The following is a 57494-nucleotide window of genomic DNA, read 5'->3' as shown; positions in this document are numbered from 1 at the left end:
GTAAAAGAAAATTTCCTGTCCCTTCTTCCGAACGAAGCGAAAGCGCGGGCGCCGGGAACACCCCGCCCAGAGGATCGCAGTGCCGACCAGAGCGGTCGCCATATTCTGCATCACGAGCGCCGTCAGCCCATAGCCCGCCATGGCCATCGGAATGCCAATCAGCGCGCCTGCCAAGGTCGACAGGGTGGATCGCACCGCCAGCGGTCGCATCATCAACGCCCGGGTCAGCCAGGCTTGGGGCACGACGTTCAGCGCGGAGAGAAAATTGGCAATGCTGAGCCAGCGCAGCACCCACGCCAGTCCCGGCTGCTCCAGCGCCCGTTCCGCAACGCCCGCGCAGGCCAGGGTGAGCAGCAACAGCAGCGCGCCGATCGCGAAGGCGATCCAGAAGGCGGTATCATCCAGATCTGGATCGTCGCGCCCCGCGCTGACCATCGGGGCGCTTATGCCCGACAGCAAGGTCATCTGGAAGAACTGCCCCGCCAGCAGCGCCATGGCTACCACACCCAGCGCGGCGGCGTCGACATAGCGGGCTACCATCATGAACCCCAGAAACTGAATCGCCTGAACGCCCCAGCTTTCGACCAGCGACCAGGCCATGCCCGATCGGATTTTTCCGGCTATGCCGCCAGTGGTTGGGGACATGATGCTTCCCTTATCGCCTTATGAAATCGTCGCCCGCGCGGACATGCTTGACGAAACCCGCTGGATTGCCGCGCCAGAGCTGGCGGGCGGGAACATCCTCGAATACCACTGCACCTGCAGCTATCACGCTGTGATCGCCAATCGACACGCCCGGCAGGATCGTGGCGTGGCGCCCGATCCAGACGTTGCGGCCGATGTGGATCGGCCGGGGCCGTACGGCATGCCCCTCATGGACCGCATGGAAGCTGGTGTCGAACAGGCTCGCATGGTCCCCGATCCGGCTGAAGGCGCCGATCTCCACGCTGGCGGCGCTGAAGATGGTGACGCCGCTGTTGAGCGACACCTGATCGCCCAAGACGATCCGGCCGCTTCCAACGGCCTTCAGCCTGATGCGGGCGGGCTCGTTGCGCAAGCGCACGGCCTCACCCAGAACAAGTTGCCCAGCGAGATAGGGCACGCCACCCCGCACCCGCAGAGCACGGCCCCCTTTGCCGCCTGCCACCCGCAGACGCCAGCGGGTCCATCGCGCATAGAGGTCGTCGAGCCGGGCGGTGACGAAGAGCCTCATCGGCGCATGAACACCAGCTTGGCGGGATTGCCCGACATGACCGACATAGCGGGCACCCGGCCCGACACCACCGCGTTCGGCGCTATGATCGCGCCATCCTCTATCTGGCTATTGTCCAGGATCACCGCGCCCGCGCCGATCCAGACATTGTTGCCGATGCTGGTCGGGCCAGCCGACTGCACCCCCTGTTCGCGGATCGGCAGGTCGGCGCGGTCATAACGGTAATTGACGCCGATAATCGATACGTTGGGACTGATCAGGCAGTCGTTGCCGATGACGATGCCATGGCTGTGCCCGGCGATGAACACGCCGCAGCCTATGTCGGTCCGTTCACCCACCCTCACCGGCCCTTCGCTCGCCTTGATCTTCACGAAGGAGCTGATCTGCGACTTGCGACCGATCTTCAGCAGCCTGCTCCATTCCAGTTCCGCGCGCGGGCTGACGATCGCGCGCCCGACGAACAGATGGTAGAGGCTGTGCACGAAGCCTGGAATGGCGAAACGGCGTATGGCGACACCCAGGCGCATGGCGTCATGCCTCGCCCAATGTCTGCGACAATTGTTCCACCGTACGTATTCCGGCAATCTGCTCCATGCTGAGGCGCACGCCATATTGTGCTTCGAACGCCGTGATGATCCGCAGATGGGCCAGCGAATCCCAGCCGGGAACCCCGTCCCGGTCCAGACGCCGGTCTATCCGGGACGGATCGACTTCGATGATATCACCGACGAGGTTCAGCAGGTCGTCCATATCCACAATCATCATCTCGCCTCCAGCATGATCCAGTCGCATTCCCTGAACGCGACATCCGCCCGGGAAAGCGCGTAGTCCGTGCCGTCGCCGCCCTTGATGGCGGCAAAGCCCTGATCGTTGAAAAAGCCGCGCACCGGATCGTTCTTGGCCGTCGGAACGTAGCTGCCGTGCAGGAATGCGGCGTCGCTTTCCAGAAAGCGACGCTTGACTTCATTCATCATGGCATGTTCCAGGCCGCGGCCCATGGCGCGGCAACTCATCAGCAAATGCCCGATATGGAGCGCTGTGCCCTCTCGCCTCAAGGCGCAGATCGCGACCGTGCCCAATTCCCCGAAGCGGTCGCGCAGATCCGCAACGATGAGCTGCCATGCCGGGCCGGTCATCATCGCCTCCACCTCCCCCATGGTCGGGCGGCCGGTGGTCAGGTTGAACTGGTTGGTCTTGTTGAAAAGCTGATGCACTCTCAGCAGGTCTGCCGGCCCCGCGGCGCGGACCGCCGCGCGCATGTCAAGGTCGCGCAGATAATCCATCGGATCGCAGGAAGCACACAGAGCCTCCCGCTTGGCAGCCAGCGCATATTGTTCGGTCCTGGCCCTGTCCTCCGCCGTCAACCGGCTTTTCTCGAACCAGGGCAGCGCGTCCAATATATCGACAAAGTCGGACGGATCTGGCGGCAGAAGCACGGCATGGACATCCGGGCAATATTGCCGCACGGCCGCGATCTCCGCCGCGTTGTCATCCAGGAACACCAGAGCGTCCAGACCGATATTGAGCTGGCTCGCGATCTTCTCTATACTCGCATATTTGGTATTCCAGCCTATCGCCGTCGCCGCCATGTCCGACAATTGTAGCGGCATGTCGGTACGCAGGCGAAACACTTCCTCGACATCTTCCGGATTGTTCTTGCTGCACAATGCGAGCATGATGCCGCGTTCCTTGAGCGCCTTGATGCGGAGTTGGAAGGCACGGAACGCCTCACCCACCATGTCGCCGCGGCCGACGCGGATACCGTGCGGCCCGTCCTCGCCCACCACCCCGCCCCACAGGCTGTTGTCGAGGTCCAGCACCAGGCATTTGCGCGCCGCTCCGAGTGCGCCCACAAGCGCATGGGCGAAGACCGCGCCGAATTCCCGCATCATCATGTCGGTCCAGCCCAAACCGGCGAGATAGTGCATCCGGCGGTCTATCGCATGCCGCGCGCCGACCCGGCCCATCGCTTCGACCACGTCCAGCATCATCGCCCTGGGGCGCGCCCGCACGGCGCGGATCAACGCCAGGTTCAGCTCCAGGAAGAATTCGCGCTCGCCATATTCACTGCTGAGGTCCGCGACGCCCAGCGCGCTGGAAGGACAGGGGAAATTGCCTACCATCAGCGTCGCCGTGGTGCGCATGACCGCGCTGTCGATCCAACCCTCTATCTCCGCCGCCATATCGTCCCGCAAGCGATGACGGTCCTCAACGGAGAGTTGATGGAACCGTGCGAAGGCATCGGGCCGCATCACCTCCGTCGACAGTAGCAGAACGATGACGTGGGGATCGAAGCACTGCAGCGCCTCGCCATGCAGATCCTGCATATATTGGCCGAAGGGGCTGACATGGAATGCGGACATCTGGCCGGCCTTCGCGGCCTCCACACGCAGGAAGGGGGTGAGAAGGTCCAGCGTGACATTACCCATCAGCGCGACGCGCACGCCGGCCTGCGCCTCCATCTCGCGCAATAGCCTGCCGGTCTTGCGATAATCAAGCGACGCCGATCCGGTATACAGGGATTGCATCATCTCAGAAAAGCCCATTTGGGTGGTCATGTCTCAATCCTTTCCAAGCCGACGCCAGGCGAGGTGCAGGGTAAAGAGCGTGGGGATCGCACCGCCCAGCGTCGCGCCCCATAGCAGCCCGGTGATGCCGTAAGCGGCCCCGGCCAGCGCACCGCTAACCGTCAGCGCCAGACCCACCACGCCCCATCCGTTGAGCAGCACCAGATCGGCGGGCGATCCCGCCGCCGTGAGCATCGCTCGAGGGAAGGCCATGGCGACCTTTCCCACACCGTTCACGCAGGCGGCGAAGACCAGGGCCGGACTGATGGCGTAGAGGCCACCGGTCACCATCGTGGCGAGCAACGGGCCGCAGACGGCAAGGCCCGCCGTCGCCACGATGATCACCGCGAGCAGCGGCCTGGCCTCCGCCAGCACAATGGCCTGTCGGCGCGCCGGTTCCGCACCGATCAGCCGGGGCGCGAGGGTGAAGCCAACGCCGGAAGCGAGCAGGCGGAAGGGAAAAATCGCGACCGACGCCAGCACGCCGAACAACGCCAGATCCTTCAGGTCCAGCAGGATCGGAATGACGATCCGTTCGATCTGTAGCGACAGCGTGCCGAGGGCGACGAGGCCCAGCATTGACCCCGCCTCGCGCCAGCGCCGGGCGGGATGGCCGACATCGCCTTCCTTCGCCCTGCATCGCAAAAGACTCCAGCCGATCGCGCCGAAGACGATGTTTCCGGCGGCGAATATGGCAAGAGGCGTCGCCCCATGCTTGATGCCGAGAAGGACAGTCAGGGTTCCGGCAAGCAGGAGGATGAAACTGGCCGAAATCGCGAGCAGCATGGAGGCACCGGGCATCTCCCAAGCGCGAAGGCCGGTGCTGGTCGCCGCGACAAGCCCGCCGCCGGCAATTGCCAAGGCCGTCAGCCATGCCTCGCCCCGGTGCAGTCCGCCCAGCAGGCCAGTTACCGCGCCCACCACACCGCCCACCACAAGGCCGGAGAGGATGAGGAAAGCCAGCAAGCCCCTTCCCGCCCGCATCGGCCCGCGCAGGAACAACTGATCCACGCCCATCGGCGTCAGCAGGCCGAAGATATTGAACAAAGCAACCGCCAGCGTGAAACGGCCATAAGCCTCCACCGGCAGCACCCGCGCCAGCAGAAGCATGCCCAGGGTGAAGGCTGCGCCCGACAGACCGAAACCCAGCGCGGCGAACAGGCTGGAGGGTGCGCCCTTCACCACCCGCGCGCTGGTGCCGATGGCCGTCATGCGGCCTCCAGCGCCGTGGGCGAAGGGGGTGTCGTGACATCTGACGAAAGCACGGCATAGGCGCTCCGCAGCCGCTCGACGAAGGCGGCATGGCCATAGTCGAGCCGAGCCCTTGTGGCCGCCGCCTTCCCCAGACCCTCTCTCAGCGCGTCGTCAGCGCAGAGCCGTCGCAGCCCTTCCGCCATGTCCTGCGGCGTTACCGGTGTCAGCATGGCGCAACGACCATCCAGAACCTGGGAATGGCTTTCGATATCGGTTGCCAGCAGCGCCCTGCCCGACGCCATATAGGAGAAGATCTTCATCGGCGTGTTCCGGCCCTTCAGGCGCGGCGAGCAGAGGATGTCCGCCTGCGCCAGATAGTGGCTGAGGCCATCCAGCGGGCGCGGCCCCAGCAGATGCACGTCGCCTTCCAGCCCGCGTTGCAAGGCGAATTGCCGATGCTGCGCGACATGGTCCGCCTGGCCGCCTATCACGACCAGCGCGGGGCGCTCAACAGGCGCAAGGGCCGCCATCGCTTCGATCAGCAGGCGGACACCCTGATAGGATTCCAGATTGCCGACATAGAGCGCGAGCGGACGATCCTTCGCATAGAGGCGCAGATCTTCGACGGGTGCTGCAGCGGCGGGTCCTTCCATCGCGACGTCGGGCAGCAGATGGATGCGCCCGGGGGCTGCGAAGCGGCTGGCGCTTTGCAGGATGGCGGGGCAGACGGCGATCACCAGATCGCTGCGGCGGAAGACGAATTGCTCGCATCGCTCGACGATCCAGGCGAGGACGCCGGCTCCGGGCCATTTCTCGACGATCTGCTCGCTCAGGATCGAGTCCGCATCATAGACGAGGCAGGTTCCGAAGAGCCGGGACAGGGGCAGCGCGAAGAAGGCCGCCTCCTCGACAGCGTGGATCACATGATGGCGATAGCGCCGAAGCAGGCCGATCGCGGTGAAGAGCATCCAGAAATCGCAGGCGAGCTTCTTGAGCGAAAAGCCGATCGGGACATTCCGCACCCCCGGCGGAGCCGCGATGCGGTGATGCCGCACGCCGGGCATCGGCACGTCGCGCCCCTCATGGAAGCTCAACAGATCAACGTCATGTCCCTGCGCAGCCAAGGCTTCGGCTGCCATTCGCACGGCAATGGGCGTGCCGCGCTCCTCGTAAAAGGGCTGTGGCGCCAGCATCAATATCTTCATGAGGCCATTCTCAAGCGGAACTGGTTGCCGAGGAAATGCAACGGCCCGGCGAGCGCACCATAATGCCGCGCCTGCCTGCCGGTCGAGCGGATCAGCAGGCGCAGGTCGCGGCCGGGACGATCGGCCGAAAGCCTGCCCTGCACCATGGTCCCGAAAGTACCGATCCGCCGGGCATCGCCCCTCAACGGCAAGGGGTCCGATCCGCGCAGCACCGTCCGATGGCGGAAGCGACGCTCCGGCCAGAAAGCAGGACGCCCGCCATTGTCGCCCAACAGCAGTCGCTCCTCCGAATCTCCGGCCAGCAGCCTGTCGACCAGCCGCCCTCGCGCACCGGCCCATTTGCCGACCCCCCAGGGAAGGATGATCAGCGCGTCCGCAGCGTCCATCGCCTCGATCAATTGTTCGGCCGGCGCGCCATCGGCAAAGTCGGCGGCCGTAGCCAGCGCCAGCATCTCGAGCCTTTCGGCGCTGACGACCTGCCTTCCGGCCAGCACCAGCAGGTCGGCCGAACCGGTTTCCAGCCAGAGGCTTTCCGGTTCCGCCGTGGTCCGCGCCGATGCCTTCAACGTTCCGAACGCATCGCACCCCTGTTGCTCCGCCAGCATGAAGACAGCCAGGCAATCCTTCCCACCCGCCGCCGCCATCATGCGTTCATGCGCCTGCATCAACCTGTCCCATGGGTCGTCGCCGGGATGCAGATGGACGTGCGCGTCGATCATCAGTTCAGGCATGACGCGGTCGCCATCCGCCGGTTTGCGGCAAGAGCGCGGCGGGCCACAGGCGGCGCGCCACCTGTTCGCTCAGCAGCGGCGCGGTGGTCAGCTTGCCGCCCAATAGCATATGATAGCCCTCCGGCCCGGGACGCAAATGCCGGTCTCCGGGATGAAGCGCCCGCCCGCTGCCGTCACGATCCGGCAGCAGACCGGCATAGATGGCCAGCACCGATCCTTCGTCCAGTTCAAGGTTCGGAAGGCATTGGCGAATGGATGCGAGGGCGGACCGGACATCCTCCGCCGTCGGTTGAGGCGAAAGGCTGCCGGGTCCGGGACGGTAGAAAGTGCCGACCAGCGTCGCTGCGCCATAGCGGCGAAAGAAGAAGCTGCGGCCGCGGCCGGGCGTAGGCGACAGGGCATAGGCGTCGCTGGCGGGGGGCGCGGGAATGTCCATCAGCAGGTTGAAGGCGAGGACCGCCGCGCTCGGCACCCGGCGCGCCGGACCGAGGCAGCGCCCCGCTTGCGCGCCACCGCAATCGAATAGCAGGTCGGCAGCGATCCTCTGCTCCCGCCCGTCCTTCACGTTCCGCAACTGGACGGCCCGGACGCCTCCGCCCTGCTCGATCAGGCCGGTTATCTCAGTGGAGCGCAGGACGACGCCGCCGCGCTGCTCCACCTCAGCCAGCATTTCCCTCAGCAACGCGGGCGGGTTCAGCAACTGCGCATCATACCAGACCGCGCCGCCCAGCAGACCGTGAGTCGCGACATCATAGGCCTGCAAGACCTCCTGCCGCGAACAGGCCCCGTCTTTGGGAAGCGGCACATGCTGGCCGAGTGCCGTTCGCAGCATATGGTCAAGTCCTCGCGCGAGGGCGAACAGGCGGGGCGACCGGGGGGTGCCGTCATAGAGCGGCATCACACAGCGCAGTGGCCGGACCTGATGCGGATAGCGGTCGATATACCAGTTCTGCGCGCGGCGGCTGCGCACCCAGCGGGGGATGTTCATCGACTGGAGGTAACGCAACCCGCCATGGATGATGCCATAGCTGTTGACGGACGCGCCGGAGGGATGATCATCCCGATCGACCAGGACCGGGCACACGCCCCGTTCGAGCGCGGCCAGTGCCAGCGTGGTGCCCTGGATGCCTGCCCCTATTATTATGGTTTCAGGCATCGGCGGACACATGCTCCACGATCTTTTCGACACGATAATGCTGCTTGCCGTCGCCGCGGGTGAAGATGACGATCTCCGCGATCAGGCCGATCGCCGCGATCTGGATGCCCAGCACCAGCAGCAGCACGACCAGCACCAGCAATGGCCGGTCACTCAGCGGAATATTGCTGACCTCCCGCTGGAACAGCAGGAAAGCCATCAGGGCCAGGCTACACAGGATCGACGCCGCGCCCACAGTGCCGAAGAAGCGGAATGGACGTTGCATGAAACGGACGAGGAAGCCGACGGCCAGCAGGTCCATCATCACGTCGAAATAGACGCCCGGCTTATGCTGCGGCCGGCCCGCGTCGCTTTCCGCCTGAGGCAAGGTGAGTTGGACGACCTTGAAGCCATGCACCTCCGCCAGCAGGGGCAGGAAGCGCTGCTTTTCATCCTGGATCGGAATCTCGTCGAACACACTCCGATGGACGGCGCGGACGAGGCAACCTGGATCATCATATTTGGCCCCGGCGAAGCGCGCCATCTTCTGAAAACCCCAGCCGCGCAGCCGGTTGAACATGGCATCCGCCCGCCTGTCGCGACGGGCGGCGACGACGTCGGCTTCGTCCAGATGGTCCAGAAGTTCGGAGATCGCCGCGCCACCGATCTGGAAATAGGCGGGCAGGAACAGCAGGTGTCGTCCGGTCGACTGGCGGATACCTTCGCGCAGGCAGGCCGATTCGCCGAACTCCCGGCCGAAGCGGATGATCTCTATGGGTTCGCCGTCGCGCTGCAATTGCTCCAGCGTGGAGACTGGGTAATCCGGCTGTCCATCGACGACGAAAATGAACTCATAACTTTTCCCCGAGGCCACGATTCTATCCCGATATTCACCGTAGACGCTTGCAACATCATCGAAACGCTTGAGGACAGGGACGATGACAGAGATGTCCATGACTTTGACCAGATCCAGCTTTGCCGTGGCAACCATTGCTCAATTCCCCGATTTGATTTGGGTCGACAGTTTCGCGCCTAGCGACGCAAAATCGGAAACATTCCCGGTCAGGCTGGCGAGCATCTGTCCGATCACCGCCCAACCCAGCAGGAACAGCGCCAGCGACAGCCAGAGTACGCCAATCGCCAGCATCGGCAGTGCCAGCCCCTCGCCCCAGATCGCTACCGCGACGGACAGCAGGCCAAGCAGGGTGATGCCGACTATCATGTGCCGCGGCCATGCCATGGGCCGCCGCACGAAGCTAAGCAGGATGCGGATCGAAACGATGTCCAGCATCACCTTATAAATCCGCGAGAAGCCATATTTGGAGACGCCGAACTGACGCGGATGGTGCCGGACTTCGATCTGCGCCAGCCGCGCACCGGCAAGGCGCGATAGGGCCGGAATGAAGCGGTGCATCTCTCCATACATGGGCAAGCACTTGATGAGGATGCTGCGGAAGGCCTTCAGCGAACAGCCGCTATCCCGTACCGCCACGCCCATCAGCCGGGCCATGATGCGGTTGGCGCATTTCGATACGAAGACGCGCAGCCCGCCATCCTGTCGCTTCCTGCGCCAGCCGACGACGATGTCATGCCCGGCGTGGATCAGCTCGACCATGCGCGGTATGTCCAACGGGTCGTTCTGCAGGTCGCCGTCCATCGTGACAATGATGTCGCCGCGGGCATTCTGGATACCGGCCGCCATCGCCGCGGTCTGGCCGTAATTGCCGCGGAATTTTACTATGCGCACACGCCTGTCCCGCTCGACAACTTCCGCGGCGCGGACAAATGTCGCATCCCTGCTTCCGTCGTCAACCAGCACGACTTCATAGCTGGGTTGAAAATCCGCCAATGCATGGCTGATCGCTTCATGCAAGAGCCCTATATTGTCCTCTTCATTATAAAGAGGGACGACAATAGAAACATCGACCATGCGTTCATTCCTACAATATTATAAAATATTGCCGGCGATGCCCTCAAGATTTCCACAATCGGGTTCCACGCCAATCGATTCCGCGACCTCAGAAACACATTCACATGAATTGCAGAAACATACCATTATGTAGTCATACCTACGGCTAGGCGTTCTCCCGTATATTGACTTGAATACTGTTAGATCGAATTCTTGGGCCATCGAACATCCTGTCGGCTTTTGCCGAATGTGAGATCATATTCATGGCCACCATATCAGAGAATCTGGGATCGCGTGTTGCCCTGCCGTCGCAGAATGGCTGGCGCGCGCCCATGGCGCTGCCCGGAGCAGCCGCGTCCCTGCTTGCGGCATTGTTCGCGTGCCTGGTCTACGCACTGACCATTCAGACGCGCCCGGCCCATATCGACGAATTCTACCATCTGCTGGCGGGACGTAGCTGGGCCGCGGACGGCAGCTTCGCGATCCTGGACGGACGTTATGAGCGGGCGCGCCTGTTCACCGTCATGGTCGGCAGCAGCTTCGATCTGTTCGGGCGGTCCGACCTCTGGGCGGCACGCATTCCCGCGCTGCTCTGTTCGGGCATCAGTGTGGGATTGGTCTTCCACTGGTTGCGACAGAGCGGCGGCATCTGGAGCGCAGTGACCGGCGCCGCATTGTTCGCGCTTGCCGGTTATACACTCGATATCGCGCATTTCGCTCGCTTCTACGCCCTGCACGCGCTGGCGATCCTGGCTGCGGCGGGAAGCCTGTTCGTGGCCACGCGGCCGGAGAGCCGTTTCAAGCCGGGATGGCTGACTGCGGCAGCGTTCTGCCTTGCCATCGCCGCCCATCTGCAACCCGTGACGGCTATCGCCGCGATGACCATGGGATGCTGGCTGCTGGTCGATCAGCGCAAGACCATCGGGGCGATGCGCCCACTGCACCTTGTCATACTGGGCACAGTCGCGCTCGCCGGCGCAGCCATTGTCCTGTCGCAGGCGGATTCGGCGCTGGAAAGCTATCGCCATGCCGAACGCTGGGCGGTCGGATCGCAGCATGATGCCTATTATTATCTGCGAGAATTCTGGACGCAAATGCCCCTTATGCTGATGCTCTGGCCGGTCGCGCTCGCGGCGGCTTGGCGATGCAATCGCTCGCTGGCCAGCCTGTGCGCGGTCATGGTGACGCTGTGCCTGGCGCTCCACAGCTTCGCGGGGATGAAGGCGTGGCGCTACAGCTACTATGTCTTTCCGTTCATCTGCATGGCCTATGGCCTCGCGATAAGCACGCTGATCGAACGGCTCGGCGGCACCGGATCGCCGTTGCGCCCCGTCGCGCTGGCGGGCACGGCGCTATTGCTGTTGATGGGCGGAGACTTGGCCTATCGTCATTCCGCACGGCTGATGGCATCGGCCCTTGCGCAGGAACCCGCCTCACTCGCCGCCCGGGTACCTGATGGCGAATGGGACAAGGCGACAGCTGAACTGCGGCATATCGCGCAAGGCAGCAGCCTGCTCATCACCGGTGACGACCTGCGTACCCTGGCGCATATCGGACCGTTCGACCTGTTCATCAGCCACAGCCGGCTGGGCGAGCTCAAGCCGCCGTCCGATTTCAACAGCGACTTCCGCACCGGCCGCCCGCTGATCGACAGCAGGGCAGCCCTATCCGAAGTCATCGACTGCATGGATAGCGGCGTGGTCATCGTGTCCGATCATCAGTGGCGCAACCCCATGGGCGTGCGCCCGGAAATCGCCAATGAGATCGAGCGGCGGCTGACCCCCGTCCCGACGCACAGCAGCTTCCACGTCTACAGCTGGCGGCACCCAACCGTGCGGCGCGCCTGCCCCCATGTCGGGAAGCAGGCCCTTCCCGGCACAAAAGGTGCGTCCGTGGTCAGGCCCCTGCCGCCCCGCGGGCGGTGCGTGCCGTCAGGCCAGTCATGTCCGCATGCGTTCTTGAGCATTGCAGCAACCGCAGGCGCGGCATGACTGGTTTGCTTCCTCCCCCTGACCTGGAAACAGGGTCTGTCCAATATGCCCGCCGCTTTGCAGGGCCCTCGGGCGCCTATCTGCTCGACATTCAGGAGCGAGGGCTGCGCGATCTGGTCGACGATGGACCGCCCGTCCACCAAAGCGCGCTGGATGTCGGCGGCGGTCATGGACAACTTGTCGGCGGGCTGCTGGGCATGGGGCTGAAGACGACAGTCCTTGGCTCGACGGCGGACTGCGCCGAGCAATTGTTTCAGGGCACCGACACCGGCAGGGTGGACTATGTGACCGGCGATCTGCTGGCCCTTCCCTTCCCGGACGGCAGTTTTGACCTCGTTACGAGCATCAGGCTGCTGGCCCATATCGACGATCCGGACAAGCTGATGGATGAACTCTGTCGCGTCGCCCGCTACAGCGTCATCATCGATTATCCGACATTGATCGGCGCCAATGCGCTGTCGGCAGCCACCTTTCCCATCAAGCGGCTGATCGAGAAGGACACGCGCTCCTATCGCAGCTTCTGGCCGGGCCAGATCGAGCAGGCCTTCCGCCGCAACGGCTTCGCATCCCGACGCAGCTTCAAGCAATTCAGCGCGCCCATGGGCCTCCATCGCCTTGCGGGGAAACCGGTACGCATGATGGAGGAAGGATTGCGCCTCATTGGCGTTACCAGGCTGATCGGCAATCCGGTACTCCAGCGCTTCGACCGGGAGAAGGAGGCATGAGCGGGGACGAGCGCCCTGTCGTGGCGGTCACCGGTGCAACCGGCTTCACCGGCGGAGCGCTGGCACGCCGGCTGATCGGCATGGGCTATCACGTCCGGTCCATGACCCGCCGCCCGCCCAGCGCCGCCGAAAGGGAGAGCGGCATCGAATGGATCGACGGATCGCTGACCGACACCAATGCCTTTGGCCAATTGGTGGAGGGTGCGACGACCTGCTTCCACATTGCCGCGATGTACCGGTCCGAAGGCACGCGGGAGGAATTCCTGCGCGCCAATCGCGACAGTACGGCCGCGTTGCTGGCAGAATCGCGGAAGGTGGGCGTAGCGCGCTTCGTCTATTGCTCATCCATCGGCGTGCACGGCGATGTGGCGGAAACGCCAGCCGACGAAAGCGCACCCTTCGATCCGCGCGACGCATATCAGGAAAGCAAGTTGCTGGCGGAGGACCTCTGCCGCGACGCGATGATGCAGCCCGGCATGGACGTCGTCATCATCCGCCCCTGCGCCATTTACGGGCCGGGCGATACGCGCATGCTGAAGATGTTCCGTCTGGTGCAGCAGGGCCGTTTTCTGTTCATCGGATCACGGCGACCCAATTTCCACCCGGTCTATATCGACGATCTGGTCGATGGCTTCCTGCTGGCGATGACGCGCAACGCAGCACCCGGCGGCACGTTCATCATTGGTGGCAAGACTTATCTGCCCCTGCGCGATTATGTTGCGACCGCGGCCAATGTGCTGAACGTGCCGACGCCCAAACGCACCGTACCATATGGGCTGGTCAATCTGGCCGCGCACGGCTGCGAACTGCTCTGCGCGCCGCTGGGCCTGCAGCCCCCTCTGCACCGCCGCCGCCTGACCTTCTTCAAGCATAACCGCGCCTTTTCCATCGCGCGGGCGGAGGGAGCGCTGGGCTTCCAGCCCGCCGTCGGGCTGGAGGAGGGCTTCCGCCGCACCGTCGCATGGTATCGCAATGAAGGGTTGCTGGCGTGAGCGCTTCAACCGACCAGGCGCTTGACGCGCCCCCGGTCACGCCGGTCCCGGCGATGGAGGCCGAGCGCGGCCGCGCCCGCGACCATGCCCGCCAGGGCCGTAACCGGCGCGACAACCCCGCACAGCGCGGCGATACCGCAGACCGTGCCCGCGCCGGCGCTCCATCGAACGAAGCGGGAAGCACCCGCGCCATATTGTCGCAATATGGCCTCCAGATCGGCTATGGCGATCCAGTCCCGGCTGACCGGTGGACGCACAGCGATCGGCCGCACCGCACCATCGGGGCAGGTCAGCGATTTCACCAGCAGGAAATCGCCCGCCGCGATAGCCATGGAAATCGGGAGGGAAAGCGACAGCAAGGCGCCCGAAGACCGCCGATAATGGATTGGCCGGGTGCCGCCCGGTTGAGGCGCGCCGAGATCTACGACCCTGCCCTTTTCCTGGAGCAATCCCACCATGCCGAAATGGGTAGGCACATTGTCGGCACCCTGAAACCAGGAGAAGGCATCCGTCTCCACCATGTCGGGTGGGGGATCGCCGGGCAGGGCCTTTGCGAGCAGGTCGGCTTTCGCGCTCATCATGTCTCCTTCCCTTCAGCACCTAGCGGGGACGCAGGCACATCGCCATGGCAACAAAGGGACTTCATCCGATGAGGGTGGCAACTCGCCTCGCCACGGCGCCGCTGCTGATGCTGCTGGCCCTGCCGCTGACTGCCGAGCAACCTGCCACCGGGCGCGCACCCCTGTCGGGCGTCAACATAGCCGGTGGGGAATTCAACTCCGCCCGCAAGCCCGGTATCTTCGGGAAGGATTATATCTATCCCGACGCAAAGACGGCCCAGCCCTTCATTGACATGGGAATGCAAGTTGTCCGCGTGCCGATCCTTTGGGAACGGGTGCAGCCGACGCCGTTGAAGCCACTCTCCACGACGGAGATGGCCTTGATCGACAAGTCGCTCGCCAGTCTGGCGCCGTTCCGGACCATCGTGCTGGACGTCCATAATTATGGCCGGTATAACGGCCAGAGGCTGGATCAGATTTCCAATGGTTCCGCCATGCTAGCCGATCTGTGGCAGCGGCTGGCAGAGCATTACAAGGGCGATGACGCCATCGCCTTTGGTTTGATGAACGAGCCCTATGGCATGACGCCCGACGCCTGGCGACTGCTGGCGGACGGCAGCGTCGCGGCGATCCGGCGAACGGGGGCCGCAAATCTCATCCTGGTGCCGGGCTCAAAATATAGCGGCGCACACAGCTGGACCGCTGGCGGATCGAACTCCAATGCGCTCGCCTTCGCCAATTTCCACGATCCCGGTAGCAATTATGCCTTCGAAATGCACCAATATCTCGACACAGACAGTTCCGGCACTGCGACGAGCTGCGTCAGTCCGGACATGATCGACGCGCACCTGGCGGCCGCGACGACATGGCTGCGGACCAATGGTCATCGTGGCTTTTTGGGCGAATTCGGTGCACCGCCAAACGACAATTGCCTGCACGGTCTCGACATTCTGCTCACCCATTTGCGCGCCAATGGCGACGTCTGGATGGGATGGACCTATTGGGCAGGCGGCGCCTGGTGGGGCACGCGCTATCCGATGAGCGTTCAGCCGATCGACGGCCCGCGTCCACAGGCTGCGATCCTCAGCAAATATATCGTTGCAAGAGAGCCCTGATGAAGCAGTTTTCCGTCATGAGCGCTGCCGCCACGGCGGCCTTCATGATCCCGCAGGCGGCCTTGTCCCAGACCGAGGTGGAGGTTCCACCCGACGGCTTGCGAGTCAGGCCGACCGTGCGCCTGCTCTACGACAACAACATCCTGCGACAGAATGACGATCTGGTCACGGGGGAACAGGACGACCTGCGCATCACGCCCAGCGTGGATGTGACCTACCGGCGGCAGTTCGGCCTTCACCAGCTGACGGTGATCGGGTCGGCAGGTTATGATTTCCACCAGCGTTTCGAATTTCTGGACCGGGAACGGATCAGTCTTCAGGCCGACGGCGATCTATCCGTTTCCGGTTACTGCCATGTCCATCCTCGGGCGCGCTTGAACTTCGCACAGTCGAATCTGTCCGATCAGGGTGTGATCGACGGCAACACCCAAAAAACGCAGGATTATCGCATCGCCGTCGATTGCGAGAAGCCCTATGGTTTCTTTCCCGTGGCTGCCGTCGGCTATCTTAACACCAGCAACAGCGCTTCACGACGCCGCGTGTTCGATATCGATACGTCCACGGCGATGGCGGGCATCGGCTATTCCATGGCCAGCTTGGGCGAAATCCGCGTAACGTTCCAATATGAGCGCTTTCGTCGCCCCAATGCCGACGAGGCAATAGACGATCTGCCCGACGGCGCCGAGAATCATCGCGCGGGCATCCTCTTCCGTCGGGCCGTTGCCCCGCGCCTGAGCTGGCAGCTGGGCGCCAATTATTTCAGGACCAAGCCGCGCGCGCCAGGCATTGCGGATTTCTCTGGCCTGGGGGTGGAAGCACGGGCGGCCTATACCCCCTCCAACCGGCTGTCGATCAGGTTCGATGTCGATCGCAGCTCGCGCAATCAGAGTAATACGGGCGCGACCTATATCGTACAAACCGACTTCACCCTGCGCGGTAATCTGAAGCTCGGCGGGCGGTCGAGCCTCTCGCTCGGCGGAACCTATAGCCGCCGCCTGTTCAAGGGCGAGCTGCAGCTCGACACTCCACTGCTGCGACGGTCGGACCGCACCAGCGCAGTCTTCGCGGGCTATCGTTACCAGTTGCGCGGCCGCCTCAATGCCGGAGCGGAGATACGCCACGAATGGCGAACAACGGCCGTCGACCAGTTCCGGTATAAAAGTACGTCGGGCCTGCTGTTCGTCGGACTGGATCTATGAGGTACTGGCCATGAAACCGATCTTCCCCGCCCTTTCCGTCCTGGCCCTCGCATTCCTTGCCGCTGCCGTCCCGGCGGTGGCGACGGATGCCGCGCCTGGCGCGGCTCTGGCGTCCAGTTATATATTGGGCGCCAATGACGAGATAAGGGTGTCCGTCTTCGGCGCCTATCCATTTGACGTCAAAACCCGGATCAAGGAGAACGGCAACGTCACCCTGCCCAGCGTCGGGGAAGTCATGGCGCAGGGCGTGACCGCCAGCACACTGGCGACCAAGGTGCGCGACCAGTTGAAGGCGGGCGGCTATTTCGTCAATCCGATCGTCAATGTAGAGGTCGTGAGCTATGTCAGCCGGGCCGTAACAGTGTTCGGTAATCTCCAGAATCCCGGCATCTATCCGCTGGACCGGCCACAGACAATCGCAATGATGCTGGCCCGCACCGGCGGCGCGCGCACCGATGCAGCCGACTATGCCATATTGCAGCGCCAGGGCGAGGAGGACCGCCGCGTCCCGCTCGAAGATCTGAGCGGCGTGACAGGAACCGGGCAGATGCTGCGCCCCGGCGACTCCCTGTTCGTGCCCAAGGCCGAGGATGTGTTCATCTACGGCCAAGTCAACAAGCCCGGCAAGATCCCCTATGAAAGCGGCATGACGCTGCGCCAGATGCTGGCGCAGGCGGGAGGTCCGACATTGGGCGGATCTGAAAAGAAGATCAGCCTCAATCGCGGCAATCAGAGAATCAAGCGCGCCGATCTGGACATGCTGGTGAAGCCCGGTGACGTCTTCACTGTCCAGGAACGCATCTTCTGACCAGGCTGGGAAGGATCCCGAAATGTCCCTGTTTTCCAGGATACTTCAATGGCTGAGGCCGAGACGCACCAAGAGCGAGGAGTTGGCGCGTCGCATGGCGGCCATCCGCACCGCCGTCGCTGCACCTGCTACGCCACAGTCCTCGACAGCCGACATGTTGAAGTCGGCCATCCGCAAGGGGTTCAACTCGACCCAGCCCGTCACCAGTTCCAGCCATCTTCACGGCCGGCAGGACCAGTTGGAACTACTGTGCGAGGGCGTACTGGACCGGGGCAATCACGCCCTGATCTACGGCGCGCGCGGGTCCGGCAAGACCTCGCTGGCGCGTGTCTTCGCCAATATGGCCGACGAACGGGGTTTGGTCGTCCTCTATTCAGCCTGCGAGCCCGATCAGGATTTCGGCGCGCTCATCAAGCCCTATGTCGATGCTATGGCAGGGACGCGGATAGAATGGCCCGCGGATCGTCCGGTCAATCCGCGGGACGTGATCGAACAGATCGCGCCTCGCACGCGTCGTCGCTTCGTGCTGATCCTGGACGAATTCGACCGCATCACCGACCGTGCCGCGCAACATGACGTCGCCAGGTTGATGAAGATGCTTTCCGACGCGGCGATACCGGTCCATATCGTCGCAGTGGGCATCGCCGCAGGAGTGGACGCCCTGATCGCGGGTCACGCCTCCCTGCGGCGTCACATGTCCGTGATTCCGATTTCGCGGATAGAATCCCAGGCCGTGTTCGACATCATAGCCAGGGGTGCGGCGTCGGTCGGCATGAGCTTCACCGATGCCAGCCGCGAGACCATTGCGCATCTCGCCTGCGGGTCGCCCTATCATGTCCGGCTGTTCTGCGCTCTTGCCTGTTTCGAGGTGATCAAGCGGAAGGAACGTAAAGTAGGCCTGCCCGCCACGCTGGCGGGGGTGTCGCGGGCTGTGAATGACTGGGCGCTCACCAATGCGGAGGATGCAGCGCTGTTCCGGAAGGTGATCACAACGAACAGCCCGCACTGGAACATCATCGAAACCATCGTCCGTACCACAGCCGCCCAAGGTTTCATGACCCGGGCTGCAAGGAATGATGAAAGAGGCGATTGCATTTTGTTCCAGTTGAAGAATGCATTGATCATCGATGCGGAAAATGATCGCATTACATTCCAGGACAGTCTCGCACCGCAATTTTTTCTGGCCATGCTGTTCGCGGCCCAGAACAGCGAGAAAATCGACGAAAACATCATCAGCATGAACGATTTTCATCGCCAGATCGCCGCTGAATAGATCGGATCGCCATCAAACAGGATAGTGACTATGCTGATATTGGACATAATTCGCGCGATATTGCAGCGTTGGCGACTGATGGCGGGAATATTCTGTGGCGTGATGCTGCTCACCGCGATCTGGATATTGATGACGCCGCGCGAATATGTGGCGTCGGCCACGCTGCTGTTCGACACTCGCGCGCCCGACCCGCTGCCGGGCGAGACTCGCACGGCCAGCGAGCCCGCTGCCATGCTGGCGACCGAGGCGCAGATATTGCGCGGCGAGGCAATCACGAGCCATGTCGCCCGCGTCCTGGGTCTCGACAAGGATCCCGAATTGCACAAGCAATGGTTCGACCAGACCAATGGAACCCAGACCTTTCAGGGATGGCTCAACCGGCGCGTCCAGAGCGGGCTGGAGGTCACGCCCAGCTCAACAGGCAGCACCATCGACATCGCCTATCGCAGCACCAATGCGACGAAATCGGCTGAGATGGCGAATGCCTTTGCCGACGCGTTCAACAGGACGCGCCTGTCGATGAGCAATGAATTCGCCCAGCGCTATGCCGAATGGTTCAAGACGCGCCTCGGCGAATCCGAAACGCGGATGGAAAGGGCGCAGGGCGAACTGGCGAAGTTCCAGCGCGAGCATGGCATTGTCTCGACCGGCGCGATCGATGCGGAAAGCACGCGGCTGAGCGAACTGTCGTCCAAATTGTCCGCCGCCGAGGCTTCTGCAGCCGATGCGGGCGCCCGCGCCGCGGCCGGGGCAAGCATGCCTGAAGTGCAGTCGAGCGGGGTAGTGCAGGGATTGCGAGCGCAGATCGCGACGAAATCGGCCGAAATCCGCCAGATGTCGGCAGAACTGGGGCCAAGCCATGAACTGATGCGTGCGGCCCATTCGCAACTCGCCCAATTGCAGACAACACTGGCGCAGGAAACGGCCAAGACGTCGGGCAGCCTGTCCGCAGCCAGTTCCGCTGCTGCGGCCAACCGGGGCGCCATGCAGTCGCTGCTGAACCAGCACCGCGCCCGCATGCTGTCGCTGGCTGGCGACCGCGGCAAGCTCAATGTGCTGGAAAGCAATGTGGAATCGGCCAAGAAGCAATATGAGACCGAGACGCAGCAACTGGCCGAACTGCGCGCCAAGAGCAGCATCCCCTCGCTGAACGTGCTGCATCTGAACGCGGCGGAGGCGCCGTTGCTGCCGAACGCGCCGAACATCCCCGTGCGGCTGCTGATGATGACGATATTGGGCCTGATGCTCGCCATCGGCACGGCAGTCCTGCTGGAATGGCTCCAGCCCCGCGTCCGCAGCCGCGATACCGTCGGATATCTGACCGGAGTGCCTATGCTGGGACAGGCCGATCTCCGTCACATCGGCCAGCAACTCCGCCTTGAAGGAACCAAATGGTCATGAGACTCCGATCCACCGAAAGAACCGAGGAACCCGGCGCGATCTTCATCGCTGCGGGCCAGAACAAAGAGGCCGGAATGGAGGCCCCGGCTCCGGTCCAGGTCGATCCGCTGGTCGTGGCGATCAGCGACCCGGAAGACCGGCTGGCGGTGCAGGCGCGGGACATACAGTCGACACTGGCTGCACTTCGCCTGGCCGACGGACGGGTGCCCTCCTCCATCGCGGTACTCACGATCGGCGCGGTCGACGAGGCGGCTATCCTGACCGCCAATGTCGCCGTATCGGCGGCGATGAGCGGGCTGCGGACGCTGCTCGTCGACATGAAACAGTCGGACTTCCTGCAGCACCGGCTGCTCGGCCAATCGCCGGTCATGGCGACCGATCCGGACGACGATCTCCATGCCTTCATCCGACCTGCCTTGATCCCCCGACTATCGCTTCTCGCGGCGACGTTTGACTGTCGGGGCCTGGCCGACATGATGGCCGATTTCGATTTGTGCCTGGTCGATGCCAGCCATGTCGAGGATCTCGCTCTGGCAGCGGCCAGCGCGGAGGTGGCGATATTGGCCGTCAGCCGCGACGCCACTACGACCGCGGACCTCAAATCCACGATCAACAAGCTGTCGATACTGGGCATGCCGTTGATCGGCACGGTCATGATCGTGTGACACGCATGAAGATCGTCCATATCTCGCGCCAATATTATCCCGGCATCGGCGGGCTGGAGAATTTCACCCGCAACCTCTGCGAGGAGCAGGCACGGGCAGGCCATGATGTCCGCATGGTCACGCTGAACCGCATCTTCGACGGCGACGGCGCGGAACTGCCCGCGCGGGAGACGATGGGCGGCGTGGAGATCGTCCGCCTGCCCTTCCGCGGTGGACGGCGCTATCCGATCGCGCCCTCGGTGCTGCGCCATGTGCAGGATTGCGATCTGATCCATGTCCATGCCATGGATTTCTTCGTTGATTTCCTCGCGCTCACGCGATTCTTGCACAAGAAGCCGATGGTGCTCAGCACGCATGGCGGCTTTTTCCACACCAATTATGCGCAGCGGCTGAAGCAGGTCTATTTCCACAGCATATCTCGTCTGTCGCTGAGCCGTTTCAACGCGACGATCGCCTGTAGCGAGGCGGATCAGAACAGTTTTGCGCGCATTTGCGGCCCGAGGCTGATGCTGGTGGAAAATGGCGTCGACATCGACAAATTTGCAGCCACCGCCGACCCGGATGCGCGGACAATTCTCTATTTCGGCCGCATCGCCCCCAACAAGCGGATTGACCGGCTGATCCGCTGGTTCGCCGCGTTGAATGCGCTCGACCCCGGCTGGTCGCTGGTCGTCGCGGGCAAGCCGATGGGTGTCGCCATCCCTGACCTGCGCCGGATCGCTGGCGAACAAGGCGTAGTCGAGAAGATCGAATTTCACGATAGCCCCAGTGACGAGGCGCTTCGCGCGCTGATCGGGCGCAGCAGCATCTTCGCTTCGGCCAGCGCCTATGAAGGGTTCGGTATATCGTTGATCGAAGCGGTCTCCGCCGGCCTCTATCCCGCCGCCAGCGACATTCCGGCGCATCGCCGGTCCTGCGAGAAACTGGGTATCGGTACGCTCATGCATTTCGACGATCCACTGTCCGCGGCGCGGCTGTTCAAGGATTTCCGCACGGCCAGAGCCGGGGGAGCCCTGAAGGACGCGGAGGAACCGCTGCGCAGCTATAGCTGGCCGCAGGTCTCGGCGCGCATCGTACATATTTATGACCAAATATTGGGCCATCGCCAACGGACCATCGGCCCGGTGAAGGTTGCCGTACTCTCCCAGGCGGAGGCACTGGCGCAAATCCGCTGCCACATACGTGCGCAAAACCCCAGGATCATCGCCTTCTGCAACGCTCATATGGCCAATCTGGCGCGGCAGAACGACCGGTTGGCCAGAGCTCTGAGTGACGCGCTGGTGCTGAACGACGGTATCGGCGTCGATCTGGCGAGCCGCCTGCGCTACGGTCGGCCCTTTCCCGTCAACCTCAACGGCACGGATTTCATCCCGCTCCTGCTGAAAGATCATCCCGAACGGCTCCGGTTGTTCCTAGTCGGCGCGGCTCCAGGCGTGGCGGAGCGAGCGGCGGCGACACTCTCCCGCCTGTGCCCGCGCCTTTCCATCGTGGGAATGCGGCACGGCTTCTTCGACCAGCAGGAGGAAGCAGACCTCAGCGAACAAATCCGGACAAGCAAAGCTGATCTGGTGCTCGCCTGCATGGGCAATCCTCGGCAGGAAATCTGGGCGGCGCGCTGGGCGCCGGAATTCGGACGACCCGTTCTCTGTGGCGGCGCTTTGCTCGACTTCCTCGCCGGACGGGTGCGGCGCGCCCCGGCCTGGGTGCGGCGGGTACGGTTAGAATGGGTCTGGCGGCTGTGGCAGGAACCCTCGCGACTCGCGGATCGCTATCTGCTCGGCAATCTGAGCTTCATCGTCCGTGCATTGAAGGATGCCCGGCGCGGGCATAATTGGGAGGATATGCCTCCGCCTGCCCCAACCACCGCCCTGCGGGGGACCGATGCAGCCTGACCCCAGCATGGCTCTGGGCCGAACGGACAGCCCGAAGCGCATATCGGTCATCATCCCGTTCTTCCAGAGAAAGCGCGGGCTGCTGCGCGAAGCTCTCCGGTCGGTCGCCTGCCAATATCTTCCTTGGCCTGCCGAAGTTGAACTGATCGTCGTCGATGACGGTTCGCCGGTCGCGGCCGATCTCGATGCCCATAACCTCGTCCTCCCCGACTGGATCAGGCTGCGCATCCTCCGCCAGGCCAATGCGGGCCCGGCTGCAGCGCGCAACCATGGTCTGGACGCCATGTCGCCAGATTCCCACTATATCGCCTTTCTGGACTCCGACGACCAATGGTCGACCCACCATCTCGCCTGCGGGATCGACACGTTGGGGACGGCGAATGATTTCTACTTCTGCGACAGCGCCATGCCGCCGACGACCATGTTTGCGGCCATGGCATTTTTCCGGACACTGCCGACCCAACATGGTGTCGAACCACTCGACGGCACGCGCAGCACATATCGCTTCATCGGGGCAAATGGCGGATCGTCGATGATGCGTGATTACCTGTGCCAGACGTCGTCGGTGATCCTGCGCGCTTCGGCTGTGGGACCACTGCGGTTCGAGGAGAGCCTGCGTCATGCCGGGGAGGACTGGTTGATGTGGGCGCGGCTGGCGCATCGGGCGCGGGGCATCTCCTTCTCGCTTTCCGCTAACAGCGTGCGCGGCGAAGGCATCAACCTGTATCGCGACGCTCATGAGCGCCTGAGCGGGCGCAATCTGCGTCGCATCCTCTCCATGATCCGGATGAACGAGTTGATGGGCGCGATCGACGGCATCGATGCGCAAAGCCTGATGCTGACACAGCAACGGCGACGCAGCTTTCAAATGGAACTGGCGGCGATTCTGATGCACCCGCGGCTTTATCTGGGCCTGACGGACCAGCTCCAGCGAGCGACGATCGCAAGGGCATATCGGCATCTGGGACGCGAACTGCCCGGCTATTGGACGGAAATAGCGCGCCGCAAGCTACATCCCGATATGCGGGAGGTGTCCGTATGAAGCTCTATTACTATCGGGCGACGCAGGGAAATTTCGGTGATGACCTGAACAGCTGGCTCTGGGAAGAGCTGGCGCCAGGCCGCTGGTCGGACGAGGATGATGGGGAGCTGTTCTGCGGGATCGGCACGATCATCGGCAACGACATGCCGCAGGCGAAAAGGATCAGGGTGTTTTCCAGCGGAATCGGCTATCGTCCCCTGCCCGCCGATTTCAACAGCGAACGTTGGAACGTCACGGCCCTGCGCGGGCCGCTGACCGCACAGGTGGTCGGGCGCCCGGAACTGGCGGTGGCAGATGGCGCGCTGCTGCTATCGACGCTGCCGCGGCTGAGGCCTCTGGCCGCGGAAGAACGGCACGGAACGATCCTCATTCCCCATTATGAGGCGATGGATGAAGGCCCTTGGGAAACGGCGTGCAGGCTGGCGGGCGTGGAACTGGTCGATCCCCGGCAATGCGGGCATCGTGTTATCGAGCGCATCCGAACAGCGCGGTTGGTGATAGCGGATTCCATGCATGCCGCGATCATCGCGGATACGATGCGGGTGCCCTGGGTTCCTGTGGCATCCTCCCGGCGTATCAACAGCTTCAAATGGCTCGATTGGACCCTGTCGCTGGACCTGCCCTATGAACCGATCGTGCTGCCATCGATCAGCCTAGGAGCCTATTATGAGGGGCAGGTGCAGCGCTGCACCGGACAGGATTTCCGTTTACCGCGGCCGGACAGGGAGAGTGCCATGGCACATTACCGGCGGATGATGCGCCGGGAAGGCAACAGGCTATGGCAATCCGTGCGGCCCAAGCTGAGACACCATCTGCGTGCGCTGCCAGGGCGCCTGCCGGCGCAAGCAGCCGCGCGGGACGCGATGGCGCGGTGGGACAGGCGGCGAACGGAGCGGATGGCAATGGTTTTGCATCAACTGGACAGTGCGCCTGCCTTCATGAGCGGCGACATGATTTTCCAGCAAAGGGTCGAGCAATTGAGCAGTGCGCTGAATGGGATCGCAGGAGGGCGGTGAAATGGGTGGAAAGGAAACGGTTTCCTTGCGCTGCTTTTTGACTGGAAGATCGCTGATGGCAGATTTTGCACCAGGTTGCATTGTCCCTACCGCGCCGACGCCCGCGCCCGATGTCGCCGGACAAGGTGGCGGGCCAGCATTGGCCAACTGCGCCGGTCGCGCAGCATTTCCATCAGTAGTGCCCACGGCCGCCGGGCGCGCAGGTGGGAATAGGCGCGATTCCAGATCGCCTGATCGCGAATTGCGTCCGCCCTTTTCGACAACAGGCGCGCCAATGCCCTGTCTGCCCGAATGCGCGGGCGGGCGAGCAGGCCCAGCGTATGCTCGCGCATAGACTGGAGGTTGAGAATAGTGCGCGACTGGCCCGAACTGTCCGAGGAGATCGAACCGATGCGCTGGGTGAAGAGATAAAACCCCTCGCCCATCAACATGAAGCGCGCGCCGGCCAGCAACCAGTCCAGAACAAAGGCGAAATCCTCCCCATGACGCAGATCGGGCGGATATTGCAGCCCGCGTGCAGTCAGGAATCGGCGGTGAAATATTGGCTTGAGCTGGCCATAATCGAAGGGGGAACGGCCGGTCATGCAATGCCCGACGAAATCCGCCGCGCTGACCTGCTGCACATGATCGTCCGCCAGCCTGAACGCCCGGCCCGCCAATGCCTGCGCCTGCCAGTCGAAGAACAGCAGATTGTCGGCCACCAGATCAGCCTCATGCCGCCTGGCCAGCCCGATCATACGCTGCAACCGACCCGGAAGGAACGCATCGTCGGCGTCAAGTATCGCGACCCAGTCGCCCTGCGCTGCGGCCAACCCCTTGTTGCGCGCGATCGAAGGTCCGCCATTCTCCGTGCTGACGATCAGGCGGACATTATCGTGTGCCAGCGCCAGTTCCTGCGCCACTCGAACGGTGTCGTCGCTCGACGCATCGTCGATGATCAGGACTTCGACGGATATCTTTTGCGCCAGAGCCGAACTGACCGCGCGCGCCAGCGTATCCTGCGCGTTATAGGCCGCAATTATCACGGAGACACAAGGGGTTAGGTTCCGCTGCATAGGTGTTATGCCTTACTCGAAACAGCTGTGGGCTTTGGATATAACAGCCGCACAGGCAGCAGCGAATTGAGGGAATACCCCTAGGATATATCCCGAGGGTCGGAACCTGCTCTTCCCAGTGCGGACAGATATCATGCCCATGGTCGCCATTTACAGACGCGGTTTCCTACCCTTGTCCGAAACATTCATCGTGGACCATATCCGTTCGCTCCGCCGGTATCGACCCTTCGTCATGGCCGACGATATTGTAGGTGGACATTATCGGGATGGACAGCAACTGCATCTCCTCCATCGACCGGGCTCTGGAAAGTGGAAAAGGATCAGCAATCGACTGACCGGACATTATGAGAATCTTGGCGGACAATTATGCTCACGCTCCACCGGCCTTATCCACGCCCATTTCCTTCAGGACGGCGCGGCTATCCTGCCGCTCGCCTTGCGGCGAGGCATGCCGCTGGTAGTGACGGCCCATGGCTATGACGCCACCGTCACCGCCCGCGAACATGCGCGGAGGACTGAAGGACTTTGGTACCTGATGCTGAAGCCCGTCCTGATACGCTATGCCGACGGCATCATCTGCGTGTCGAACTGGATCAGGCAATGCCTGCTGGAGGCCGGCTATCCCGAAAACAAGCTGCGGGTCATTCGCTTGGGCATTGATCCCGCCGCGCTGCCGCCGGTCGATTCCCCCTCGCTGCGCCGCGGCGCGCTGTTCGTGGGCAGACTGGTCGAGAAGAAGGGCGTCAATTTCCTGCTCGATGCCTGGGCCAGGCTGCCGCTCCGCCTGCGTGAAGAGCCGCTCACCATCATCGGGGACGGTCCGATGAAACCGGCGCTGATGGATCAGGCGCGGAAATTGGGCATCCAACCGGCCTTTGTCGGTCCGCAACCCCGTGAGGCGGTGTTCGCGGCCATGGCGCGGCATCGGATTTTCGCCATGCCCAGCATGCGCGCCGCGAATGGCGACAGCGAAGGGCTGCCCATCGTACTGATGGAGGCGCAGGCGATGGGTATGGCGGTGGTCGCCTTCGACGACGGACCGATGCGCGAAGCGATCCTGCCGGGGCAAAGCGGCCTGCTGGCGGAGCGACGCGACACGGGCGGCTATGCCGCGCACCTCGAACGACTGCTGCTGACAGCGGACCTGTGCGAAAGCTTCGGCCGAACCGGACGGGAATGGGTCAACAACAGTTTCCACATCCGCTCGAACATGGCGGAGCTGGAGGATTATTATGACGAAATCGTCGGCCGCAGGGAGAAACGCCATTGAACATCCCCTTTTCGGCCGCCCTCGCTCCCAATGGCATCTCCAACGCCCGCATCCTCATCCTGTCGCGCCATGACTATCGCACGGCACGGCGCGCCAGCGTGCATTTCATCGCCCAGAAAATGGCCGAGAGGGGCCACGACGTCGCCTTCCTTTCTATCGGCTACAGCTGGCTGTCGCGGCTGCGCGGCGACAGCCGGGCGCGGCTGGACCCGCGCGCCAACCGCTGGGAAAGAGTGGACGGCCTACACGCCTGTCTGTGGCGGACGCGCTGGCATCCGGTAAAGATGCCGCTACCCGACGCGCTGACCGGATGGCTGTTCCACCGCTGGGCCGGCATGGCCTGCCCTGTTCTGGATGAGGCAGCGGCGAAGGCGGACCTCATCCTCATCGAATCCGGCATCGCCCCCGCGCTGATCGGACGCGTGCGCGCCATCGCCCCGCATGCGCGCATTGTCTATCGTGCGACCGACCTGCTGGCGACTGCGGGCGTGCCGCAATGCATCGAGGCGACGTTGCAAAGGCACGCGCACGACATCGACATGGTCGTGGTCGTCGCCCGCAGCATGCTGCCGCATTTCGACGCCTTCGATTGTCCGCGCATCTTCATTCCCCATGGCGTCGACCTGCGCAACCTGCGCCGGCCGACCATCAGCCCCTATGACCAGCCCCATAATGCGGTGGCGGTCGGATCGATGCTGTTTGACGAGGGCGCGATCCGCACGCTGGCGCAAGCCGTACCGCATTTCACCTTCCACATGATCGGCACGCCCAAACGCGCCTTCCCATCCAATGTGGTGCTGCACGACGAGATGCCTTTCGAACGGACGCTGCCCTATATTCAGCATGCCGATGTCGGCATCGCAGCCTATCTGCCGGCGGAATCATCGGCCTATCTGGCGGATTCCAGCCTCAAACTGATGCAATATGGCGCTATCGGCCTGCCGGCCGTCTGCCCGGATTTCGCGGTGGGCGAGCATAAGCTGCGTTTCGGCTATCGCCCGGGCGATAGCCGGGACATGGTGCAGGCCTTCGCCAAGGCCGCCCAGACGCGCAGGCGGCCCGCGCCGACGCAGGATTGGGGTGATGTGGCAGACCGGCTGGTGGAGGCCGCCCTTGGCTGAGCTTGTCCTGCAAAGAGACGTCCGTATGCGAAGCGCCGTGGACATGCCGCGCGCGGTCATGCCAGTGGCGGCCGTTGCGCTGTTGGCGGCGACGGTCCTGTTCAACCCGCTCCTCGCCTGGGTGAACAGCCATGTGGCGCAGATGAGCGGATCGATCGTTTCCGTGATGCAGGGAGGCATCGTCATTTCCGCGCTACTGATGGGCCTGTTCCAGCCGATCGCACTGGCGGCGCGATGGTGGGTGCTGGCCGCGCTGCTGGTTATGGTCGTGCTGCTGACCAGCGCAATCCGGGCGCAGTTCAATCCCAAGATATTGGGCGACGTGCTGCTGATCCCGGCCTTCATCCTGCTGGGCACGGCGCTTCGCATCGATCTGTTCCGTCGGTCGATCCTTGTCATGCAGGCGTGCATCCTGCTCGTGGGCATATGGGAACTAGCGCGGCCGGACCAATATGGTGCATTCTTCAACGTGGTCGACTATTATGTGAACACGCGCGGTTACGACGCCAATGCCTTCTGGGCGGGCGGATCGCTGTTCCTGAGTTCGGAACGGCCGGGCGGGCGGCTGCTGCTGAACGGCTTCGGCTTCCATCGCGGATCATCCCTTTTCCTGGAGCCGGTGTCGCTCGGCAACTGGGCGGTTGTCGCCACCATCTTCACGGCGGCCTGCTGGCGGGAACTGTCGCGCTGGTGCCGGACCTTCATGGTCGCGTCCACCTTCGCCTTGCTGGTGATCTGCGACGGGCGGCTGGCGATGACGGTCATCCTGCTCTTCTGCCTCTATCTGCCTCTCTGCCGTTATCTGCCTGATCGCTGGAGCGCGGTCTACCTTCCCGTCATGCTGGGCCTGCTTTGGCTGGGGGATGCGCTCGGTCTTCTGATGCCCAATGGCGACAATTTCGCCGGCCGGCTGGGCATCGGCCTGCATGCACTGGGAACAATGGACGCCACCGCATTGCTGGGGGTCAATCCCGAATTCGCGCGACTGGACGACGCAGGTTGGGCAGATTTCATCCAGTCCCAATCCGTGCTCATCGCACTTGGCCTATGGCTGACGCTGTCGCTGACGGGGTTCGGCACGGCACCCGGCGATCGCATGGCGAAACATGGCATCATGCTGTTCCTCATCCTGTGCCTGCCGATCAGCAATTCACTACTCTCCATCAAGACTGCGGCGCTGATGTGGGCGCTCTATGGCTTCTGCTTCGCACGCGGGCAGACGGCGGCGAACGGCATAGATACGGCATGAACGGGCGGCATATTCCAGCGCTGGACGGACTGCGCGGCTTTGCGGCGCTGATCGTGATGCTGTCGCATTTCCCCGATGTCGGGCTGCCGTCCTGGGTCAATCACCGCCTGGGCGATCATGGGGTAATGCTGTTCTTCGTGCTCAGCGGCTTCCTGATGGGCCATCTCTATCTGCGGCAGAGGCCCGACGCCCAGGTGCTGCTGCACTATGGAATCGCGCGGGCGGCGCGGATACTGCCGCTCTATCTGGGGGTATCGCTGCTGTCCTTCTTCCTGTTCAACTATGCCGATCCCGCCTTCATCTATCGCATAGACGGCCAGCAACTCCTGCGACTGCTCAGCTTTACAAGCGCACAGCCGATCTTCTGGTCCATCGGCCCAGAATTCCAATTTTACTTCCTCTTTCCGCTGATGTGGATGGCATTCTACAGCAGCCGCCGAAACAGGCCCATCGCCTTCCTGGCGCTGACGAGCGCGATCTGTCTCACCTATGCGATCAGCAGTTGGACGCCCGGCTTTTCCGTCTTCGCAAAGCTGCATATCTTCATCGCCGGGATCGGCGCGGCGCTGCTGGTCTGGGCCGGACCCCCGCGCCCGCTCCCGGCCATGCTGGTGCTGGCAAGCGCGCTTGCCTTCCTGGCGGCGATCCTGCTCTCCCCACCGTGGGCGGAGCCCTTCCTCTTCCCTTCGACGCGCGGCGACCCCAAGCATATCGGCTATTATGGCGATCTGGCGAAGGTCCTACTCTGCGCCTGCGTCATCTACAGCGCGACCATCGATCATAGGCTGAACGACTGGTTGTGGGGCAATTGCGTCATGCGGCGGCTGGGGGCATGGAGCTTTTCGCTCTACCTGCTGCACATGCCCGCTCTTTATCTGGCGGGATATTTGCCGATACCGCAGGTCCCACGCGCCATGGCATCGCTGCTGCTGGCGGTCGGCATCGCGGCACTGTCCCATCGCTTCATCGAAGAACCGGCCAACCATCGGTTGCGCCGCCTGCTTGCAGGGCTGTTCGACCGGCAGTCCAAGGTCATCATATTGTCCCCTTATTGCCCGCCGGACACGAGTTCCCCCACATCATAATATTTGCCGTTGGCAATGACTTTCCTGACATTGAAAGTGTTGGCGATGTTCTCACGCGGATCGCCGGCGAGCAGGGCAATGTCAGCGAGCTTGCCCGCCTCCAATGTTCCTGCGTCCAGGTTGAGCGACCGGGCCGAATTGACCGTCGCCGTCTGCAGCGCCTGAAAGGGCGTCAGCCCGGCATCGACATAGGAGGACAGCTCCGCATGCAGGTTGGTCGCGATCATCGTGTCCGTGCCCGCCGCAACCAGCGTGCCGGCATCGAACATCTTCTTCAGGCTGGCCAGGCTTCCCGCCATCATCGGCCGCAACAACGCCATCATCGGCTCACTCTCCGTCACGGTCTTGCGCGCCCAGATCGGATAGAGGCTGATGCGCGGGTCATCGCGATAGGAAGGGTTCTTCTCCAGATAATTGGTCAGCGCGCCGAAATTGGTGGGTGTCAGCGTCCGGCCGCTCTTGCCGAATAGCTGGATGACATCCTCATAGGCCATGCCCGTCGGCCCCTGTTTGGGCGAATAGCCGCGACGGCTGGTCGCGCCCAGATGCTCCGTCGCATCGACGCCCGTATAGGCCGCGGGGAAGATTTCATGGCCGGTGACCGGCACGCCCATCTCGTGCGCCGCTTCCACGATGCGACGCTGGTAGATATCGGGCATTCGGACATAGCTTTTCAATATGTCATATTTGAGGATGCGGGCGCGCTCCAGCTCCCGCTCCAAATGCGCCGGGCCGGATATGGCGACGCCCATCTTATAATAGACGCGCTGCCATTCGAGCAGCGGGCCATTGACGTAGAGACGCGGGCTGATGCGCGCGCCCGCTTCGGCCGCCTCCCTGTCCTCTATCGCGTCATAGACCTGATTGCCCGGATCGCGCACGGTGGTGATGCCATAGGCCAGCCATGCACGCTCCAGATTCGAGCCGAAATCCTTCTGCAGATGGGCATGATGCTCGATCAGGCCGGGAATGGCGGTGAGGCCCGTGCCATCAACGAAGCGGTCCGCCCGATGCAGCACCGGATCATGATCGCGGATTGCAAAGATGCGGTTGCCCTCGATCACGATGTCCTTGTCGTGCTGGGTTTCGTCGCGGACGGAGTCCACCAGATTGCTGACATGGATTACCATCCGCCCGGTCGGGTTGGCGAGGCGGTAGGTGAGGTCGACCGGAATTTCCCGGATGACGCCCGTTTCCGTGTCGATCGCCTTCAACTTGTCCGATGACTGATAGAGAATGGTCCGGCTGTCGGCGGTCCAGCTGGGAAAATAGGCAATTTCGGAGGTATAGCTGCGCGGCGGCCCCATCGGCTTGCCGTCGGCGGCCACGGGCCAGATCTTCAGCAGGCCTTCATAAATGGCCGCCATCTTCGTGCCGTCGGGCGACCAGGCAGGCCCGCCCCCGCCCCGCGTGTCGGTTCCGGCATTTTCCTGGGGCACTTGCCAGAAGGGTTCGCCCTTGCCGTCGCTTGGGATCATATAGATCTGATTGTCGCCCTCGCGGAAGCTGTTGGAATATTTGTAGGAAAGTGCGATGGCGACATATTTTCCGTCAGCCGACCAGCTGGGGTTTCCCGGCTGCCCAAGCGACGCTTGGAGCCGCGTCACCTTGCCACTCGCCACGTCGACGACGCACACGCCCGCCACGCCCCAGCGCCCATCGACATCAAGGAAGGCAATGCGACTGCCGTCATGGGACCAGGCGGCGGCCAGAGGCTGGGTCTCGATATTGGTGAGCCTGCGATCCTTGCCCGTCTTGACATCGCGTATCCACAGCTGCGGCAGGCCGCCGCCCTTGTCGGAAGTGTAGGCGATGCTCTGCCCATCGGGCGACCAGGCAGGATCGGCATCCATCGCGGCGTCCCTGGTCAGATTTTCGGGCACGCCGCCCTTGGACGACAGGAGATAGAGATCGCCCAGCGCCACGAAGGCAATACGGCTTCCGTCGGGCGAAATGGTAGGATGGACGATGCCCAGCGCCTTGCGCGGCGCAGTGGAATCCCAGTCGCGCTTCGCCCTGGCATAGCTGGGCTTCACCACTTCCAGCGTGGCAGCGAAATCGACGGTCGACGATCGCCCGCCGCTGCGGTGCCTGATCTTGCCGTCTGAGACATAATAATAGCCGCCCTTCCCCCAGCCGATGCGGAACGGAAAGACATTCTCGGTTCCGCTCACCACCTTGCCCTCGATTTCCAGCCGGCTGCCCTTCGCGTCCTGCACCACATAGGCGAGTTCGCCGCCGGGACCGAAGGAGGGCGCGTCGATCCTGCCCTCCGCCTGTCTGAGCAGGCTTTCCGCGCCGTCCGCCAAAGCGGTCGTGTAGAGCGCCGTCTTATTGCCTTCCGTCCCCGCATAGACGATCCTCGCGCCATCCGGGGACCAGCTTGGCATCCTGTCCTCACGCGGATTGCGGCTGACCTGTTTCACTACCCCGCTGGCTACGTCCAGCGTCCAGATGTCGTAATTGCCGCTGCGGTCGGAGGAGAAGGCGATGGTCTTGCCGTTCGGCGACCAGGCTGGTTCGCGATCGTCCCACGCGCCATCCGTCAGCTTGCGCATGCCGCTGCCGTCGGGCTTGATCGTCCAGAGATCATAGCCGCCGTCGCGATAGGCGAAATAGGCAAGCCGCGATCCGTCGGGCGACCAGACCGGCTGGCGGGCATCGTTGAAATAGTCGGTGATGCGCCTCGCCCTGCCGCCTTTGGCCGGGATGATCCACAAGGTGCCCTGAAGATCGACCGCCAGCCATTTGCCGTCCGGTGAGACGGACACACTCATGGACGTACCCTCATGCACGTCGAAGGCGATGGGCTTCTCACCGCCCGGCGGGGGCAGATTGGCTGGCTGGGCGTAGGCCTGCACGGCGCAGGCCGAAAGCAGGGCGATGGACAGATATTTCAGCGGAGATTGCATAGAGCGGTCCTCTTACCAGCCGAAGACATAGCGTTCGCGGCGCACATCCGCCCCGCCGCGCAGGGTGCCGCTGTCGGGCACGACACCGGCGGCAACGATGCCGGTGGAAACAGCGAACGACCCCAATACATCGAGCTTGTGCCCGCGGGCGGCCAAATCGTCCCGCACCGCCTGCGGCACGCGGTCCTCGATTTCCAGCACGCCCGGCTCGTCCTTCTTGATCGCGAAGGAGGCGTGGAAATGATTGCTGTTGATGCGGGGCGCTTCGATCGCGGCCTGGAGCGGCTGGTCGAAGGCCAGCACGCGCAGCAGCACATTCATGATCTGCTGGTCCTGATTGTCACCGCCCGGCGTGCCGATAGCCAGATAGGGAGCGCCGTCCTTCAGCACCATGCAGGGGGAGAGCGTCGTGCGCGGACGCTTGCCGGGAGCGAGAACGTTGGGGCTTTCGGGATCCAGGTCAAAGACGGTCAGGCGATTGCTCATCGGCACACCCGTATCTCCCGCAATATAGGCGCCGCCCAGCAGCCAGCCCGAACTTGGCGTCGCACTGAACAGGTTCCCGTCCTTGTCCACCACTTCGATGGCGGTGGTATCAGCGGTCGGACGCGGCGGAGCCTTTAGCACATGGGGCGTGAAGACGGGCGTTGTGCGGGCGCTTCCCTCAAATACCCAGGGATCGCCATAGCGATGCTCCAGCGAGGCCTTGGGGCCGATCTGCCTCGCGCGTTCCGACGCATAGGCCTTGGATAGCAAGCCCTTCATCGGGATGGTCGCGAAATCAGGGTCTCCGAAATAGGCGTTACGGTCATCAAAGGCGAGCTTGATCGATTCCGCCACGACATGGAGGTAGGCGGCCGATCCCGGTTCCATCGTCGCGATGCCCGCCGCCTCTGCAATATTGAGCGCCATCAGCATGGCAGGGCCCTGGCTCCAGAAGCCCCCCTTGCAGACTTCATAGCCGAAGACGCTGGTCATCGTCGGCGTCTCGACCTTGCCCCTGTAGGCCGCAAGGTCTTCGTAGCGCATCAGACCCCCGTCGCGCTCCATCGCCGCGCCGATCCGACGGGCGATGTCTCCCTTGTAGAAGGCGTCGCGTCCAGCCTGGATCGCGGCCTTGCGGTCCTTCTTCTTCCTGTAGGCGATCCGGTCCGCTTCCGCGATGATGCGGATAGTCCTGGCCAGATTGGGCTGGCGGAATATCTCGCCCACTTTGGGCGATTTTCCACCCGGATAATAGGTTTCGTAGGCATCTTTCCACCGGGATGTCGCCTTCTTCTGGTTCGCGAAGACTTCAGCCAGGAAGTTGTACATCACGAAACCGTCCGCCAGTTCCATGGCGGGCTGCAGAACCTGGCTCAAAGTCATGGTGCCGTTAAGCTGTAAGGCCAGCGCCATGGCGTCGACCATGGCGGGAACCGTTCCGCCATTGGGACCATTGCCGGGAATAACGCCCGCCTTGGCGAACTTGTCCGGCGTGGCGAGCGCAGGGGCCACCCCTTGCCCGTTCACCACGGAGACTTGCTTCGCCTTCGCGTCGTAGACGATCGTCGGCGCCTCGCCGCCAAAGCCGAAATGGGAAATTTCCGTCACCGCGGCGGCAAACACGGCGGCGACACCCGCGTCGGTGGCATTGCCCCCCGCCATCAAGATACGCGTTCCCGCGGCGACCGCATAATGGCGCCCAGCGGCGACGATACCGAAATTCCCCACGATCTCCGGGCGCAGCGTTTCGCCGGCGCTCACCAGCCGGGTAGGTTCCAGCGGCGCTTTTGCCGCCGGTGCGGCGCCCTGCGCGAACGCCTGCCCCTGCGCCAGGGCGGCGCCTCCGACAGCCAGTGTCGCCAAGTCGCGACGGCTCAATCCCTGTCCTGCGGTATCCGTCATGAACGAAGATCCCCTGTAGTCGACATGGATAGCGCTGCCCAAGGGCAAGCGGGCATTGGTCCTGCCAGTTCCTTTTCCCTGTAACGATAAAGAACCCGCTTTCCGCTATCCTTGGGATATTTCACGCGTCCCAGGAAAATATTCGTCTGAATATGGCGGAAATCTTGATCTCATTAGTTCTACCCATTTGAACGGGCGCGGAAGTGGGCGCTGCGCCCGCCGATGCATGCTGCCGGCAGGGAGCCGGCAGCACATAGGCCCATATGGGGATGATGCCGGAACTCCAGCTACCGGGGTCCGCAAATGCACAGTCCGGAAAAATACAGAACTTACCAGATTCTTTGCCGGTCATGCACGATCTCCATCGGCGCGCGGCCGCCTGATAGCTGAAACCACGCAAAGTCCTTTGACCGCAACGTCGGAAACAAGGACTTCTTTACAGGGGAACAGAAAGATGAGGGTAAGAAGAGAGAGATTTTCAAAATTGGCAGGAGCCAGTCTTTGGGTATTGTCGGCCGGCGCCGTGCATGCGCAGACGGATAGCGTCCCGCTGTCAGAAATGGACAAGGGCGCTGAGATCGTCGTTATCGGCACCCAGATCAGAGGCGCGAACACGACCGGCGCGCTACCTGTCAGCGTCGTGGGCGAACAGCAGATCGAAGCAGTGGCTGCAGTCTCAGGCGCCGATCTCTTTCGTTCCATCCCGCAACTGGGCGGCGTGACGTTCAACGAGCAGGTGCTGGGCGGCGGCAACGCGAACGCCGCCCGTGGCGACGTTTCCACCGTATCCCTGCGCGGCCTGGGCCAAGGCAATACCCTGCTGCTGATCAATGGCCGCCGAACCGTGCTGCATCCGACATCTCAGGCCATATCGGGCGTCATCGATTCCGGCGTTCCGACCTTCGGCTATAATGCCAATACAATTCCCGTCGGCAATATTGCGCGCGTGGAAGTGTTGCGCGATGGTGCTGCGGCCCTTTACGGATCAGATGCCGTTGCCGGCGTCATCAACAATGTCCTCAATTCCGATTTCAACGGCGCGAAGTTTGACGCGCAATATGGCGGAGCTGAAGGCACGAACCTGCGCGAGTTCACGATCAATGGGCTGGTCGGCAAGGACTTCAGCGAAGGGCGCGGTAACATCACGCTGTTCGCCGGTTATGCGCGGAAGTCGAAGCTGTATCTCAGCGACCAGGACTATACCGCCAATGTCGACCGGCGTGGTTATGTGGCCGGCACCAGCTTCGCCAATGTCGCCGCGTTCAACGGCACCAGCACCAGCACGCCGTGGGGCACGTTCCGCGCGCTCAGTCCGGCCGCCAACGGATCCTTCCTCAACCGGACGATCACCAGCAACGGCATCGCCTTCACCAACAGTTCGAGCCAGTTCCACATTCAGCCAAGCGCCAACAGCGGATGCCGCATCCCCTCCGGCCCCGCAGGTACCTGCTATGACGACGGCAACGGCGCGACGGAGATGGCTACGGTCGACAGCAACCTGCGCTTCAATGCGCCCGCAACGTTCCAGAACCTCACCACGCAGCCCTCGGTCAAGCGCGTCAACCTGTTCGCCAACGGACATTTCGACCTGACCGATAATCTGACCCTCTATGGCGAAGCGGGCTTCTATCGCGGCAAGACACAGGCGACCATCGGTGCGCCGGGCTCGCTGGCGAACATTCCCATCACAGTCGCCGCCAACGCCTATTGGAACCCGCTCGGGCCCGTCGGCTCGCCCAACCGCCTGCCCGGCCTCAATACCGCGGTCGTTCCCGCCTCAGGCCTGCCTGTACAGATCACCTCGTTAAGCTATGTCGACTTCGGATCGCGCAAGGTCGACGTCACCAACTACCAATATCGGTTCCTCGGCGGCCTCAAGGGGAATATCGGGAACTGGGACTGGGATTCGGCAGCCCTGTACACCTGGGCGACCGCCGCGGACACGCAGGAGAACTTCTCCAACAGCTTGCTGCAGGCCGCAATCAACCGTACCACGCCCGATGCCTACAATCCCTTCAACGGCGGCTGCGTCGATACGCCGTCGATCGGGGACTGTACGCCCAACAGCGATGCGACCATCGACAGTTTCCGCATCAAGGCGACGCGCAGGACACGCACATCGCTGGCGCTGTGGGACTTCAAGATTTCAAATGCTAATCTGCTGGGCCTGTGGGCGGACAACAGCATCGGCATTGCGGCGGGCGTCGAATATCGCCGCGAGACCTATCATGACAACCGCTCCCCCTATCAGGGCGGAATAAGAGGGATCGATACAACCTATACCGATGCGGTCACCGGCATCTTCTACGGTTCCGACCTGGGCGGGGCTAGTCCGAGCCCGGACGTGCGCGGCAAGCGCGACGTAAAGTCCGCCTATGCGGAACTCGCCATCCCGATCTTCAGTCCGGAGATGGAGGTTCCCTTCTTCCGCAGCCTCGATTTCCAGATCGCCGGACGCTATGAAGATTATAGCGACGTCGGGTCGGTCGCGAAGCCGAAGATCGCGGGGAGCTGGGAACTGCTTGAGGGCATGCGGCTGCGCGGTTCCTGGTCACAGGGTTTCCGCGCTCCCAACCTGGAGGTGATCAATACCTCTACGCTGGACCGCGTGAACACCGGCATCGATTATGTGCTGTGCGAAGCGGACCTGCGCGCCGGACGAATCGCCAATTTCTCGCAATGCAACCGCAGTATTTCCGTGCTGCGGCGCAGTGGAGGCAATCCCAATCTGAAGCCTGAGGAGTCGGAAAGCTGGAGCTTTGGCGCGGTCATCTCGCCGCCGCTGGGCGAAGGATGGGGCAAGGTGACCTTCACCGTCGACCGCTGGCGCATCAAACAGAAGAATGTGGTCGGTTTGCTTGACTATCAGAACGGCCTCAACCTCGACTATCTGCAGCGCGTGCAGGGCAGCAACAATCCCAATGTCGTACGTCGCGATCCGACTGCGGATGATATAGCGCTGGTTGCGGGCACCGGCCTCGCGCCCGTGGGCGAACTGCTCTATGTGGTCGCCAACTTCGAAAATCTGCTGCCGGTGACCGTGCAGGGCATCGATTTCAACCTCGACTATCTGCTGCCCACCGTGACCGTCGGAACCTTCTCGCTGAATGTCAACGCATCGCGCCTGATCAGCTATTATGTCGATGCTCCGGCGGGCGTGACGGCGGTCATCAATGGGCGGTCCGCGGGCCTTGTCAATGCGGGCGTGCCAATCCAGGGCGGGGGCGATGTCGTAGGGCGCGACGGCCAGCCGCGCTGGCGTCTCGCCGCGACGCTGGACTGGACCCTGGGGCCGGTGAAGATCGGCGCCTATACGCAGTTCATCGACAGCGTCTATGAAAACGCGGCACGCGACGCCTCGACCAATCCCTGGATCGTAAAGGGGCAGACGACCGTCAATCTCTATGCCCAATATACGTTCAGGAATGGTGGCCCGCTCAAAGACACCAGCATCCAGATCGGCGCCCGCAACATCTTCGACAAGGATCCCCCACTGGCATCGACCGGCTATCTGTCGAACCTCTACCAGCCGCAAGCACGCTACTGGTACACCAGCATCAAGAAATCCTTCTGATGCGGCAGGGTGCGGCGCCAGGGTTCCCACGCCGCACCCCCTCCTCCCCTTGCCATGAGGATCAAAGGTTGACCCATGTCCGCTCCCAATAAGCCCGTGCGCCCGGAAGCGCTCCATCGTCGAGAATTGCTCGCCGCCGGCCTTTCAGGCATGGTCCTCGCCGGCTTTCCTTCCGCTGCCCGCGCGCAGTCGGGCTCCCGTGCACCGGATGCGCCCCGCTCCGGCGGGACTAGCGTCGCAGCACACCGCGTCGAGGTGCCGATGCCGCATGGCGGCGTCACCGCCGGTCATCCGCTCGCCGCAATGGCGGGAACGCGCATGCTGATGCAGGGCGGCAGCGCGGCCGACGCGGTGGTGGCGGCCATGGCTGTGATGAACGTCGTCGAACCCTGGGCGTCGAGCGCGGGCGGCAACGGCTTCGCCACCTGCCTCGACCGCAAGGCGGGCAAGGTCCATTCGCTCGCCTTTACGGGCGGTGCACCGCGCCTGCTCGATCCACAGGTTGATCCCAGGGCGCTCGACCATGGACCAAGGGCACTCACCGTGCCGGGCGCGTTCGGTGGCTGGATCGCACTGGCCCGACGCTTCGGCAGGCTACCGCTCGCCATATTGCTGGAACCGGCGATCGGCTATGCCCGCGACGGTCACCCCCTCGATCCGTCGATCGCTCTGTTCATCGGCCGGGCGCAGAAGACGCTGAGCCTCTATCCGACCAGTGCCGCCCTGTTCCTGCCGGACGGGCAGCCGCCGTCACCCCGCTCGATCTTCCGCAATCCCAATCTCGCCCGCACCTTCCAGACGCTGGCCGATGCCGAGATGAAGGCGCTGGACGGCGGCGCTGACCGCGACCGGGCCCTGCAAGCGGCCTATGACTATTTCTACTCAGGCCCCATCGCCCAGGAATTTGCTCGCTTTTCGAACGAAAGTGGAGGCTGGTTGCGCCTTGACGATCTCAAGGCCTATCAGCCGCGCTGGAGCGATCCGGTCAGCACGCATTATCGCGGGCTGGACGTCTACAGCAGTCCGCTCACATCCCGCACCGGGCTGGAACTGTGCGAGCAGCTTAATCTGGTCGAGGGTTTCGACCTTGCCGCCCTGCCCGCGGACGGACCGCAACTTACCCATTTGCTGATCGAGGCGATCAAGGTCGCCAAGGCGGATGTCTACCGCTATGCCGCCGATCCCCGCTTCGCGCAGACGCCGGTCGAGGGCCTGCTGTCCAAGCCTTTCGCGGCAGAACGGCGAAAGTTGATCGATCCGACCAAAGCGGCCTCCTATCCGGAGGGTGGCAACGCCGCCGCCTACGGCCGGATGGCGCAGCAAGGATCGCGACCCCGCTTTGCCGCGCGGGGAGACGACCGCACGCGTGACGGCGATACCACCAGCCTTTCCGCCGTCGATGCCGAGGGGAACGCCATCGCCGTCACGACGACCATCGGCGGCGGTTTCGGTACGTTCCTGGTAATGGGCGATACGGGTATCCTATTCAACAATGGCCTCCGGCTGGGATCGACGGCGCCATATGACGACCACCCGAACAAGGTAGTGCCAGGAAAGCTTGCGCTTTTGGGCAATGGTCCCACCATCCTCCTCGACAAGGGCCGGTTGCATCTGGTGTTTGGATCGCCAGGCGGCGAGACGATCGGACAGACGCAGTTCCAGTTCCTGGTGAACATCGTTGATCGCGGCATGCCTATCCAACAGGCCATAGAGGCGCCGCGCTTCGCGCTCGATGCGGATCCGAATTTCTACAAGCCCGGCGCGGCCATTACCGTGCAGGCGGAGGGGCGATTTGCCGATACTGTGCTGCAAGGGCTGACCGCCATGGGCCATCGGATCGAGAAGGTCGGTCCCTATGCGATTGGCAGCGTCCAGGGAATATTGGTCGACTCATCGGGCGCGCGCATGGGCGGGGCGGATTCCCGCCGCATGGGTTATGCCGTGGGCTATTGAGGCCGCGGATCTTACCGCTTCTGTAGCGATTCCGGTTTATGCGCGGCCTCTTGCCCTCATCCGTTTCCAGGACAAACTCAGGACTGTCAGGCGTGGCTAGGGCCTTGTGGTCCTTGATCCGGGTGGTGCCGGTAACCTCCTTCACCACCTTGCCATGAGCCTCTCCGCCACGTCTGTCATGTCGCGGCGTCGCCTTTCCTAAGGGTTTTAGCCATTAGGCGCGCCCGGATCGGCCGAGAGAGCGATCTCGCGCCGAGCCATTTCGTCGACCACGGCCCGGAGGAAGGGAAACAGATTTTCCGTCTCCTCCCCCGATGCCGTTTCCCAGCTGTCGATGAGTTCCTCATCGGTCATGTTCGCAACTTCGGCTCGATGATCGCCGGGACTACTTCCAGTCATGACGCTTCTCCATGCGGAAAGCTGGAGTCAGCCCCCATCGTCCATGATTGCTTCGCCGCTTTCCTCCTCCTCCAGAAGAACCGCTGCGGCGCCCTCCGCAGAAAGGCGGACCTGATTGCCTTCGACCGCCGCGACCAGTCCGCCGGCGATGAAATGATGATGGTTGCCGTGCGAACCACTGTCAGCCTTCACCATCTTGATCCGGTCACCCTCGACCTTGTCGACCGTACCGACATGAACGCCGTCGGCGCCGATGATGTCCATATGTTCCCTGATTGCGCTCAAATCTGCCATGGCTCTCTCCTTCTTCGTCCTGAACGACCGGACGCCGCAAGAGATGCGTCAGCCATCGCCGATCGGCGCGCTGAAGCCACGGCTTCACGCAGAACCATCCATCAAGCGGTCAAGGCGGGCACAGCAACACCGCCTTCCTTCCCTCCAACGATCGGCCGCGTGGACAGCGATGACGATCTCTTCAGAAGGCATCGGCGCCGAGCGCCATGATGGTGGCTTCACCCGCCGCGATGCCGCTGGCCAGCCCGTGGGCCTGCGGCAGCATATGTTGCGCGAAATAGTCGGCCACCGCGCGCTTCGCCTCATGCAGCGGCGTGCTTCCCTGCGCCGCCACGGCCATTCGCGTCCACATCCAGCCCATGGAAACCAGCGCGAACAGGCGCAGATAATCGACTGCAGCCGCGCCCACCGCGTCCGCCCCGGCACCACGGAGCGATATCGTCACCCCGCGCAGCAGAGCGAGCGCTTCGGCAGTCTTCGCGGCGATGTCCAGCCCCGCCGCAGCATCCAGATCCGCTTCGACAAGGGCGAGGAAGCCCTCGACCACCGCGCCGCCGGCCATGGGCAGCTTGCGTCCCACCAGATCCATCGCCTGGACGCCGTTGGTGCCCTCATAGATCTGGGCAATGCGGGCATCGCGGACATATTGCTCCATGCCCCATTCGCGGATGTAGCCATGACCGCCGAACACCTGCTGCGCCTGCACCGCGCTTTCGAAGCCGAAATCGGTGAAGGCCGCCTTCACCACCGGCGTCAGCAGCGCGACGAGCGCATCCGCCTTTGCCCGCTCGCCAGCGTCGGGATGGTGGTGCGCCCGATCGAGCTGCAACGCCGTCCATCCCGCAAGCGCGCGCCCGGCCTCCACAAAAGCGCGGACGTTGAGCAGCATGCGCCGCACGTCGGCATGCTCGATGATAGCGACCGGATTGCGCGCTCCATCGGCGCTGCGTCCCTGGAGCCTCTCCTTCGCATAACCCGCCGCCTGCTGGTAGGATGCGCCAGCGATGCCCAGGCCCTGGATGCCGACCATCAGCCGCTCGGCATTCATCATGGTAAACATCGCGGCCAGCCCCTTGTGCGGTTCCCCCATCAGCCAGCCGGTCGCGCCATCATAGTTCATCACGCAGGTCGGCTGGGCATGGATCCCCATCTTCTTTTCCAGCGCACCGACCGACATGGCGTTGCGGATCGTGAAGCCGCCATCGGCATCGGGCAGATATTTGGGCACCAGGAAAAGGCTGATCCCCTTCACCCCGGCGGGAGCATCGGGCAGGCGGGCCAGCACCAGATGGATGACGTTGCCGCCGAAATCATGGTCGCCCGAGGAGATGAAGATCTTCTGCCCGGTGATGGCATGGCTGCCGTCCTCCTGCGGCATCGCCCTTGTCTTGAGCAGGGCGAGATCGGTACCCGCGCCGCTTTCGGTGAGCGCCATGGCGCCGGTCCAGGCGCCGCTCACCATGGGCGGTACATAGGTCGCTTTCAGGGGAGCGCTGGCATGGGCGATAATCGCTTCGCACGCCCCGCGCGTCAGGCCGGGGAACAGGCCGAAGGAGAGATTCGTCGCGGCGAGCATCTCGTCCAGCCAGAGCTGAAGGATGAACGGCAGCCCCTGCCCTCCATATTCCGGATCCGCCGACAAGGACGGCCAGCCGGCCGCCGCGAAATCGCGCCAGGCCTCGGCAAAGCCGTCCGGCGTCTTCACCGACCCGTCGACCAGGCGGCTGCCCTGCTCATCACCATGGCGATTGAGCGGGTGCAGCCGGTCGGCGCACATGCGCCCGGCTTCCTCCAGCACCGCCACCGCCAGATCGGCATCCACTTCCTTGCCGATGTCCGCCATCGCTTGGTCGAAACCGAGCACCTGCGTCAGCAGGAAACGATAATCGTCGATCGGCGGAACGTAGCTGAACATCGGAATCTCCTGAAGGTGTGGAGTTCATACACCAAACATCTGTTACAATCAATCTTATCCGAGCGCCGGCCATCCCGTAAAGCCGCTATTAACGTTCCGGAAACCCGCTTGCGCGCATGAAGGGACCATGCCCATTCATGCAACTGTCGATCAGTCACCCGAGTCCGACAACAGGCGCGACGCCCCGCGCTGGCGCATCCGACTCGAACTTCCCGGCACGCCCGAGGATGGCGCCGCCAGTCTGGTGATCCATGATATTTCGACGGCCGGCATGCTGGTGGAGACGAAATCGACGCTGGAGATCGGGCAGAGTGTCATGCTGTCCTTGCCAGACGCGGACCAGGTCGTGGCTCGCGTCGTCTGGCAGAATGATATCCTGTTCGGCTGCCGTTTCGAGACCACGCTTCCCCAAGGGGTGGTAAGCGCGATCAGGCTCCGCAATCCCGGCCGCGACGACGACATGCGGCCTGCCGCCGAGCGCCCGGAAAGCCCGGCCGAGGAAGATCTGGGCGCGCGCCTGCTCCGCCTGCGCCACGAAAAGGGGCTGAGCCGCACGGCGCTTTCGGAACGGACGGGGTTCAGCAAGCCGACCATCTGGGGCTGGGAAACGGGCCGAACCACGCCGCGACGGGAGAATCTGCGTATTCTCTCGGCCGTTTTCGGCCTCACCGAACAGCAGCTGCTTTATGGCAAAGGACGTCCGGCGGTTCAGGAAACGGATCGATCGGGACGGGAAGCCTATGCCCGATCGCTAAAGGACATCATCGATCAATCGAAGACGCGCATTGCCGAAGCTGCGGGAGTGGACCGGCTCAAGGTGCACATCTCCATCGAATTCTAGCGCTCACGGGCTGCCCGTTCCCCCATCAGGCAGGGATCATTCGTGCCGGAAGACGGCAACGACCTGGGCAGCCAGTTCCGCCGGCGTGAGCTTGCCGGGCCGATACCAGTCCGCGGTCGAATTCAACTGCGCAAGAAGCAGATTGCGATATACCGACCGGTCGATATGAGGTGGAAGCGGCAGTTCCTGCACCAATGCGCGAAACAGCCCCTCGAACCGGTCGCGCCGCGCGATCAGTTGCTGGCGCACATCCTCGGCCACTTCCCGAAAGTCGTTCATCATCGGGGTGGTCAGAGAATCGGGGGCGAGCTGAATATCCAACAATGTCTCGCAAGCCGCCTTCAGCCTGGCCCATGGATCGGACTGCGCCTGCACCGCCTGGATTATCCGCGTTTCCGCCTGGTCAAGGGCGGCATTGTGAAGTTCGACGAACAGCGCGTCCTTGGACCTGATATGATGGTAGAGCGAACCGCCCAGCACGCCGGCCTGCTCCCCGATGTCCCGCATCGACGTGCCGCGATACCCCTTTCTGGCAAATAGCCGGGCGGCAATCTCCAATATCTGGCGCCGCCGCGTCGATGGCTCCTCATGCGGTTCGGCGGGTGGGACAGGCTTTGTCATCGTCGGGGCGCTAGCATATCCTCGATTGGCCGCGAAGCCTCTGTTCGAGTGGGGGCCGTTTCCTTCAGATGGCAGCGTCGAGCCGGCGCATGATCTCACGGCGGCGCCGTAGCGCTTCGAACCGGGCCCGCTCCGGGTCGCCGTCGAGGATCGCGGCGATGATGGCGCGCCGCTCCCGCTTCCAGCGCTGCTTGCCGTCGCTTCCGCCATAGACCGGGCCACGCGGATATTCGGCATAATGGTGCACCGCCACGCGGGAGAGAAGTTCCATGAGCGGCCGGTCGACCATCAGATAGAGGATGTCCAGCATACTCTGGTCAAATGCGCCGCGCTGTCGCGCCGTATTGCGCCCGTCGATGGATTTGACGAGCGCGGCAAGCTTTTGCCGAAGCTCCTCATTCGTCGCCCGGGCAGCGGCGGCCATGAGTTCGCAGTCAAGCAAGGTGATGATGTCGATCGCTTCGGGGTGCGCGGAATGGTGCATGGCCAGGAAGCCGGAAATCGCCTGGCTGAGGCCCTCTGCATCGGGGCGGGTGCCGTAATAGCCGCCGCCGGGCCCGCGACGAACCTTCAGAAAGCCTTCATGCTCCAGCACGCGCGCCGCCTGCTGAACGGTGACGATGCCCACGCCCAGCGCCTTCGCCAGATCCGGCAGGGATCCGATCTGCGCTTCGGGCGGCTGCGCCACGATCATGTCGCGAAGCTTCGCCACCGCCGCCGTCACCAGTCCTTCGCGGGAATTCTGCTTGCGAATGCTCATCATGCTCCTCGTCTGGATCCCCTGCCCTTAGCGAATTCGCGCAGGAAATGGCACTGCTGTTCCGCCATCCTCAATTATATGCATATTATTTGTTGGAATTATAACGAATCGACGGTATGGCGATTCATAAAGGTCGATAATGGGCACATTAGACCAGGCTGGGGATGTGGCGGCTTCGGCCGGATCAGGGGCGCGCCAACGCAGGACGAGGGTGGAAATAGTGAAAATCGGCATAGTGAAAGAGATGGCGCCTGGTGAGCGCCGCGTTTCCGGCACGCCGGAAACGGTCAAGAAATTCACAGCGCTGGGCGCGACGGTGGCGGTGGAAACGGGTGCAGGTCTGTCCGCCGCCATATCCGACGCGGATTATGTCGCCATGGGCGCGACGGTCGCCGATCGCGCCGCCACGGTGGCGGACGCGGACATCATCCTGGGCGTGCAGGGACCGGATGCGGCCAGCGTCGCCGGCGCCAGGCCCGGCGCCTGGATCGTCGCCGGGCTCAATCCCTTTGTCGAGCGCGCGCGGATAGACGCCTATGCGGCGGCCGGCTTTGAAGCCCTGGCCATGGAGTTCATGCCGCGCATCACACGGGCGCAGTCGATGGACATATTGTCGTCGCAATCCAACCTTGCCGGATACAAGGCGGTGCTGGACGCCGCGGCCGAATATGGCCGGTCCTTCCCGATGATGATGACGGCAGCAGGCACGGTTTCGCCGGCCAAGGCCTTCATCATGGGCGTGGGCGTCGCGGGCCTTCAGGCGATCGCAACGGCGCGGCGGCTCGGCGCGCAGGTCTCTGCGACCGACGTGCGCTCTGCGACCAGGGAACAGATCGAGAGCCTGGGCGCCAAGGCGATCTTCGTGGAAAGCGTCGCGGGGATCGAGGGTGAAGGCAAGGGCGGCTATGCCACCGAAATGTCCGAAGAGTACAGGCAGGCCCAGGCTGAGCTCGTGTCGTCGCACATTGCCAAGCAGGACATCGTCATCACGACGGCGCTGATCCCCGGCAAGGCCGCGCCGCGGCTGGTTTCCGACGCGCAGATCGCGTCGATGAAGCCGGGCAGCGTCATTGTCGACCTGGCCGTCGAACAAGGCGGCAATGTCGAGGGCGCAGTAGCGGGCGAAGTGGTCGAGCGGCATGGGGTGAAGATCGTCGGACACAGGAATGTGCCATCGCGCCTCGCCGCTGACGCATCGGCGCTGTTCGCGCGCAATCTCTATAACTTCCTCTCCGCCTTCTGGAACAAGGAACGGAACGCTCCAGTGCTGGACGAGGAAATCGGCAACGCCGTCCGCGTGACGCAAGGTGGGAAAATCGTCAGCGAAAGGCTGCTTCAATTGGCGGGGGGAATGCAATGAGTTCGCTAAATCCCGATTATCTGTTCGTCTTCATCCTGGCGGCCTTTGTCGGTTTTCAGCTTATCAAGAAGGTGTCGCCGCTGCTGCATTCGCCCTTGATGTCGCTGACCAACGCGATCGCGGCGGTGGTGATCGTCGGCGCCATTTCCATCACCGGCGAGGAAGGCGCGACGCCGCTGGCGAAGACGCTGGGCTTTGTCGCCGTATTCTGCGCCACGGTCAATCTGGTGAGCGGTTTCATGATCACCGACCGCATGCTCAAGATGTTCAAGCCGCGGGGGAAATGAGATGAACGCATTCGTACCCTTTGCGGCGATCATCGCGTCGTCGCTGTTCATCCTGGCACTGATGTGGATGAGCCATCCCTCGACCGCGCGGCGGGGCGTGCGCGCGGGCGAGATCGGCATGCTGGTGGCGATTGTCGGCGCGCTGGTCCAGCATGAGGTGGTCGACTACAACCTCATCATCATCGCCATGATCGCAGGCGCGGCCGCCGGCATCCCGATGGCGCTGCTGATGCCGATGACGGCGATTCCGCAGCGGACCGCCATCTCCCACGCTTTCGGCGCGCTCGCCGTCGGCCTGATCGGCGCGGCGGAATATTACAAGCATGCCCATGGCGAATATGCCGGCAGCTTCATCATGTGGGCGCTGATGTTCGAGATGCTGCTGGGTTTCCTGACCTGCACGGCATCGGTCATCGCCTTCGCGAAGTTGCAGGAGATCATGGGCAGTCGCCCCGTCTCCTTCGTCGGACAGCGGGTGGTGAATGGCGGCGTCGCGGTGGCGACGGTGGCGATCGGCGCGATGCTGGCGATCGATCCGACCCAGACGTGGCTGTTCCCCGCCTTCGTGGCGCTGGCGCTGCTGTTCGGCATCCTGCTGGTGATCCCGATCGGCGGAGCCGACATGCCGACCGTCATCGCGCTGCTCAACAGCTATGCCGGTCTGGCGGCAAGCGCCATGGGCTTTGCCCTGGGCAACAAGCTGCTGATCGTGGCGGGCGCGCTCGACGGGGCGTCGGGTTTCATCCTGGCGGTCATCATGTGCAAGGCGATGAACCGCAGCTTTGCGAACGTCATGTTCGGTGGCTTCGGAAAGGTCGTGGCGGGCGCCGTGGGCGGCAAGGACGACCGCGTCGTCCGATCCGCCTCTGCCGAGGAAGCGGCGCTGCAGCTTGAAAATGCCAGTAGCGTCGTCATCATTCCCGGCTATGGCATGGCGGTGGCGCAGGCGCAGCACAAGGTGAGCGAACTGTATCAGGCGCTGACCAAGAAGGGCATCGACGTGAAGTTCGCGATCCATCCGGTCGCCGGCCGCATGCCGGGCCATATGAACGTGCTCCTGGCCGAAGCGAATGTGCCCTATGAGCAGCTGATCGAACTGGACGACATCAATCCGGAGCTGCCGCAGGCGGACGTGGCGCTGATCATCGGCGCGAACGACACGATCAATCCGTCGGCGCGCGACGATCCGCAGAGCGCGATCGCGGGCATGCCGATCATCGAGGCGGATCGAGCCAAGTCGGTATTCGTGATCAAGCGGTCAATGAATGCGGGCTTTGCCGGGATCGACAATCCGATCTATTACAACAGCAACACCCAGATGCTGTTCGGCGATGCCAAGGATATGGTCGGCACCATCGCCAAGGAGCTGGCGGGCGGCGGTTCCGGCCTGCACTGAACGACGGACCGGCCGCTCCTCGCGCGCAGGTCCGCCTTCCTCCTGAAAGGCAACAAAGGTCGTTCCGGGATTATGTCTCTGGAATGGCCTTTGTTTTTGCGGCATGTCTTGCACGGTTGGCGGAGGGAGCTTCGATGCGTCTGATATGTTCTGCGATAATATCGGTTGTCGTTCTGGTTCCCCAGCCGCTTTTCGCTCAATCATCGACCCCGAACGCCCAGGGCGATCTGTCCGTCACCATCTACAATAATGATCTGGCGCTGGTGCAGGACGTCCGCCGTATCGCGCTCCCCTCCGGACGCTCGCGTCAGGAATTTCCCGATGTCTCCGCGCGCATACGCCCCGAAACAGTGACATTGTCGGGCGAAGGCATCGGCATAGTCGAACAGAATTTCGACTATGACCTTCTGTCGCCCGCATCGCTGATGGAAAAAGCGGTCGGCCAGACGATCACCCTGCTCCGCACCAACCCCGCCACAGGCGCGGAAACGCGGGAACAGGCGCTGGTGCTGGCGGCCAATGGCGGCGTGGTGCTGAAGATCGGCGAACGGATCGAGGTGCTGCGCGACGACGGTCTGCCGGTGCGGGTCATTTTTTCCTCCATTCCGCCCAATCTGCGCGCGCGCCCGACGCTGAGCGTCACCATGGATGCGCCGCAGGGCGGTGCAAGGCCGGTGACGCTGAGCTATCTGACGCCGGGCATGAGCTGGAAATCGGATTATGTCGCCCTGTTCGACGAGAAAGCGGGCAAGCTCGACATGCAGGGCTGGATCACGCTCAACAACAGCACCGGCACCACCTTCGCCAACGCCCGCGCCCTGCTGGTCGCCGGGGAAGTGGGACAGGTGCAGCAGGGTTATGTCGGATATAATGGCGGGCGACCCCAGCCTCGCGGAAACCGGCCCGGGACGGAAAGTGGCGGCGGCGAGCAACTGGGCGATTTCCATGTCTATCCGATCGAGGGCCACACGACGATCGCCAATGCGCAGACCAAGCAGGTGAGCTTCCTCGACGCTTCAGGCGTCCCGGCGGAACGCGGTTACGAGTTCCGCAGCAACTGGATGGAGAGCAAGGATCAGGCGGAAAGCGCTGCATCCGTGCTCAAATTCTCCAATGCCAAAGCATCGGGTATCGGCGCGGCGCTGCCCGCGGGCACGGTTCGCGTCTATATGCGCGATACGCGGGGGCAGGCCCAGTTCGTGGGGGAAAGCGGCATTCCGCACACGCCCGGCGGCTCCACCCTTGCCTTGCGCACAGGCGACGCCTTCGACGTGAAGGTGCAGCCGGTGGTGGAACAGCGCGACACGATCACGACGGACGAATGGACGAAGACGGAACGCTGGCGCGTCACCTATCCCGACGGCACGAAGGCGGAAGGCTATGCCGAGCGGCCGCAGAAATATTATCGCACGCGCATGCGCTATATCGTCACCAATGCCAAGGCGGTGCCGGTGAATGTCGATGTGGTCCAGTCCGGCCTTTCCCAATGGTGGTGGTGGCGCGACCTGCGCGTGCCGGAGGAGAGCATTCCCGGCGTGCAGGAAACGGCTGACGTCCGGCGATGGGTCGTACCGGTGCCCGCCAATGGCAAGGTCGAACTGACCGCCACTTTCCTCACTCCCTGGTAAGCGCCGTCATGCCCCGCCTGTGGCCGTGGCTGTTGATCCTGCCGCTCTGGACGCCCATGGCGGCAAGGGCGCAGTTGCCGGTCGTGATCTCCAGCGGCCCGGACAAGGTCGCGGTCACGCTCTACCGCGATCCGGCGCGGGGAGAGGAGCCGCTCAACCGCGATGATCCCGCTGCCTTCGCCCTGATCGCGGAGACACGCACGGTGATGTTGCCGCCGGGCGAAGCCGTGATCCGGTTCGAAGGGGTCGCAAGCGGCATCGTGCCGCAATCGGCGATCCTCTTTGGCGCGCCGCCGCGGGAGCGCAATCGCGACGCGGCGCTGCTGTCGCAAAAGGGGCTGGTCGACGCCTTCACCGGGCAACGGGTGATCCTGCGCCGCACCGATCCGGCGAGCGGCAGGACGGTCGAGGAAAGCGCAACCGTCCGATCCGCCGCCGACCGGCTGGTGGTGACGACGGCGCGCGGAGTGGAAGCGCTCTATTGTTCCGGACTGCGTCAGACCCTCCTCTATCCGGGGGCGCCCGCGACCCTCTCCGCAAAGCCGGTGCTGACCATGACGACCAGGGACCAGCCCGGCGGCCTGGCCACGATCACGCTGGCCTATATAGCCACCGGCTTCGACTGGGATGCGACCTATGTCGGCACATTGGCCCCGGACGGCCGGTCGCTGGACCTGCTCGGATGGCTGACGCTGGCGAGCGCGGACGACACCAGCTTTGCCGATGCAACCGCTTCCGCCGTGGCGGGAAGGGTGAACCGGTCGGATGACAGTCGCGACGAAAGCGGGGAAAGGGCACGCGATGAGGCCCGCTATCTGAACAGGTCCAGTGCCTGCTGGCCCGCCGGGACGACCAGCGACCTGGGCAACGGCCTGTCGCCGCCACCCCCTGCACCGCCGCCCATGGCCATGATGATGGCAGGCGAGGATATCGTCGTGACGGCCCAGCGGCGACAGGAAGTCATGCTGTCGGCGCCCATGCCGGTCGCCGTGGTCGCCAGGGCGGAAAATCTGGGCGACCTCAAGATGTATCGCATTCCCGTTCCCGTCACGGTCACCGCCCGTGCACAGAAGCAAGTGGCGTTCCTGGTGAAGCAGAAGGTTAAGGGTAGCCTGATCTATCGGACGGCAATGAACTGGGAAGAGCCGGACGAGATCCGGATGCTGTTCCGTTTCAACAACAGCAAGAAGGACGGGCTGGGCGACCCTCTTCCGGCGGGCCGAGCGGTTCTCTATCAGGACAGCCCCTGGGGCCGCATGTATGTCGGGGAAAACGCGACAGGCGACAAGGCCGTCGATGAGGAGGTCGAATGGTCCTTCGCTGAAGCCAGCAACGTGACCTTGGACCCAGAACAGGAGGCGGCGGGCAAGGGGGTCATCCGCCACAGCATGGTCGTGCGGAACGCCAACCCATTTCCCATCCGTTTCGAGATCGATTTTCCAACAAACAGCGGGCGGCTGTTCAGCGGCTTCAGCGGTCGCCTGACGAAAAAGCCGGGCAAGCAGGTCTGGGCCATGACGGTGCCGGCGAACGGGACGATAAGCCTGCACTTCCGATCGGCCGAGCGGACCAACTAGAGCTTCGCGCGGAAACCTGCCCCCTCATACAAGGCAGCGCGCGCCGGCTCTGGATTCTTTGCTTTCCGCGATTTCTCAACCAGCGATCCGAACCGATCGCTTGGAAATCGCTCTATTCCCCGCACTTATCCAGACCCAGCGCCCCTTCCCCGTACAACAGGATGGAATCGGAGCGCGCCAGCGCCACCAGAGCAAGCCCCGCCCCCGCCGCCCTTTCGGCGGCAAGGCGCGTCGGCGCCGAAATCGTCACCAGCAAGGGGCAATCCGCCAACACGGCCTTCTCCACCAATTCGTATGAGCAGCGCGAGGAGAGCAGCGCGAAGCCGCCATCCCATGCCCATCCACGCTGCCACATCGCGCCGATCAGCTTGTCGAACGCATTGTGCCGCCCGACATCCTCCCGCGCCAGGCGGATCGTGCCGTCGGCCGCCACGAGAGCCGCTGCGTGGGCCGCCCCTGTTCTCGCATTGAGTGGTTGATGTTTTTTCAAATCCCCCAATGCCCGGAAAACAGCCTGGCTGTCGCTCATTGAAGAGGCCGTGACGGACGGCAGGGGCCGGATCGCCTGGTCCAGATTTTCCAGCCCGCAAATTCCGCAGGAGGATTCCGAGGCGCGATGCCGCACCCGGCTCAGCAAGGCTTCGGTTCGCCCTTCCGGCAGGGTTGCGCGGGCAATGATGCCTTGCCCGGTCGCATGCACATCTACATCAAGGAGCGCATCCTCCCGCCCGATCAACCGCTCCGCCAACGCAAAGCCAAGCACCAGTTCCTCTATGTCGGCGGGCGTGGCCATCAGCACGGCATAGCCGATACCGTTAAATTCGATGGCGATCGGCATTTCATCGGCCAGTTCGCGCGTCACGGGCGCGATGGGGCCTTCCGGCACTATTCGCCTGAAAATGAAGGATCGATCTTCCTGCTCCGCGCTCAAGGCGCCGTGATCCGTCCGACAGCTGCGGCGGCAATGGGCGACAGCGCATCGGGGCGGGCCGTCGCCAGCACAGCAATGCGCTGCTTCATCGCCGGATCCCAGAAGGCGCGGATATGATCCGCCGTCATGGCGACCGCCTCCACCTCACCCAATGCCGCGACATTGCGGGCAATCTGGTTGGCCATGTAGATCAGGCGGTCCTCGGTCGACATGACCTCATTTTCATCGCTCATGCGCGCTATCCTATTCGGCCGCTTCCAGGGGCGCAATGCGTCTGCTCTGGCGGGCCTGACTTGCATAATCGCGCTGCCAGTCGCTCGGCCCGTTCGAACGCATGACCTGTACCGCCGTCACCTTATATTCCGGGCAATTGGTGGCCCAGTCCGAATAATCGGTCGTGATGACATTGGCCTGCGTGTCGGGATGGTGGAAGGTGGTGTAGACCACGCCCGGCGCCACGCGCTCGGTGATCAGGGCGCGCAGGCTGGTTTCGCCGGCGCGGCTCTTGAGCGACACCCAGTCGCCGTCATTGATGCCCCGGTTTTCCGCATCGGTGGGATGGATCTCCAGCCTGTCCTCTGCATGCCAGGCCTCATTGGCCGTGCGCCGCGTCTGCGCGCCGACATTATATTGGCTGAGGATGCGCCCTGTCGTCAGCAGGAGCGGGAAGCGCGGCCCCGTCTTTTCGTCCGTCGGCACATAGTCGGTGACGACGAACTTGCCCTTGCCCCGCACGAAACCGTCGATATGCATGGTCGGCGTCCCGTCCGGAGCGGCGTCATTGGCGGGCCACTGCAGCGACCCTTCCTCCTCCAGCCGGTCATAATGCACGCCTGCGAAGGTCGGGGTCAGGGCCGCGATCTCGTCCATGATTTCGGACGGATGCGCATAGGACCAGCCCAGCCCCATCGCCTGCGCGACGAGCTGCACGATCTCCCAATCCTCAAAACCATTCAACGGCGCCATCACCTTGCGCACGCGCTGGATGCGGCGTTCAGCGTTGGTGAAGGTCCCGTCCTTTTCCAGGAAGGTCGATCCCGGCAGGAAGACATGGGCGTAATTGGCGGTTTCGTTGAGGAACAGATCCTGCACCACCACGCATTCCATCGCCGCCAGTCCCGCGGCGACATGATGGGTGTTGGGATCGGACTGAAGGATATCCTCGCCCTGGATGAAGATACCCTTGAACGTCCCGTCCGTCGCCGCATCGAGCATGTTGGGAATGCGCAGCCCCGGCTCGGCATCCAGCGTGACGCCCCAGGCCTGTTCGAACTGGCCGCGCGCCGCATCGTCCGACACATGGCGATAGCCGGAAAGCTCGTGCGGGAAGCTCCCCATGTCGCAGGCGCCCTGGACATTATTCTGCCCGCGCAGCGGGTTCACGCCAACGCCTTCGCGACCGATATTGCCGGTCGCCATGGCAAGATTGGCGATCGCCATCACGGTGGATGACCCCTGGCTGTGTTCGGTGACGCCCAGCCCGTAATAGATGGCAGCGTCGCCGCCGGTCGCATAGAGCCGCGCAGCCATGCGGACTTCCTCCGCGCTGACGCCGGTCAGCGGCTCGACGGCTTCTGGCGAACGCTGCGGTTCGGAGACGAAATCGGCCCATTCGGCAAACTCGTCCCAATCACAGCGCTCCCGGATGAACGCCTCGTCATAGAGCTTTTCCGTGACGATCACATGCGCCAGCGCCGTCAGCATGGCGACATTGGTGCCGGGCCGCAGCGGCAGATGATGATCCGCCTCGACATGGGGCGATTTCACCAGGTCGATCCGGCGGGGATCGATGACGATCAGCTTCGCGCCCTGCCTGAGCCGCTTCTTCATGCGACTGGCGAAGACCGGATGGCCGTCGGTCGGATTGGCGCCGATGACAAGGATCACGTCGGCCTGCATGACGCTGTCGAAATCCTGCGTCCCAGCGGACGTCCCGAACGTCGTCTTCAGCCCATAGCCGGTCGGCGAATGGCAGACCCGGGCACAGGTATCGACATTGTTGTTGCCGAAGCCCTGGCGGATCAGCTTCTGGACGAGGAACGTCTCCTCATTGGTGCAGCGGCTGGAAGTGATGCCGCCGATGCTGCGCGTGCCATATTTCGCCTGGATCCGGCGGAACTCGCTGGCGGTATGGGCGATGGCCTCCTCCCACGACACCTCGCGCCAGGGTTCGTCCACCGATGCGCGGATCATGGGATTGAGGATGCGGTCGCGATGCTGGGCATAGCCCCAGGCGAAGCGCCCCTTGACGCAGCTATGCCCGCGATTGGCCTTGCCGTCCTTCCACGGCACCATGCGCACCAGTTCCTCGCCCCGCATCTCCGCGCGGAACGTGCAGCCGACACCGCAATAGGCGCAGGTGGTGACGACCGCGCGATCCGGCGTGCCGACCTCCACCACCTTCTTCTCGGTCAGGGTCGCGGTCGGGCAGGCCTGTACGCAGGCGCCGCAGGACACGCATTCGGACGAGAGGAAATCCTGTCCCTGGGACGGCGCGACCTTCGAATCGAAGCCCCGCCCCTCGATCGTCAGGGCGAACGTTCCCTGCACCTCGTCGCAGGCGCGCACGCAGCGCGAGCAGACGATGCATTTGCTGGGGTCGAAATCGAAATAGGGGTTCGACTGGTCCTTGGCCTGGCCCATATTGGTCGCGCCATCATAGCCATAACGCACGTCGCGCAGGCCGACCGCGCCCGCCTGTTCCTGCAACTCGCAATCGCCATTGGCCGGGCAGGTCAGGCAATCGAGCGGATGGTCGGAGATGTACAGTTCCATCACGCCGCGCCGAAGCTGCTTCAACCGCTCGCTCTGCGTGCGCACCACCATGCCCTCGGCGATCGGCGTGGTGCAGGAAGCGGGATAGCCACCCCGTCCCTCCACCTCGACCAGGCAGAGGCGGCAGGAACCGAAGCTCTCCACATTGTCGGTCGCGCACAGCTTGGGGATCGAGCAGCCGGTCAGCGAGGCCGCCCGCATGATCGACGTTCCCTCCGGCATCGTCACCGGCTGTCCATCGATGGTCAGGGTCACGCTTTTGCCCGTCGCGATGGCGGGGGGCGTTCCATGGTCGGTTTCGCGTGTGTAGCTCATTCCGCAGCTTCCTTGATCGGGGCGGGGGCGCCGAAATCCTCAGGGAAATAGTCAAGCGCGCTCAGCACCGGATAGGGCGTGAAGCCGCCCAGCGCGCAGAGCGAGCCATATTTCATCGTGTCGCACAGGTCGCGCAGCAGCCCCGTCTGCGCCTCCAGCCCGACATCGATCCGGTCAGGCGTCCGGGAGTTGAGCGCCTTTTGAAGATATCCCTCCCAGCCGCGGTCCGGCGGCGACGCGGCGACACCATCGCGCGCCGCGATGATCCGGTCCATCACTTCGATCCCGCGCGTCGATCCGATCCGGCAGGGCGTGCATTTGCCGCAGCTTTCGACCGAACAGAATTCCATGGCGAAACGCGCCATATGAGCCATGTCGACGCTATCGTCGAACACCGTGATCCCGGCATGGCCGATCAGCCCGCCCGCCTGGGCAAAAGCCTCATAGTCGAATGGCAGGTGGAACATGCTGGCCGGGAAATAGGCGCCCAGGGGTCCGCCGACCTGCACGGCGCGAACGGGCCTTCCGCTCGCCGTGCCGCCGCCGATGCCGTTCACCAGTTCGCCAAGGGTGATGCCGAAGCCGATCTCATAGAGGCCGCCATGCTTCACATTACCCGCAAGCTGCACGGCGATGGTGCCCCGCGACCGGCCGAAGCCGACCGCCGCATAGGCCTCTGCCCCCTCCGTCACGATGAAGGGGACGGCGGCGAGGCTGAGCACATTGTTGATCACCGTCGGCTGACCGAACAGCCCGGCCAGCGCCGGAAGTGGCGGCTTTGCCCTCACCTGCCCCCGCTTGCCCTCCAAGCTGTCGAGCAGCGCAGTCTCCTCCCCGCAGACATAGGCGCCGGCGCCGACGCGCACTTCGAGCGTGAAGGGCGCGATCCGATCGGCCGACAGCGCGATCGCATCCTGCATGGTGGCAATGGCGAAGGGATATTCGCTGCGGATATAGATATAGCCCTGGCTCGCCTGCACGGCATGACCCGCAATCGCCATGGCTTCGATCAGGCAGAAGGGGTCGCCCTCCATCAGCATCCGGTCGGCAAAGGTGCCGCTGTCGCCCTCATCGGCGTTGCAGACGATGAACTTGGTGTCGGACGCCGCATCCAGAACGGTCTGCCATTTGATCCCGGTGGGAAAGCCCGCCCCGCCCCGTCCGCGCAGCCCGGATGCCTTGACCATGTCCACCACCGCCTGGGACGGCATCGACCGCGCCGCGTCCAGACCGCGCCAGCCGCCCAGCGCGGCATAGTCGGCCAGGCTGAGCGGATCGATGATGCCGCAGCGCGCGAAGGTGAAGCGCTGCTGTCCGGCGAAGAAAGGCAGGGCCGCCAGCTCACCCAGCCGGGAGGCATGGCTGCCATCCAGCACGGCCGCCACCTCTTCGGGCCTTACCGGGCCGAAGCCAATCCGCTTCCCGTCGCTCTCCACCTCGACCAGCGGTTCGATGGAGAAGAGGCCTCGGCTGCCAGTGCGCACCACATCGCATCCAGCCGCTTCGAAGGCGCGCGCGACTTCGTCAGCGCCCAGGGCGACCGAGGCCATGTCCCGACTGATGTAGACGCGCGTCATGCCGCGATCTCCTGCGCGATCCGGTCAAGCGCGGCGGCGTCGATCCGGGCGACGGGCCTGCCGTCGACCAGGGCATTGG

50 protein-coding genes (2 of these 50 only partly in view) are annotated in these 57494 nt (G+C 63.5%); 24 read left to right on the top strand and 26 right to left on the bottom strand.

Annotated elements, in window-relative coordinates:
• The 11 genes in view from ACN9MX_RS16995 to ACN9MX_RS16945 are tightly spaced (at most 10 nt apart) and all read right to left on the bottom strand, a layout consistent with a single transcriptional unit that may run on beyond the window.
• Positions 1-645, bottom strand: the 5' end (the start) of a protein-coding gene (locus tag ACN9MX_RS16995; protein WP_363829715.1) for a lipopolysaccharide biosynthesis protein. The gene continues 816 nt to the left of window position 1, outside the view; only the first 645 of its 1461 coding nucleotides appear in the window; its start codon is at positions 643-645; its stop codon lies beyond the left edge, outside the window.
• 10 nt (positions 646-655) lie between these two features.
• Entirely contained in the window at positions 656-1213 is a 558-nt protein-coding gene (locus ACN9MX_RS16990; protein WP_363829713.1) for an acyltransferase, read from the bottom strand.
• Complete coding sequence (locus tag ACN9MX_RS16985) at positions 1210-1740, bottom strand: acyltransferase (protein ID WP_363829711.1); 531 nt, start codon at positions 1738-1740, stop codon at positions 1210-1212. The genes ACN9MX_RS16990 and ACN9MX_RS16985 overlap by 4 nt, the downstream gene beginning before the upstream one ends.
• 4 nt (positions 1741-1744) lie before the next feature.
• Positions 1745-1978 carry an acyl carrier protein gene (locus tag ACN9MX_RS16980; protein WP_363829709.1) on the bottom strand — a complete coding sequence of 78 codons (234 nt, stop codon included), beginning with the start codon at positions 1976-1978 and terminating at the stop codon, positions 1745-1747.
• Positions 1975-3771: an HAD-IIIC family phosphatase gene (locus ACN9MX_RS16975; protein WP_363829707.1), complete on the bottom strand. Its 1797-nt coding sequence runs from the start codon at positions 3769-3771 to the stop codon at positions 1975-1977. Before ACN9MX_RS16975 ends, ACN9MX_RS16980 begins: the two co-directional genes overlap by 4 nt.
• A 3-nt stretch (positions 3772-3774) precedes the next feature.
• Complete coding sequence (locus ACN9MX_RS16970) at positions 3775-4992, bottom strand: polysaccharide biosynthesis protein (RefSeq protein ID WP_363755886.1); 1218 nt, start codon at positions 4990-4992, stop codon at positions 3775-3777.
• Entirely contained in the window at positions 4989-6179 is a 1191-nt protein-coding gene (locus tag ACN9MX_RS16965) for a glycosyltransferase (protein ID WP_363829705.1), read from the bottom strand. Before ACN9MX_RS16965 ends, ACN9MX_RS16970 begins: the two co-directional genes overlap by 4 nt.
• On the bottom strand, positions 6176-6910 hold the full coding sequence (locus ACN9MX_RS16960; protein WP_363829703.1) for a hypothetical protein: 735 nt from the start codon (positions 6908-6910) through the stop codon (positions 6176-6178). Before ACN9MX_RS16960 ends, ACN9MX_RS16965 begins: the two co-directional genes overlap by 4 nt.
• On the bottom strand, positions 6903-8066 hold the full coding sequence (locus ACN9MX_RS16955; RefSeq protein ID WP_363755880.1) for an FAD-dependent oxidoreductase: 1164 nt from the start codon (positions 8064-8066) through the stop codon (positions 6903-6905). Before ACN9MX_RS16955 ends, ACN9MX_RS16960 begins: the two co-directional genes overlap by 8 nt.
• Positions 8059-9036 (bottom strand): glycosyltransferase family 2 protein, encoded by a 978-nt coding sequence (locus ACN9MX_RS16950; RefSeq protein ID WP_363737351.1) that lies wholly within the window; start codon positions 9034-9036, stop codon positions 8059-8061. Before ACN9MX_RS16950 ends, ACN9MX_RS16955 begins: the two co-directional genes overlap by 8 nt.
• Positions 9037-9039: 3 nt before the next feature.
• Entirely contained in the window at positions 9040-9975 is a 936-nt protein-coding gene (locus ACN9MX_RS16945) for a glycosyltransferase family 2 protein (RefSeq protein ID WP_363737352.1), read from the bottom strand.
• A 242-nt stretch (positions 9976-10217) separates the two neighbouring features.
• On the opposite strand from ACN9MX_RS16945, the gene ACN9MX_RS16940 reads away from it, so the two are divergent.
• From ACN9MX_RS16940 to ACN9MX_RS16930, 3 genes are read left to right on the top strand one after another with little or no spacing between them, the layout of a single operon-like run.
• Entirely contained in the window at positions 10218-11945 is a 1728-nt protein-coding gene (locus tag ACN9MX_RS16940) for a glycosyltransferase family 39 protein (protein WP_363829702.1), read from the top strand.
• Positions 11942-12670, top strand: a complete 729-nt coding sequence (locus tag ACN9MX_RS16935; protein ID WP_363737354.1) for a class I SAM-dependent methyltransferase — start codon at positions 11942-11944, stop codon at positions 12668-12670. Before ACN9MX_RS16940 ends, ACN9MX_RS16935 begins: the two co-directional genes overlap by 4 nt.
• Positions 12667-13662: an NAD-dependent epimerase/dehydratase family protein gene (locus ACN9MX_RS16930; protein WP_363829701.1), complete on the top strand. Its 996-nt coding sequence runs from the start codon at positions 12667-12669 to the stop codon at positions 13660-13662. Before ACN9MX_RS16935 ends, ACN9MX_RS16930 begins: the two co-directional genes overlap by 4 nt.
• A 5-nt stretch (positions 13663-13667) precedes the next feature.
• Here the strand turns inward: ACN9MX_RS16930 and ACN9MX_RS16925 are convergent, their stop codons facing one another.
• Positions 13668-14243 (bottom strand): hypothetical protein, encoded by a 576-nt coding sequence (locus ACN9MX_RS16925; RefSeq protein ID WP_363829699.1) that lies wholly within the window; start codon positions 14241-14243, stop codon positions 13668-13670.
• A gap of 68 nt (positions 14244-14311) precedes the next feature.
• Between ACN9MX_RS16925 and ACN9MX_RS16920 the strand changes: the two genes are divergently transcribed.
• The 9 genes from ACN9MX_RS16920 to ACN9MX_RS16880 all read left to right on the top strand — a co-directional run bounded on the left by ACN9MX_RS16920 (position 14312) and on the right by ACN9MX_RS16880 (position 24633).
• Positions 14312-15337, top strand: a complete 1026-nt coding sequence (locus ACN9MX_RS16920; RefSeq protein WP_363829697.1) for a glycoside hydrolase family 5 protein — start codon at positions 14312-14314, stop codon at positions 15335-15337.
• A complete protein-coding gene (locus tag ACN9MX_RS16915; protein WP_363829695.1) occupies positions 15337-16536 on the top strand; it encodes an outer membrane beta-barrel protein in 1200 nt (399 codons plus the stop codon). The genes ACN9MX_RS16920 and ACN9MX_RS16915 overlap by 1 nt, the downstream gene beginning before the upstream one ends.
• A gap of 10 nt (positions 16537-16546) precedes the next feature.
• Positions 16547-17344 carry a polysaccharide biosynthesis/export family protein gene (locus ACN9MX_RS16910; protein ID WP_363755865.1) on the top strand — a complete coding sequence of 266 codons (798 nt, stop codon included), beginning with the start codon at positions 16547-16549 and terminating at the stop codon, positions 17342-17344.
• Positions 17345-17438: 94 nt separating this feature from the next.
• Positions 17439-18617 carry an ATP-binding protein gene (locus tag ACN9MX_RS16905; protein WP_363829694.1) on the top strand — a complete coding sequence of 393 codons (1179 nt, stop codon included), beginning with the start codon at positions 17439-17441 and terminating at the stop codon, positions 18615-18617.
• A 30-nt stretch (positions 18618-18647) separates the two neighbouring features.
• Entirely contained in the window at positions 18648-20018 is a 1371-nt protein-coding gene (locus ACN9MX_RS16900) for an exopolysaccharide biosynthesis protein (RefSeq protein WP_363829693.1), read from the top strand.
• Positions 20015-20683, top strand: coding sequence for a hypothetical protein (locus ACN9MX_RS16895; protein WP_363829692.1), 669 nt, complete (start codon positions 20015-20017; stop codon positions 20681-20683). Before ACN9MX_RS16900 ends, ACN9MX_RS16895 begins: the two co-directional genes overlap by 4 nt.
• A 5-nt stretch (positions 20684-20688) precedes the next feature.
• A complete protein-coding gene (locus tag ACN9MX_RS16890; RefSeq protein WP_363829690.1) occupies positions 20689-22575 on the top strand; it encodes a WecB/TagA/CpsF family glycosyltransferase in 1887 nt (628 codons plus the stop codon).
• Complete coding sequence (locus ACN9MX_RS16885) at positions 22565-23617, top strand: glycosyltransferase family 2 protein (protein WP_363829687.1); 1053 nt, start codon at positions 22565-22567, stop codon at positions 23615-23617. Before ACN9MX_RS16890 ends, ACN9MX_RS16885 begins: the two co-directional genes overlap by 11 nt.
• A complete protein-coding gene (locus ACN9MX_RS16880; RefSeq protein ID WP_363755854.1) occupies positions 23614-24633 on the top strand; it encodes a polysaccharide pyruvyl transferase family protein in 1020 nt (339 codons plus the stop codon). Before ACN9MX_RS16885 ends, ACN9MX_RS16880 begins: the two co-directional genes overlap by 4 nt.
• 86 nt (positions 24634-24719) lie before the next feature.
• Here ACN9MX_RS16880 and ACN9MX_RS16875 read toward each other — a convergent pair whose 3' ends face one another.
• Positions 24720-25688, bottom strand: coding sequence for a glycosyltransferase family 2 protein (locus tag ACN9MX_RS16875; protein WP_363829686.1), 969 nt, complete (start codon positions 25686-25688; stop codon positions 24720-24722).
• A gap of 133 nt (positions 25689-25821) precedes the next feature.
• Between ACN9MX_RS16875 and ACN9MX_RS16870 the strand changes: the two genes are divergently transcribed.
• Genes ACN9MX_RS16870 through ACN9MX_RS16855 form a run of 4 tightly spaced genes read left to right on the top strand, consistent with a single transcriptional unit; the run spans position 25822 to position 30413 of the window.
• Positions 25822-26958 (top strand): glycosyltransferase, encoded by a 1137-nt coding sequence (locus ACN9MX_RS16870; RefSeq protein WP_363829684.1) that lies wholly within the window; start codon positions 25822-25824, stop codon positions 26956-26958.
• Positions 26955-28079 (top strand): polysaccharide biosynthesis protein GumK, encoded by a 1125-nt coding sequence (locus tag ACN9MX_RS16865; RefSeq protein ID WP_363829682.1) that lies wholly within the window; start codon positions 26955-26957, stop codon positions 28077-28079. Before ACN9MX_RS16870 ends, ACN9MX_RS16865 begins: the two co-directional genes overlap by 4 nt.
• Positions 28080-28104: 25 nt before the next feature.
• The gene (locus tag ACN9MX_RS16860) at positions 28105-29328 is read left to right on the top strand and encodes a polysaccharide biosynthesis protein GumE (RefSeq protein WP_363829679.1); all 1224 of its coding nucleotides are present in this window, start codon (positions 28105-28107) and stop codon (positions 29326-29328) included.
• Complete coding sequence (locus ACN9MX_RS16855) at positions 29325-30413, top strand: acyltransferase family protein (RefSeq protein ID WP_363829677.1); 1089 nt, start codon at positions 29325-29327, stop codon at positions 30411-30413. Before ACN9MX_RS16860 ends, ACN9MX_RS16855 begins: the two co-directional genes overlap by 4 nt.
• Here ACN9MX_RS16855 and ACN9MX_RS16850 read toward each other — a convergent pair.
• From ACN9MX_RS16850 to ACN9MX_RS16840, 3 genes are all read right to left on the bottom strand, one after another.
• A complete protein-coding gene (locus tag ACN9MX_RS16850) occupies positions 30377-33325 on the bottom strand; it encodes an amidohydrolase family protein (protein ID WP_363829675.1) in 2949 nt (982 codons plus the stop codon). The two genes, ACN9MX_RS16855 and ACN9MX_RS16850, sit on opposite strands and share 37 nt — an antisense overlap.
• Positions 33326-33337: 12 nt before the next feature.
• Positions 33338-35212 (bottom strand): gamma-glutamyltransferase family protein, encoded by a 1875-nt coding sequence (locus tag ACN9MX_RS16845; RefSeq protein ID WP_363829673.1) that lies wholly within the window; start codon positions 35210-35212, stop codon positions 33338-33340.
• A gap of 121 nt (positions 35213-35333) precedes the next feature.
• Positions 35334-35564: a hypothetical protein gene (locus ACN9MX_RS16840; protein WP_363829670.1), complete on the bottom strand. Its 231-nt coding sequence runs from the start codon at positions 35562-35564 to the stop codon at positions 35334-35336.
• Positions 35565-35666: 102 nt separating this feature from the next.
• Between ACN9MX_RS16840 and ACN9MX_RS16835 the strand changes: the two genes are divergently transcribed.
• Positions 35667-38786 (top strand): TonB-dependent receptor domain-containing protein, encoded by a 3120-nt coding sequence (locus tag ACN9MX_RS16835; protein ID WP_363829668.1) that lies wholly within the window; start codon positions 35667-35669, stop codon positions 38784-38786.
• A gap of 75 nt (positions 38787-38861) precedes the next feature.
• Positions 38862-40739: a gamma-glutamyltransferase gene (locus ACN9MX_RS16830; protein WP_363829666.1), complete on the top strand. Its 1878-nt coding sequence runs from the start codon at positions 38862-38864 to the stop codon at positions 40737-40739.
• A 207-nt stretch (positions 40740-40946) separates the two neighbouring features.
• On the opposite strand, the gene ACN9MX_RS16825 is transcribed toward ACN9MX_RS16830, so the two are convergent.
• The 3 genes from ACN9MX_RS16825 to ACN9MX_RS16815 all read right to left on the bottom strand — a co-directional run bounded on the left by ACN9MX_RS16825 (position 40947) and on the right by ACN9MX_RS16815 (position 43347).
• Positions 40947-41138 (bottom strand): hypothetical protein, encoded by a 192-nt coding sequence (locus tag ACN9MX_RS16825; protein ID WP_363829665.1) that lies wholly within the window; start codon positions 41136-41138, stop codon positions 40947-40949.
• 27 nt (positions 41139-41165) lie between these two features.
• On the bottom strand, positions 41166-41432 hold the full coding sequence (locus tag ACN9MX_RS16820; protein ID WP_363829662.1) for a DUF2171 domain-containing protein: 267 nt from the start codon (positions 41430-41432) through the stop codon (positions 41166-41168).
• Positions 41433-41613: 181 nt separating this feature from the next.
• A complete protein-coding gene (locus ACN9MX_RS16815) occupies positions 41614-43347 on the bottom strand; it encodes an acyl-CoA dehydrogenase (RefSeq protein WP_363829661.1) in 1734 nt (577 codons plus the stop codon).
• 127 nt (positions 43348-43474) lie between these two features.
• Here ACN9MX_RS16815 and ACN9MX_RS16810 point away from each other — a divergent pair, with 127 nt between their 5' ends.
• The gene (locus tag ACN9MX_RS16810) at positions 43475-44188 is read left to right on the top strand and encodes a helix-turn-helix domain-containing protein (RefSeq protein ID WP_363737378.1); all 714 of its coding nucleotides are present in this window, start codon (positions 43475-43477) and stop codon (positions 44186-44188) included.
• A gap of 36 nt (positions 44189-44224) precedes the next feature.
• Here the strand turns inward: ACN9MX_RS16810 and ACN9MX_RS16805 are convergent, their stop codons facing one another.
• The gene (locus ACN9MX_RS16805) at positions 44225-44809 is read right to left on the bottom strand and encodes a TetR/AcrR family transcriptional regulator (RefSeq protein WP_363737379.1); all 585 of its coding nucleotides are present in this window, start codon (positions 44807-44809) and stop codon (positions 44225-44227) included.
• Between the two features lie 64 nt (positions 44810-44873).
• Positions 44874-45572, bottom strand: a complete 699-nt coding sequence (locus ACN9MX_RS16800; RefSeq protein ID WP_363755835.1) for a FadR/GntR family transcriptional regulator — start codon at positions 45570-45572, stop codon at positions 44874-44876.
• Positions 45573-45789: 217 nt separating this feature from the next.
• On the opposite strand from ACN9MX_RS16800, the gene ACN9MX_RS16795 reads away from it, so the two are divergent.
• The 5 genes from ACN9MX_RS16795 (at position 45790) to ACN9MX_RS16775 (ending at position 51817) form a co-directional block, all read left to right on the top strand.
• Entirely contained in the window at positions 45790-46929 is a 1140-nt protein-coding gene (locus tag ACN9MX_RS16795; protein ID WP_363756034.1) for an NAD(P) transhydrogenase subunit alpha, read from the top strand.
• Entirely contained in the window at positions 46926-47216 is a 291-nt protein-coding gene (locus tag ACN9MX_RS16790; RefSeq protein ID WP_025549500.1) for an NAD(P) transhydrogenase subunit alpha, read from the top strand. Before ACN9MX_RS16795 ends, ACN9MX_RS16790 begins: the two co-directional genes overlap by 4 nt.
• A gap of 1 nt (position 47217) precedes the next feature.
• The gene (locus ACN9MX_RS16785) at positions 47218-48612 is read left to right on the top strand and encodes an NAD(P)(+) transhydrogenase (Re/Si-specific) subunit beta (RefSeq protein WP_363737381.1); all 1395 of its coding nucleotides are present in this window, start codon (positions 47218-47220) and stop codon (positions 48610-48612) included.
• Between the two features lie 134 nt (positions 48613-48746).
• Positions 48747-50240 carry a DUF4139 domain-containing protein gene (locus ACN9MX_RS16780; RefSeq protein ID WP_363829659.1) on the top strand — a complete coding sequence of 498 codons (1494 nt, stop codon included), beginning with the start codon at positions 48747-48749 and terminating at the stop codon, positions 50238-50240.
• Between the two features lie 8 nt (positions 50241-50248).
• Entirely contained in the window at positions 50249-51817 is a 1569-nt protein-coding gene (locus ACN9MX_RS16775; RefSeq protein WP_363829657.1) for a DUF4139 domain-containing protein, read from the top strand.
• 112 nt (positions 51818-51929) lie between these two features.
• Here the strand turns inward: ACN9MX_RS16775 and fdhD are convergent, their stop codons facing one another.
• The 5 genes in view from fdhD to ACN9MX_RS16750 are tightly spaced (at most 10 nt apart) and all read right to left on the bottom strand, a layout consistent with a single transcriptional unit that may run on beyond the window.
• Positions 51930-52748, bottom strand: coding sequence for a formate dehydrogenase accessory sulfurtransferase FdhD (fdhD, locus tag ACN9MX_RS16770; RefSeq protein ID WP_363829654.1), 819 nt, complete (start codon positions 52746-52748; stop codon positions 51930-51932).
• Positions 52745-52981 carry a formate dehydrogenase subunit delta gene (locus ACN9MX_RS16765; RefSeq protein WP_363737385.1) on the bottom strand — a complete coding sequence of 79 codons (237 nt, stop codon included), beginning with the start codon at positions 52979-52981 and terminating at the stop codon, positions 52745-52747. Before ACN9MX_RS16765 ends, fdhD begins: the two co-directional genes overlap by 4 nt.
• Positions 52982-52991: 10 nt before the next feature.
• On the bottom strand, positions 52992-55838 hold the full coding sequence (gene fdhF / locus ACN9MX_RS16760; protein ID WP_133652774.1) for a formate dehydrogenase subunit alpha: 2847 nt from the start codon (positions 55836-55838) through the stop codon (positions 52992-52994).
• The gene (locus tag ACN9MX_RS16755) at positions 55835-57415 is read right to left on the bottom strand and encodes a formate dehydrogenase beta subunit (RefSeq protein WP_363829652.1); all 1581 of its coding nucleotides are present in this window, start codon (positions 57413-57415) and stop codon (positions 55835-55837) included. The genes fdhF and ACN9MX_RS16755 overlap by 4 nt, the downstream gene beginning before the upstream one ends.
• Positions 57412-57494: the 3' portion of a formate dehydrogenase subunit gamma gene (locus tag ACN9MX_RS16750; protein WP_363755824.1), read on the bottom strand. It continues 385 nt past the right edge of the window; 83 of the gene's 468 nt are visible here — the last part of the coding sequence; its start codon lies beyond the right edge, outside the window; its stop codon occupies positions 57412-57414. Before ACN9MX_RS16750 ends, ACN9MX_RS16755 begins: the two co-directional genes overlap by 4 nt.

Source organism: Sphingobium sp. R-21, assembly GCF_049913335.1.
Taxonomy (GTDB): domain Bacteria; phylum Pseudomonadota; class Alphaproteobacteria; order Sphingomonadales; family Sphingomonadaceae; genus Sphingobium.
This window is presented reverse-complemented; position numbering and strand designations above follow the sequence as displayed.

Bases quoted from the DNA above. Each gene is read 5' to 3' on its own strand.
- ACN9MX_RS16915 (WP_363829695.1), top strand. From the start codon at position 15,337: ATGAAGCAGTTTTCCGTCATGAGCGCTGCCGCCACGGCGGCCTTCATG.
- ACN9MX_RS16940 (WP_363829702.1), top strand. From the start codon at position 10,218: ATGGCCACCATATCAGAGAATCTGGGATCGCGTGTTGCCCTGCCGTCG.
- ACN9MX_RS16775 (WP_363829657.1), top strand. From the start codon at position 50,249: ATGCCCCGCCTGTGGCCGTGGCTGTTGATCCTGCCGCTCTGGACGCCC.
- ACN9MX_RS16970 (WP_363755886.1), bottom strand. From the start codon at position 4,992: ATGACGGCCATCGGCACCAGCGCGCGGGTGGTGAAGGGCGCACCCTCC.
- ACN9MX_RS16945 (WP_363737352.1), bottom strand. From the start codon at position 9,975: ATGGTCGATGTTTCTATTGTCGTCCCTCTTTATAATGAAGAGGACAAT.
- ACN9MX_RS16895 (WP_363829692.1), top strand. From the start codon at position 20,015: ATGAGACTCCGATCCACCGAAAGAACCGAGGAACCCGGCGCGATCTTC.
- ACN9MX_RS16965 (WP_363829705.1), bottom strand. From the start codon at position 6,179: ATGAAGATATTGATGCTGGCGCCACAGCCCTTTTACGAGGAGCGCGGC.
- ACN9MX_RS16800 (WP_363755835.1), bottom strand. From the start codon at position 45,572: ATGATGAGCATTCGCAAGCAGAATTCCCGCGAAGGACTGGTGACGGCG.
- ACN9MX_RS16825 (WP_363829665.1), bottom strand. From the start codon at position 41,138: ATGACTGGAAGTAGTCCCGGCGATCATCGAGCCGAAGTTGCGAACATG.
- ACN9MX_RS16980 (WP_363829709.1), bottom strand. From the start codon at position 1,978: ATGATGATTGTGGATATGGACGACCTGCTGAACCTCGTCGGTGATATC.
- ACN9MX_RS16920 (WP_363829697.1), top strand. From the start codon at position 14,312: ATGAGGGTGGCAACTCGCCTCGCCACGGCGCCGCTGCTGATGCTGCTG.
- ACN9MX_RS16925 (WP_363829699.1), bottom strand. From the start codon at position 14,243: ATGATGAGCGCGAAAGCCGACCTGCTCGCAAAGGCCCTGCCCGGCGAT.
- ACN9MX_RS16900 (WP_363829693.1), top strand. From the start codon at position 18,648: ATGCTGATATTGGACATAATTCGCGCGATATTGCAGCGTTGGCGACTG.
- ACN9MX_RS16805 (WP_363737379.1), bottom strand. From the start codon at position 44,809: ATGACAAAGCCTGTCCCACCCGCCGAACCGCATGAGGAGCCATCGACG.
- ACN9MX_RS16935 (WP_363737354.1), top strand. From the start codon at position 11,942: ATGACTGGTTTGCTTCCTCCCCCTGACCTGGAAACAGGGTCTGTCCAA.
- ACN9MX_RS16845 (WP_363829673.1), bottom strand. From the start codon at position 35,212: ATGACGGATACCGCAGGACAGGGATTGAGCCGTCGCGACTTGGCGACA.
- ACN9MX_RS16860 (WP_363829679.1), top strand. From the start codon at position 28,105: ATGCGAAGCGCCGTGGACATGCCGCGCGCGGTCATGCCAGTGGCGGCC.
- ACN9MX_RS16875 (WP_363829686.1), bottom strand. From the start codon at position 25,688: ATGCAGCGGAACCTAACCCCTTGTGTCTCCGTGATAATTGCGGCCTAT.
- ACN9MX_RS16835 (WP_363829668.1), top strand. From the start codon at position 35,667: ATGAGGGTAAGAAGAGAGAGATTTTCAAAATTGGCAGGAGCCAGTCTT.
- ACN9MX_RS16785 (WP_363737381.1), top strand. From the start codon at position 47,218: ATGAACGCATTCGTACCCTTTGCGGCGATCATCGCGTCGTCGCTGTTC.
- ACN9MX_RS16985 (WP_363829711.1), bottom strand. From the start codon at position 1,740: ATGCGCCTGGGTGTCGCCATACGCCGTTTCGCCATTCCAGGCTTCGTG.
- ACN9MX_RS16815 (WP_363829661.1), bottom strand. From the start codon at position 43,347: ATGTTCAGCTACGTTCCGCCGATCGACGATTATCGTTTCCTGCTGACG.
- ACN9MX_RS16765 (WP_363737385.1), bottom strand. From the start codon at position 52,981: ATGAGCGATGAAAATGAGGTCATGTCGACCGAGGACCGCCTGATCTAC.
- ACN9MX_RS16975 (WP_363829707.1), bottom strand. From the start codon at position 3,771: ATGACCACCCAAATGGGCTTTTCTGAGATGATGCAATCCCTGTATACC.
- ACN9MX_RS16960 (WP_363829703.1), bottom strand. From the start codon at position 6,910: ATGCCTGAACTGATGATCGACGCGCACGTCCATCTGCATCCCGGCGAC.
- ACN9MX_RS16850 (WP_363829675.1), bottom strand. From the start codon at position 33,325: ATGCAATCTCCGCTGAAATATCTGTCCATCGCCCTGCTTTCGGCCTGC.
- fdhF (WP_133652774.1), bottom strand. From the start codon at position 55,838: ATGAGCTACACACGCGAAACCGACCATGGAACGCCCCCCGCCATCGCG.
- ACN9MX_RS16910 (WP_363755865.1), top strand. From the start codon at position 16,547: ATGAAACCGATCTTCCCCGCCCTTTCCGTCCTGGCCCTCGCATTCCTT.
- ACN9MX_RS16955 (WP_363755880.1), bottom strand. From the start codon at position 8,066: ATGCCTGAAACCATAATAATAGGGGCAGGCATCCAGGGCACCACGCTG.
- ACN9MX_RS16990 (WP_363829713.1), bottom strand. From the start codon at position 1,213: ATGAGGCTCTTCGTCACCGCCCGGCTCGACGACCTCTATGCGCGATGG.
- ACN9MX_RS16890 (WP_363829690.1), top strand. From the start codon at position 20,689: ATGAAGATCGTCCATATCTCGCGCCAATATTATCCCGGCATCGGCGGG.
- ACN9MX_RS16780 (WP_363829659.1), top strand. From the start codon at position 48,747: ATGCGTCTGATATGTTCTGCGATAATATCGGTTGTCGTTCTGGTTCCC.
- ACN9MX_RS16855 (WP_363829677.1), top strand. From the start codon at position 29,325: ATGAACGGGCGGCATATTCCAGCGCTGGACGGACTGCGCGGCTTTGCG.
- ACN9MX_RS16950 (WP_363737351.1), bottom strand. From the start codon at position 9,036: ATGGTTGCCACGGCAAAGCTGGATCTGGTCAAAGTCATGGACATCTCT.
- ACN9MX_RS16880 (WP_363755854.1), top strand. From the start codon at position 23,614: ATGAAGCTCTATTACTATCGGGCGACGCAGGGAAATTTCGGTGATGAC.
- ACN9MX_RS16930 (WP_363829701.1), top strand. From the start codon at position 12,667: ATGAGCGGGGACGAGCGCCCTGTCGTGGCGGTCACCGGTGCAACCGGC.
- ACN9MX_RS16830 (WP_363829666.1), top strand. From the start codon at position 38,862: ATGTCCGCTCCCAATAAGCCCGTGCGCCCGGAAGCGCTCCATCGTCGA.
- ACN9MX_RS16790 (WP_025549500.1), top strand. From the start codon at position 46,926: ATGAGTTCGCTAAATCCCGATTATCTGTTCGTCTTCATCCTGGCGGCC.
- ACN9MX_RS16885 (WP_363829687.1), top strand. From the start codon at position 22,565: ATGCAGCCTGACCCCAGCATGGCTCTGGGCCGAACGGACAGCCCGAAG.
- ACN9MX_RS16755 (WP_363829652.1), bottom strand. From the start codon at position 57,415: ATGACGCGCGTCTACATCAGTCGGGACATGGCCTCGGTCGCCCTGGGC.
- ACN9MX_RS16820 (WP_363829662.1), bottom strand. From the start codon at position 41,432: ATGGCAGATTTGAGCGCAATCAGGGAACATATGGACATCATCGGCGCC.
- ACN9MX_RS16870 (WP_363829684.1), top strand. From the start codon at position 25,822: ATGCCCATGGTCGCCATTTACAGACGCGGTTTCCTACCCTTGTCCGAA.
- ACN9MX_RS16905 (WP_363829694.1), top strand. From the start codon at position 17,439: ATGGCGGCCATCCGCACCGCCGTCGCTGCACCTGCTACGCCACAGTCC.
- ACN9MX_RS16840 (WP_363829670.1), bottom strand. From the start codon at position 35,564: ATGACCGGCAAAGAATCTGGTAAGTTCTGTATTTTTCCGGACTGTGCA.
- ACN9MX_RS16810 (WP_363737378.1), top strand. From the start codon at position 43,475: ATGCCCATTCATGCAACTGTCGATCAGTCACCCGAGTCCGACAACAGG.